General features: G+C 31.5%; 48 protein-coding genes, 1 other RNA gene and 1 pseudogene (1 of these 50 running past the window's edge). 25 read left to right on the top strand and 25 right to left on the bottom strand.

The genetic code is table 11. From position 1 onward, the window contains the following. From SLH33_RS12220 to SLH33_RS12190, 7 genes are all read right to left on the bottom strand, one after another. Positions 1–2405, bottom strand: partial view of a sensor histidine kinase gene (locus SLH33_RS12220; RefSeq protein ID WP_320419396.1) — the 5' portion only. Its footprint begins 283 nt before the window's first position; 2405 of the gene's 2688 nt are visible here — the first part of the coding sequence; the start codon lies at positions 2403–2405; the stop codon falls past the left edge of the window. Between the two features lie 277 nt (positions 2406–2682). Beyond that, positions 2683–4395, bottom strand: coding sequence for a sodium:solute symporter family protein (locus tag SLH33_RS12215; RefSeq protein WP_320419395.1), 1713 nt, complete (start codon positions 4393–4395; stop codon positions 2683–2685). Positions 4396–4424: 29 nt separating this feature from the next. Next, positions 4425–4685, bottom strand: a complete 261-nt coding sequence (locus tag SLH33_RS12210; protein WP_320419394.1) for a DUF4212 domain-containing protein — start codon at positions 4683–4685, stop codon at positions 4425–4427. Positions 4686–4697: 12 nt separating this feature from the next. Next, on the bottom strand, positions 4698–5930 hold the full coding sequence (locus tag SLH33_RS12205) for a hypothetical protein (RefSeq protein WP_320419393.1): 1233 nt from the start codon (positions 5928–5930) through the stop codon (positions 4698–4700). A gap of 109 nt (positions 5931–6039) precedes the next feature. Further along, complete coding sequence (locus SLH33_RS12200; protein WP_320419392.1) at positions 6040–6459, bottom strand: transposase-like zinc-binding domain-containing protein; 420 nt, start codon at positions 6457–6459, stop codon at positions 6040–6042. A gap of 168 nt (positions 6460–6627) precedes the next feature. Continuing rightward, positions 6628–7578 carry a phosphoribosylaminoimidazolesuccinocarboxamide synthase gene (locus SLH33_RS12195; protein ID WP_320419391.1) on the bottom strand — a complete coding sequence of 317 codons (951 nt, stop codon included), beginning with the start codon at positions 7576–7578 and terminating at the stop codon, positions 6628–6630. Positions 7579–7976: 398 nt separating this feature from the next. Beyond that, the gene (locus SLH33_RS12190; protein ID WP_320419390.1) at positions 7977–8924 is read right to left on the bottom strand and encodes a PhoH family protein; all 948 of its coding nucleotides are present in this window, start codon (positions 8922–8924) and stop codon (positions 7977–7979) included. A 129-nt stretch (positions 8925–9053) separates the two neighbouring features. Between SLH33_RS12190 and SLH33_RS12185 the strand changes: the two genes are divergently transcribed. The 7 genes from SLH33_RS12185 (at position 9054) to SLH33_RS12155 (ending at position 14093) form a co-directional block, all read left to right on the top strand. Next, positions 9054–9914 (top strand): SAM-dependent chlorinase/fluorinase, encoded by an 861-nt coding sequence (locus SLH33_RS12185; RefSeq protein WP_320419389.1) that lies wholly within the window; start codon positions 9054–9056, stop codon positions 9912–9914. A 5-nt stretch (positions 9915–9919) separates the two neighbouring features. Beyond that, complete coding sequence (locus tag SLH33_RS12180) at positions 9920–10216, top strand: antibiotic biosynthesis monooxygenase family protein (RefSeq protein ID WP_320419388.1); 297 nt, start codon at positions 9920–9922, stop codon at positions 10214–10216. A gap of 90 nt (positions 10217–10306) precedes the next feature. Continuing rightward, positions 10307–11026, top strand: coding sequence for a gliding motility-associated ABC transporter permease subunit GldF (gene gldF, locus SLH33_RS12175; RefSeq protein ID WP_320419387.1), 720 nt, complete (start codon positions 10307–10309; stop codon positions 11024–11026). Next, on the top strand, positions 11019–12659 hold the full coding sequence (gldG, locus tag SLH33_RS12170; RefSeq protein WP_320419386.1) for a gliding motility-associated ABC transporter substrate-binding protein GldG: 1641 nt from the start codon (positions 11019–11021) through the stop codon (positions 12657–12659). Before gldF ends, gldG begins: the two co-directional genes overlap by 8 nt. Positions 12660–12731: 72 nt before the next feature. Next, positions 12732–13157: a hypothetical protein gene (locus SLH33_RS12165; RefSeq protein WP_320419385.1), complete on the top strand. Its 426-nt coding sequence runs from the start codon at positions 12732–12734 to the stop codon at positions 13155–13157. Further along, positions 13158–13643, top strand: a complete 486-nt coding sequence (locus SLH33_RS12160) for a glutathione peroxidase (protein ID WP_320419384.1) — start codon at positions 13158–13160, stop codon at positions 13641–13643. Next, on the top strand, positions 13644–14093 hold the full coding sequence (locus SLH33_RS12155; protein WP_320419383.1) for a MarR family transcriptional regulator: 450 nt from the start codon (positions 13644–13646) through the stop codon (positions 14091–14093). On the opposite strand, the gene SLH33_RS12150 is transcribed toward SLH33_RS12155, so the two are convergent. Further along, complete coding sequence (locus SLH33_RS12150; RefSeq protein WP_320419382.1) at positions 14086–14859, bottom strand: NAD(P)-binding domain-containing protein; 774 nt, start codon at positions 14857–14859, stop codon at positions 14086–14088. The genes SLH33_RS12155 and SLH33_RS12150 overlap by 8 nt on opposite strands. A 5-nt stretch (positions 14860–14864) precedes the next feature. Continuing rightward, positions 14865–15527 carry an MIP/aquaporin family protein gene (locus SLH33_RS12145; protein ID WP_320419380.1) on the bottom strand — a complete coding sequence of 221 codons (663 nt, stop codon included), beginning with the start codon at positions 15525–15527 and terminating at the stop codon, positions 14865–14867. Between the two features lie 98 nt (positions 15528–15625). Between SLH33_RS12145 and SLH33_RS12140 the strand changes: the two genes are divergently transcribed. The 3 genes from SLH33_RS12140 (at position 15626) to SLH33_RS12130 (ending at position 17727) form a co-directional block, all read left to right on the top strand. After that, positions 15626–16471, top strand: a complete 846-nt coding sequence (locus SLH33_RS12140) for a DUF2911 domain-containing protein (RefSeq protein ID WP_320419379.1) — start codon at positions 15626–15628, stop codon at positions 16469–16471. Between the two features lie 169 nt (positions 16472–16640). Further along, a complete protein-coding gene (locus SLH33_RS12135) occupies positions 16641–17207 on the top strand; it encodes a Crp/Fnr family transcriptional regulator (protein WP_320419378.1) in 567 nt (188 codons plus the stop codon). Between the two features lies 1 nt (position 17208). Next, positions 17209–17727, top strand: coding sequence for a hypothetical protein (locus SLH33_RS12130; protein ID WP_320419377.1), 519 nt, complete (start codon positions 17209–17211; stop codon positions 17725–17727). Positions 17728–17953: 226 nt separating this feature from the next. On the opposite strand, the gene SLH33_RS12125 is transcribed toward SLH33_RS12130, so the two are convergent. Next, positions 17954–20029, bottom strand: coding sequence for a hypothetical protein (locus SLH33_RS12125; protein WP_320419376.1), 2076 nt, complete (start codon positions 20027–20029; stop codon positions 17954–17956). A gap of 145 nt (positions 20030–20174) precedes the next feature. Between SLH33_RS12125 and SLH33_RS12120 the strand changes: the two genes are divergently transcribed. The 3 genes from SLH33_RS12120 to SLH33_RS12110 all read left to right on the top strand — a co-directional run bounded on the left by SLH33_RS12120 (position 20175) and on the right by SLH33_RS12110 (position 23917). Then, positions 20175–20690, top strand: coding sequence for an RNA polymerase sigma factor (locus SLH33_RS12120; protein ID WP_320419375.1), 516 nt, complete (start codon positions 20175–20177; stop codon positions 20688–20690). Positions 20691–20754: 64 nt separating this feature from the next. After that, a complete protein-coding gene (locus tag SLH33_RS12115; RefSeq protein WP_320419374.1) occupies positions 20755–21648 on the top strand; it encodes a FecR family protein in 894 nt (297 codons plus the stop codon). Beyond that, the gene (locus tag SLH33_RS12110) at positions 21641–23917 is read left to right on the top strand and encodes a TonB-dependent receptor domain-containing protein (RefSeq protein ID WP_320419373.1); all 2277 of its coding nucleotides are present in this window, start codon (positions 21641–21643) and stop codon (positions 23915–23917) included. Before SLH33_RS12115 ends, SLH33_RS12110 begins: the two co-directional genes overlap by 8 nt. On the opposite strand, the gene SLH33_RS12105 is transcribed toward SLH33_RS12110, so the two are convergent. From SLH33_RS12105 to SLH33_RS12085, 5 genes are all read right to left on the bottom strand, one after another. Beyond that, on the bottom strand, positions 23914–24873 hold the full coding sequence (locus SLH33_RS12105) for a succinylglutamate desuccinylase/aspartoacylase family protein (RefSeq protein WP_320419372.1): 960 nt from the start codon (positions 24871–24873) through the stop codon (positions 23914–23916). The genes SLH33_RS12110 and SLH33_RS12105 overlap by 4 nt on opposite strands. 1 nt (position 24874) lies before the next feature. Further along, the gene (locus SLH33_RS12100) at positions 24875–26308 is read right to left on the bottom strand and encodes a hypothetical protein (RefSeq protein ID WP_320419371.1); all 1434 of its coding nucleotides are present in this window, start codon (positions 26306–26308) and stop codon (positions 24875–24877) included. Between the two features lie 113 nt (positions 26309–26421). Continuing rightward, positions 26422–28089, bottom strand: coding sequence for a sodium:solute symporter (locus SLH33_RS12095; protein WP_320419370.1), 1668 nt, complete (start codon positions 28087–28089; stop codon positions 26422–26424). A gap of 266 nt (positions 28090–28355) precedes the next feature. Continuing rightward, a complete protein-coding gene (locus SLH33_RS12090) occupies positions 28356–30176 on the bottom strand; it encodes a cytochrome-c peroxidase (RefSeq protein ID WP_320419369.1) in 1821 nt (606 codons plus the stop codon). 68 nt (positions 30177–30244) lie between these two features. After that, positions 30245–31780 (bottom strand): hypothetical protein, encoded by a 1536-nt coding sequence (locus SLH33_RS12085; protein ID WP_320419368.1) that lies wholly within the window; start codon positions 31778–31780, stop codon positions 30245–30247. A 256-nt stretch (positions 31781–32036) separates the two neighbouring features. Here SLH33_RS12085 and SLH33_RS12080 point away from each other — a divergent pair, with 256 nt between their 5' ends. Beyond that, on the top strand, positions 32037–32804 hold the full coding sequence (locus tag SLH33_RS12080; protein WP_320419367.1) for a sulfite exporter TauE/SafE family protein: 768 nt from the start codon (positions 32037–32039) through the stop codon (positions 32802–32804). Here SLH33_RS12080 and SLH33_RS12075 read toward each other — a convergent pair. Beyond that, the gene (locus SLH33_RS12075; RefSeq protein WP_320419365.1) at positions 32796–33266 is read right to left on the bottom strand and encodes a Dps family protein; all 471 of its coding nucleotides are present in this window, start codon (positions 33264–33266) and stop codon (positions 32796–32798) included. The two genes, SLH33_RS12080 and SLH33_RS12075, sit on opposite strands and share 9 nt — an antisense overlap. Before the next feature lie 115 nt (positions 33267–33381). On the opposite strand from SLH33_RS12075, the gene SLH33_RS12070 reads away from it, so the two are divergent. Then, positions 33382–34323 (top strand): hydrogen peroxide-inducible genes activator, encoded by a 942-nt coding sequence (locus tag SLH33_RS12070; RefSeq protein ID WP_320419364.1) that lies wholly within the window; start codon positions 33382–33384, stop codon positions 34321–34323. A gap of 35 nt (positions 34324–34358) precedes the next feature. Here SLH33_RS12070 and SLH33_RS12065 read toward each other — a convergent pair whose 3' ends face one another. Continuing rightward, positions 34359–35981, bottom strand: coding sequence for an ABC-F family ATP-binding cassette domain-containing protein (locus tag SLH33_RS12065; protein ID WP_320419363.1), 1623 nt, complete (start codon positions 35979–35981; stop codon positions 34359–34361). 179 nt (positions 35982–36160) lie between these two features. Between SLH33_RS12065 and SLH33_RS12060 the strand changes: the two genes are divergently transcribed. Then, on the top strand, positions 36161–37510 hold the full coding sequence (locus SLH33_RS12060; protein ID WP_320419362.1) for a hypothetical protein: 1350 nt from the start codon (positions 36161–36163) through the stop codon (positions 37508–37510). 124 nt (positions 37511–37634) lie between these two features. Continuing rightward, on the top strand, positions 37635–39401 hold the full coding sequence (locus SLH33_RS12055; protein WP_320419361.1) for a DEAD/DEAH box helicase: 1767 nt from the start codon (positions 37635–37637) through the stop codon (positions 39399–39401). A 72-nt stretch (positions 39402–39473) separates the two neighbouring features. Here SLH33_RS12055 and SLH33_RS12050 read toward each other — a convergent pair whose 3' ends face one another. The 5 genes from SLH33_RS12050 to SLH33_RS12030 form a co-directional block, all read right to left on the bottom strand. Further along, complete coding sequence (locus SLH33_RS12050) at positions 39474–39704, bottom strand: hypothetical protein (protein ID WP_320419360.1); 231 nt, start codon at positions 39702–39704, stop codon at positions 39474–39476. 248 nt (positions 39705–39952) lie between these two features. After that, the gene (gene rny, locus SLH33_RS12045) at positions 39953–41518 is read right to left on the bottom strand and encodes a ribonuclease Y (RefSeq protein WP_320419359.1); all 1566 of its coding nucleotides are present in this window, start codon (positions 41516–41518) and stop codon (positions 39953–39955) included. Between the two features lie 56 nt (positions 41519–41574). Next, positions 41575–41698, bottom strand: a non-coding RNA gene (gene ssrS / locus SLH33_RS12040) — 6S RNA. A gap of 53 nt (positions 41699–41751) precedes the next feature. Continuing rightward, a complete protein-coding gene (locus tag SLH33_RS12035) occupies positions 41752–42042 on the bottom strand; it encodes a cell division protein ZapA (RefSeq protein WP_320419358.1) in 291 nt (96 codons plus the stop codon). 12 nt (positions 42043–42054) lie between these two features. Then, the gene (locus tag SLH33_RS12030; RefSeq protein WP_320419357.1) at positions 42055–42345 is read right to left on the bottom strand and encodes a hypothetical protein; all 291 of its coding nucleotides are present in this window, start codon (positions 42343–42345) and stop codon (positions 42055–42057) included. 149 nt (positions 42346–42494) lie between these two features. Here SLH33_RS12030 and SLH33_RS12025 point away from each other — a divergent pair, with 149 nt between their 5' ends. The 8 genes from SLH33_RS12025 to SLH33_RS11990 all read left to right on the top strand — a co-directional run bounded on the left by SLH33_RS12025 (position 42495) and on the right by SLH33_RS11990 (position 54312). After that, the gene (locus SLH33_RS12025; protein ID WP_320419356.1) at positions 42495–44186 is read left to right on the top strand and encodes a M23 family metallopeptidase; all 1692 of its coding nucleotides are present in this window, start codon (positions 42495–42497) and stop codon (positions 44184–44186) included. A 12-nt stretch (positions 44187–44198) separates the two neighbouring features. Next, positions 44199–46646, top strand: coding sequence for a TonB-dependent receptor (locus SLH33_RS12020; RefSeq protein WP_320419355.1), 2448 nt, complete (start codon positions 44199–44201; stop codon positions 46644–46646). A 106-nt stretch (positions 46647–46752) separates the two neighbouring features. Beyond that, positions 46753–47484 carry a hypothetical protein gene (locus tag SLH33_RS12015; RefSeq protein ID WP_320419354.1) on the top strand — a complete coding sequence of 244 codons (732 nt, stop codon included), beginning with the start codon at positions 46753–46755 and terminating at the stop codon, positions 47482–47484. Next, positions 47456–47788, top strand: coding sequence for a hypothetical protein (locus SLH33_RS12010; RefSeq protein WP_320419353.1), 333 nt, complete (start codon positions 47456–47458; stop codon positions 47786–47788). Before SLH33_RS12015 ends, SLH33_RS12010 begins: the two co-directional genes overlap by 29 nt. Positions 47789–47980: 192 nt before the next feature. Beyond that, entirely contained in the window at positions 47981–48394 is a 414-nt protein-coding gene (locus SLH33_RS12005; RefSeq protein WP_320419352.1) for a hypothetical protein, read from the top strand. 132 nt (positions 48395–48526) lie between these two features. Further along, the gene (locus tag SLH33_RS12000) at positions 48527–49609 is read left to right on the top strand and encodes an efflux RND transporter periplasmic adaptor subunit (RefSeq protein WP_320419351.1); all 1083 of its coding nucleotides are present in this window, start codon (positions 48527–48529) and stop codon (positions 49607–49609) included. Positions 49610–49631: 22 nt separating this feature from the next. Then, positions 49632–52880: an efflux RND transporter permease subunit gene (locus tag SLH33_RS11995; RefSeq protein WP_320419350.1), complete on the top strand. Its 3249-nt coding sequence runs from the start codon at positions 49632–49634 to the stop codon at positions 52878–52880. Further along, positions 52873–54312, top strand: a complete 1440-nt coding sequence (locus SLH33_RS11990; protein WP_320419349.1) for a TolC family protein — start codon at positions 52873–52875, stop codon at positions 54310–54312. The genes SLH33_RS11995 and SLH33_RS11990 overlap by 8 nt, the downstream gene beginning before the upstream one ends. 54 nt (positions 54313–54366) lie before the next feature. Here the strand turns inward: SLH33_RS11990 and SLH33_RS11985 are convergent, their stop codons facing one another. The 3 genes and pseudogenes from SLH33_RS11985 to SLH33_RS11975 form a co-directional block, all read right to left on the bottom strand. Then, complete coding sequence (locus tag SLH33_RS11985; RefSeq protein ID WP_320419348.1) at positions 54367–55290, bottom strand: type IX secretion system membrane protein PorP/SprF; 924 nt, start codon at positions 55288–55290, stop codon at positions 54367–54369. Positions 55291–55294: 4 nt separating this feature from the next. Beyond that, on the bottom strand, positions 55295–56521 hold the full coding sequence (locus SLH33_RS11980; protein ID WP_320419347.1) for a gliding motility-associated C-terminal domain-containing protein: 1227 nt from the start codon (positions 56519–56521) through the stop codon (positions 55295–55297). 21 nt (positions 56522–56542) lie between these two features. Continuing rightward, a pseudogene (locus tag SLH33_RS11975) lies at positions 56543–57671 on the bottom strand (hypothetical protein); the annotation flags it as partial.

Raw genomic sequence — 57671 nt, 5'->3', positions numbered from 1 at the left:
TTAATTGCGTTTGACAGTAAATTGGTCAATACTTGTAAAATTCTGTCTTCATCATACTGCAAATAATAATCTTGATTGTTACGAACTGCAATATTGATTCCTTTTTTGGAAGCGACTTGGTATATACTATTAACTGATTTTTGAATCGTATCTTTTATATTGTGATTGTCAATACTTAAATTTTCTCTACCTGTAGAGAGTTTTTCAAAATCTAAAATGTTATTAATTAAGCGTGATAACCTTTCAGAATCTTGTAAAATATTGTTTAAAAATTGACTTTTGATATCGGGGGGCATTTCATCATCGTCTTCTAAAATCAGTTCTGTTGCTGCTCTAATACCTGTAAGAGGTGTTTTAAGCTCATGTGCAACCGTATCTAAAAACTCGTCTTTTTGTTTGTCTTTTATAATTAACTCTTCATTGGCATGTTGTAATTTATTGGTTAAGTGAGTAAGTTCTTTTGATTTTTCTACCAACGCTTTATTTACTGCTTTTGCTTCTTTTGATTCTTCTAAAATCTTAAGTACTTCTACCAAACTAATTTCTTCTTCTTTTACCACACTGGATATTAAAATTTTTGCGGAAGCGGAACCAATACTACCCGTCAATAATTTTTCAGAAAAATTAATTAATCTAGCATCTGCCATATGCGTGTTTTTTGACATTCCGTATTTATTAAAAAACAAATTGAGTGCTCTTTCTGTTCTTACTTCTCCTAAAAATTTTATCAATACATTTTTAATATCAGATACATAAGCTTCTCCTTTCCATACCAAAGCATTATCTTGTAAAGAATTGAAGTTGTTTGCATCTACAAACATTTCAGCATAATTACGCTCACGGTAATGGCCTTTAGAACTGATAGAAAAAACTAAATATGCTAATGTATTGACCAAAATACTCCAGAAAAAAGCATGTGCCGGAGGTGATAAAAAATCAATTCCGAACAATGCATGAGGACGCAAAGCTTCAATAGTAAAAATGCCGTTTTCTGTAAAATCTCTTGAACCCGTTAATGCTTCAACAGTAAACGGTAATATTAGCGTGTAAGCAACTACTAAAAAACCTAGTAACATTCCAATAATTGATGCTCTTGATGATCCTCTATTCCAATATAACCCGATAAAAAAAGGTGGTGCTAGTTGTGAAATAATAACAAAGGATATCAATCCGATTGAATATAAAGAAAGTTCAATAGAAAAATAGAAGTAAAACAAATAGGCTGCTATAATTAAGAAAAAAATAGATACTCGTCGAATTGTTTTAATATACGTTGCGTTTTCACTTGACTGACCTTCTATAAACTTATCTAAAAATCCATACGGAATCACTAAATTGTTACTCACCATAGTTGATAATGCCAAAGTTGATACGACCACCATTGAAATAACTGCGGAAAAACCACCTAAAAAAACCAATAATGCTAAAAAAGTATTACTGTTATGTAATGGTAAAAACAGCGTGTAATACTCAGGGTTATAGGTATCATTAAAAGATAATTTACCTGCCCAGGCGATAAAAATTACAAATACATTAAAAAGCAACAAATACAACGGAAATAGCCAAATTGCTGTTTTTAAATGCTTTTCTCTCGTATTTTCCAATACTGTTAACTGGAATTGCCTCGGTAACAAGAAAATAGCTAAAAACGACAATGCTATAGTAAAAGTCCAATTAAAACCACTCTCCATACTATTTAAGGTGGTAATTTGCTTAAAACTGTCTGTTAAGGAAATTCTATTATAAATATCTGTAGTACCATCAAACAAAAAGTAGGTCACGTATATTCCAATAACCAAAAAGAAAATCAATTTAATAACGGACTCTATAGCTACTGTAGCAACAATTCCTTTGTGTTTTTCTGATGCATCTGTAGTTTGTGTACCATAAAAAGCCGCAAAAATTGCTAAAATAACGGCAATGTAAAAGGTAGAATCTGATAAAATATTTGCCGAATGCATTTGATTTCTACCAGTCATAATCACAAAAGTTTCAGAAATTGCTTTTAACTGAAGTGATATATATGGTACAATTCCCAACACACAAATTACGGTTACCAATCCGCCTAAAAAACGGTTATTGCCATAACGAAGGGAAATAAAATCAGCCAGAGTAGATATTTTGTGTTGCTTAGAAATACGTATGATTTTCTTCATAACAACTATCCAAAGTGGAATTGCAATAACCGGTCCTAAATAAATCGGTAAAAAATAAATTCCGGAAGTAGCTGCAATACCTACACTACCATAATATGTCCAAGCTGAACAATAAACCGCTAATGACAATGCATATACATAAGAATTGTTAATCCATTTACTTTTAGCATTTCTTTCAGCTTTAAACGCTATAAAAAACAACATTAATAAATACGCTACTATAACTATAAAAAGTGTTGTATTATTCATAATATTTTTTTAAAACTGTATAAGAAATGAGTACTGATATAACCCAGATAACAAAGATTGAAAAATACAATATTGGAATACCAAAAACTTCTCCTTCTTTATTAAAAATTAATATTAAGGGGATATTAATTAATAAAATTAATGCTATGGAGAGCACCACTAGTTTTTGTTCGTGTCTTTTTTTCATATTATCTTTTAATTGTAAAAAAACAGTATTATGACGCATCATAATACTGTTTCAATTTAACTAATTAAAAATAAATATTGGGGATTATTTTTAATGATTAACCGCTTCACCAGCTCCACTTGGTATTCTAATATGTTCTACTATTTCTTGAACATCTTCTGGTGGCTCTGGTGTAAATTGATTTACTACTAAAGCTACTACAAAGTTTACAATCATAGCAATTGTCCCAAATCCTTCTGGAGAAATTCCAAACCACCAACCACTTTTTAATCCGGCTACTGCTTCTTTACCTCCATCAAAAATTCCAAATTTGTATTTTAAGATATAGAATACCATTAATGAAATACCTACAATCATACCTGCAATTGCTCCTTCCTTGTTCATTTTTTTATAGAAAATTCCTAAAACTATAGCAGGGAAGAATGATGCCGCTGCTAAACCAAACGCCAAGGCGACGACGGCGGCGACAAAATCTGGTGGATTAATTCCAAAGTAACCAGCCACTATAACTGCAGCTACTGCTGACAATCTTGCAGCCACTAACTCTTGTTTTTCGGTAATATCTGGTTTAAATACGTTTTTAATTAAATCATGTGATACTGATGCAGAAATAACCAATAATAATCCTGCTGCTGTAGATAAAGCTGCTGCTAAACCTCCGGCTGCTACTAAAGCAACAACCCAATTTGGTAAGTTTGCTATTTCAGGATTAGCTAACACCATAATATCTCTATCTACTGTAAGCTCATTTTTACTTTTATCTGCTACATATTGAATTACACCATCGTTATTTTTGTCTTCAAACTTTAATAACCCTGTTTCCTCCCAGTTTGTAAACCAAGCAGGCATATCTGCATAATTCTTTTCACTTACTGTATTAATTAAGTTTGTTCTAGCAAATACGGCAACCGCAGGTGCTGTAGTATATAAAATAGCTATAAATAACAATGCTAGTCCTGCTGATTTTCGTGCATCTCTTACTTTTTTAACAGTAAAAAATCTTACAATTACGTGTGGTAATCCTGCAGTACCAACCATTAAGGCTAATGTAATTGCAAAAACATCAATCAATTTCTTAGATCCATCGGTATATTCGGCAAAACCTAATTCTGTTGATAATCCATTTAATTTTTCTAAAAGATATACACCTGATCCGTCATTTAGAGTAGATCCCATTCCTATTTGCGGAATTGGATTTCCTGTCATTTGAATTGAAATAAAGATTGCTGGTACCATAAATGCAAAAATTAATACACAATATTGTGCTACTTGCGTATAGGTAATACCTTTCATACCTCCTAATACGGCATAAAAAAGTACAATGACCATCCCTATTATAACTCCAGTATTAATATCTACTTGTAAAAAGCGAGAAAATACTACACCTACACCACGCATTTGACCTGCAACGTATGTAAAAGAAACTATTAATGCACAAAGTACTGCAACAATTCTCGCTGTTTTAGAATAATAACGTTCTCCAATAAAATCGGGCACCGTAAACTTTCCGAATTTTCTAAGATAAGGTGCCAGTAATAATGCCAGTAATACATAACCTCCTGTCCATCCCATCAGATACACAGATCCGTCATACCCCATGAAAGATATTAATCCTGCCATGGAAATAAATGATGCTGCAGACATCCAGTCTGCGGCTGTTGCCATACCGTTAGCTAAAGGTGAAACACCTCCTCCGGCAACATAAAATTCTTTGGTTGAAGCAGCTCTCGACCAAATTGCAATACCAATGTATAATGCAAAGGTGATACCTACTAATATATAAGTCCAAGTTTGAACACTCATAATTTTACTATTTTTGGTTAATGATTTGGTTACTTCTCGTCGTAACCATACTTTTTATCTAATTTGTTCATCAGATTTACATAAACGAAAATCAAAATAACAAACACATAAATTGATCCTTGTTGTGCAAACCAGAAACCTAATTTGAACCCGCCTATTTTTATACTATTTAAAGCATCTTTAAACAAAATTCCTGCTCCGTAGGAAACCAAAAACCATATTATTAGCAGTACTACTAAATATCCTAGGTTTTCTTTCCAGTAAGCAACTGCTTTTTCTCTATCTGTCATAATTGTAAAATTTTATAAATAAATCATTGCTTGAAGCGTTAGTGAACTTGTTGAAGTACCAAAATCTTGGTTTTTATACTCCAGTGTTAGTTTAGAATTGTGCCCACTCATGTATGCATTAATTCCCAATCCAAAAACATTTTGGTTATCTGAAAATGCATCATAACTATTAGAACTAAAAGAAACATACGGTTGGTATCTAGTTTTTGTTTTATCACCAGCAAAAACATAGCCTACATGACCATACAACATATTACCTGTACCATAAGTAGGCACACCACTCGCAGGTGCAATTATTAAATTAGTACCATAATCATTATTTTGGTATACAGCATAGGCGGTAATTGCACTTCCATCACCACCTAATGGAGCATCATAAAAGGCATCAATAGCAAAAATGCTAACATCTTCACCCACTAAATTACCTCCGTCATTGTATACTGATCCGTTTGGATGTAAAAAGAATCCAGCTCCAATATTAAACACTTCTTTTCCACCTAAATAGGATCCAACTTTATAAGGTAAAAAATTAGACTCTTGGTCTAAGAAATGGTAATCAAAATAACCTGCATATGCTTTACCAGCATCTGCAGAACCTAAAACTCTTTTACCACCGTATACAGCAGAAGCTTCAGCATTAGGATCTCTACCATCTAAGCTATTTGTAATTGCATCATTAATAGCTACACGGTATTGTAATTTACCTAACTTACCTTTAGCAAAGATTCCGATATGGCGTGCAAACTGATCTGACAGACCAATTGTTGCCCATGATTGACGGTTATTATCTAACGTCATCATATTTAATGTACTTTGGTTATTTAACCTTGAAATACCATTAAAATAATGTAAACCAGCACCTACTGAATGATTTTTACTCAAATTGTATTGTGCCCAAACATCATGGAAAAACAATTGAGAGCCCGCTCCTGTACCTGTTGGACTCAATGTATTACTGTTTAAGCTATTTAAACCGAAATGAGTAAGAATTAAAAATTTGGAATTGATTTGAGCAAACATTAATACTCTTGCTCTTCTTAAATTAAAGCTCAAGTCATTGGTATTGGCAGGAGCATCAAAATTATAGACTCCTTGAACTTGCGCCCAAGAAATAATACGAAGATATTTTTTTCCATCTTCGTCAAACTTAACTTTTAGTCCTCCGGTATAATCTGGAGAACCTTGTGAAAAAGCTAACTGAGCAGTTAGCATTATTCCACACATGAGAAATAGTAGTTTTTTCATAAATTTAAAAGATTAGTTAAATTAATTTTTGGTTTTGTGTGCTGTACTAATCTCTTAAATATGAATCGTTAAATAAAAACTAATATAGTTTATTGCTAATTTACTATAGTTAATCTTTAAATCGTTCCCATTTTATCATCATAAACTTATCCCCCAACTCAGTAATCAGCACTCCTGCACCTGATAGATTTTGAGTCTTTTGGAAATATTTTGAGAGTTCATCTCCATTAAATATTTTATATGTAGGGTGGTAATCTCCAGTATACGGTCTTTTGATATTGTATTTTTTAACCCAATTCATGATGGACACATGAGAGATTCCTAAAATTCGCTCAATTTCACGATAAGTTAATCCTTCTAAATATAATTGCAATGCTTTGTTTACATAGTAATCATCTATTTTTTTACCCAGCTTGTTAACTGTGAAGTTATACCCACAGCTTTTGCACTTATATCGCTGCCTATCTTTAATTATACCGCTTTTAATAATGCTTTCAGAACTACAATTTGGACATGAATTTATTTTCATATATATTTATTTAGCATAAATATACTAATTTAGCATTAATTATTCAAAAATAATATTGAAAATTTATTATTTCATCAATAAAACACAGGGTTACTTTAGATATTCTTAAAAAACAAAAAAAGCAACCTATAAAAGGTTGCTTTCAACTTTTGATGATATGTTAAAAGATTATTGTTCGTTTAGAAAATTAGTTACGTTATTTTCTATTCTTTTCAGAATATCTTTTGTATCAGCTTTTACGAATTTTTCGCCTGTAATTTGTTCATACAACTCAATGTATCTATGAGATATTTCAATGATTTTTTCGTCACTCATTTCTGGAATATGCTGTCCTTCTTTTCCTTGAAATCCGTTTTCAATCAACCATTGACGCACAAACTCTTTTGATAATTGTTTTTGTTTTTCTCCTTTTTGTTGACGCTCTTCATATCCATCTGCATAAAAATAACGAGAAGAATCTGGAGTATGAATTTCATCAATCAATACAATTTTTCCCTCTTTAGTTTTTCCGAATTCGTATTTGGTATCCACTAAAATCAATCCTCTTTTAGCTGCAATTTTAGTTCCACGAGCAAATAGTTTGCGTGTATAATCTTCTAACACCAAATAATCTTCTTCAGAAACAATCCCTTTTGCCAAAATATCTTCCCTTGAAATATCTTCATCATGCTCTCCGTTATCGGCTTTAGTAGACGGGGTTATAATAGGTTGAGGAAATTTATCGTTCTCGTTCATTCCCTCTGGCATTTCTACCCCACATAATAATCGTTTTCCTGCCTTATACTCGCGAGCAGCATGACCCGATAAATAACCACGAATAACCATTTCTACTTTAAAAGGAGTACATAAATGACCCACCGCTACATTTTCATCTGGATTTGCTATCAACCAATTGGGAACAATATCCGCTGTATCATTCATCATTTTGGTTGCAATTTGATTTAGAATTTGTCCTTTAAACGGAATTTGACGTGGCATAATAACGTCGAACGCAGATAATCTATCCGAGGCAATCATTACCAATACTTCATCATTGATATTGTATACCTCTCTAACTTTTCCTTTATATACAGATTTTTGTCCGGGAAAGTTAAAATGAGTTTCGTTAATTGTATTCATTTTGTGTTGTGTTGTTGTGGCGCAAATGTAAACTAATTTGCATTTATTTATCTAAGTAAAATTCAATTTTATCTTTATAAAATAAAGAATTTGACACTACCTTTTTAATATTTAAAATTAGCTTATTCTCTTTATCATCAACACAAATAACTTTAAAATATGATATCCTATAACTAAAGGGTCTATCTAAATTTAACATTTCCTCTTTTAATGTATTCTTTTTAATTATCTGGTGACTAATATATCTTAGCCCTTTTTCTTTTAAAAAAAGATTCAACCTCTTTCTCTGGAAAATAATTAGGAAAGAAAAAAGGATTAAGAAGGTATTTGATTATTAAAATTGAGAATGCAATAATTATCAGAAACGCTATAATTATAAAAATTGAGTCGCTCATTTACTACTCTGTTTCTATACTTTTATAAGCTGTAATAATTTGTTTTACCAATCGGTGACGAATAACATCCTTATCATCTAAATACACCATAGCAATTCCATCAATATCTTTTAATGCTAATAAAGATTCTTTTAAACCCGACACTTGTTTACGTGGTAAATCAATCTGCCCAGGATCTCCTGTAATCACAAACTTTGCACTTCTACCCATACGTGTTAAGAACATCTTCATTTGCGCATGTGTCGTATTTTGAGCTTCATCTAAAATCACAAAAGCATTATCTAACGTTCTACCACGCATAAAAGCTAATGGTGCAATTTGTATAGTACCATTTTCTAAATATGCTTGTAATTTTTCATAGGGAATCATATCTCGCAAACCATCATATAAAGGTTGCATATACGGGTCTAATTTTTCTTTTAAATCTCCGGGTAAAAAACCTAAATTCTCACCAGATTCTACAGCGGGACGTGTTAAAATAATGCGCCTTACTTCTTTTTCTTTTAAGGCTTTTACAGCTAAAGCAACCGCAGTATATGTTTTACCTGTTCCTGCAGGCCCTACCGCAAACAATAAGTCATTTTCTTTCATCAAATCAACCATTTTTCGTTGATTCTCTGTTTGTGCTTTAATAAGCTTTCCACTTACTCCATGGACCAATACATCATCTCCTTTACCAGATTTTTCTTCTTCTTTTCCTGTAGATGTTAAAATACGCTCAATACTATTCTCATCTAATTTATTGTATTTATTAAAGTATTTGATGAGTCTTTGAAACCGGATCTCAAATTCATCTAAAATTTCGGCTTCTCCGTAAATTTTTAGTTTATTTCCTCTAGCTACAATTTTAATTTTAGGAAAATATGTTTTTAAAAGTGAAATTGTACTGTTTTGAGCTCCAAAAAAATCATTTGGATTGATTTCTGTTAATTCAATAATTCTTTCGTTCAAACGATAAGTGTTTTTAAAATGTTTATTAAAATATTACCTCTGAAATTTAGCGATAAATTTTATAGAAATGATTAGTTTTGTGTGAAATTTTAGCTCAGTTTTTCACAAATTAATTAACAGTTATCCTTAATGTCAATAATTACGTTAACTACCGATTTCGGATTAAAAGACCACTTTACAGGTGCTGTAAAAGGAGCTATTTATACTGAATTACCTGATGCTAAAATTGTTGATATCACTCACCTTGTATCTCCTTTTAATATTACCGAAACTGCTTATATTATTAAAAATTCTTATAAAAGTTTTCCTAAAGGAACCATACATATTATTGGGGTAGATTCCGAACTAAGTAAAGACAATAAACACATTGCGCTTGAATTAGACGACCATTATTTTATCTGTCCTGATAACGGGTTAATATCTATGATAGCTTCAGAAATTAATCCATCTAAAATTGTTGAAATTAATATTCATGATAGAATAGAAAGTAGCTTTCCTGTTTTAGATGTTTTTGTAAAAGTTGCTTGTTTCATTGCTCGCGGCGGTAGCCTAGGTGTTATTGGTAAAGAAATTGACACTTATAAAAAAATGGTTGAAATTCAACCAAAAGTAAATCAAGCCCAAAACATTATTTCAGGTGGAGTCATTTATATAGATAACTATGGAAATGTAATTAGTAATATCAGCAAAAAAGTATTTAATGAAATTGGTAAAGGACGTGATTTTGTTATTACCGCAAGAGGATATACATTTACCAAAATATTAAACAAATACAACGAAATTGTAACTATAGATGCAGAAGATACTCGTCAGTTTGACGGTACTAAGCTAGCATTATTTAACACTGCAGGTTTACTTGAAATTGCTATTTATAGAAGTAATCTTAAAACAGTAGGCGGCGCCAGTTCTTTATTAGGATTGGATTACCGAGATACTATTACTGTTGAGTTTATTAATAAATCAACCCCTGAATTCACTACTTTAAACTAACCACTATGTTTGTACGTATAGTAAAAATGAGTTTTCACCCTGAAAAAATTGATACTTTTTTAGCCAATTTTGATACTAAAAAAGAATTTATACGAAACTTTTCTGGATGTCGTTTATTAGAGTTATATAGAGATAAAACCAATCCAAACATATTTTTTACCTATAGTTACTGGGATGCTGAAGAAGATTTAGAAAATTATAGAAATTCTGACTTGTTTAAAGGTATTTGGGCTGAAACTAAAATATTTTTTAACGATAAGCCACAAGCGTGGAGTGTGGATAAAGTAGCTTCGCTACTATAAGTTATGAGTTATAAATTTTAAATTAAGAATTATTTCTTACACTGTTAAAATCAATACTAATAACCAAAAAATCAAGATATAAAACTAACTATGTTAGCAATACTCAAAAAAGAATTCAATGCATTTTTTGCCTCACCCATAGCCTATTTGGTCATTGGAGTGTTTTTATTGGTTAACGGACTCTTTTTATGGGTTTTCAAGGATAATTTCAATATTTTAAATGCAGGATTTGCCGATTTAAGCTCATTCTTTTATTTAGCTCCATGGTTATTTTTATTTTTAATACCGGCAATTACCATGAAAAGTTTTGCTGATGAATTTAATACCGGTACCATTGAAATTTTAAAGACCAAACCTGTAACCAACTGGCAAATCGTATTGGGCAAATTTTTGGCATCCTTACTTTTGGTATTGATAGCTCTGATTCCAACAATAACGTATGTATACACTATATATCAATTAGGAAATCCCATAGGAAATTTAGACTTTGGTAGCACCTTCGGTTCGTATTTAGGGTTACTATTTTTAGCTGCTACCTATACGGCTATTGGTTTGTTTACTTCTACACTATCAAGCAACCAAATTGTAGCTTTTATTATAGGTGTTTTTATCACTTTTTGTCTGTTTTATGGTTTTGATGCTATTGCTTCATTTTTTGGCGGTTCTAGTTATACTGTACAGCAATTGGGTATTAATGAACATTTTAAAAGTATTAGCCGAGGCGTAATTGATAGTCGGGATGTAATTTACTTTGTAAGTATTACCTTTTTCTTTTTGTTCATCACTAAAATCAAGATTAGCTATGAATAAGAAGTTACAACACATTGCACTTGCTTTAGTTGCTGTTTTACTGATAAACTTTGTATCTAAGAAAGTTTTTAAACGTTTTGATCTAACTCAAGATAAACGATACACCTTATCACCCATCTCTAAAAATTTGATTGATGATTTAGATGATATGCTGCTGATTAATGTGTATTTAGAAGGTGATTTTCCTTCGGAATTTCAAAGATTACAGATTGAAACGCGTCAGTTTTTAGAAGAGTTGCAAGCTGAAAACAGCAACATTCGTTTCCGTTTTATCAATCCGGATAACATCCGAGAACGATTGGTAAAAAAAGGCATGATGCCAAGTCAGTTAACCGTTGAAGAAGACGGAAAACTATCGGAAGCAATTATTTTTCCGTGGGCAGAAATTGAATACCAAGACAAAACGCAACTGGTTTCTTTATTACCCAATACGCTGGCTGCAAGTCAGGAAGCACAATTACAAAACGCTATTGCTAGTTTAGAATATTCATTTGCTAATAGCATTAATACCGTTTTAACTACTGATAAAAAGAAGATAGCGGTTCTTACAGGAAATGGTGAATTAAGTGATATTGAATTGTACAGTTTGTTAAGTGACCTTGGTACTAAATACCGATTGGCTAAATTCACTTTAGATTCGGTGGCTAAAAACCCAGAAAAAGCTGTGAGTGATTTAACAACTTACGATCTAGCTATTATAGCAAAACCTACTCAAAAGTTTACAGCAGAAGAAAAGCTAACCATAGATCAGTTTATTACTCACGGAGGAAAAACCTTGTGGATGATTGACAATGTACAAGCAGACACCGATAGTTTATATAACGAAGGGAAAATGTTAGCCTACCCAAGAGATTTAGGGTTGACCGACCTTCTTTTTAGCTACGGAGTACGTATCAACAACCAATTAGTACAAGATTTATACGCTGCTAAAATTCCGTTAGCAACCGGTAATGTGGGCAACCAACCTCAATTTCAAAACTTAGATTGGTTTTATCATCCATTGGTAGGCTCAAATCCTAACCATACTATTAGTAAAAATGTGTTACCGGTACGTTTACGATTTGCTACGCAAATAGATACGCTTCAAAACAATATTCAAAAAACACCGCTTATTGTGAGTTCTGTATTGACAAAATTAGTAGGAACTCCAAAAATCATAAAATTATCAAGTATTGCAGAAGAACCAACTCAAGAAGAATTTTCCGCAGGAAATCAACTTTTGGGAGTTTTATTAGAAGGAGAATTTACCTCAGCTTATGCTAATCGTATAAAGCCTTTTGAGCTTTCTGATTTTAAAGCTACTTCTGGTGCTAATAAAATGATCCTTATTTCGGATGGTGATTTTGGTAAAAACCAAATTTTACGCGGACAACCGTACGATTTAGGTATTGATAAATGGACGCAACAACGCTTTGGAAACAAAGATTTTTTACTAAATGCTATTGATTATTTATTAGATGATAACGGACTCATTAGTCTGCGCAATAAAAACGTGCAGTTACATATGTTAGATAAGCAAAAGGCGTACGCTGAAAAAGGTACTTGGCAACTTATTAATATTATATTTCCTTTAGCTGTATTAGCTATTTTTGGGTTAATTTTTAATTTCTATAGAAAGAAAAAATATCAATAATTTAAAAAATCTATTCATTATAAGAGTAAGATTTTGTATTTTTACATCGCACACGATTAAATCTATCTCGATATGAAAACAACTATACTACAAAAAATAGCAAAAATTGTATTAGGTGTATTTATGACCTTTGCAGGCATTGGTCATTTAACTTTTCAAAGAAATGAGTTTCAAGCACAAGTTCCACGATGGCTTCCTAACTCAGAAGCTTTTATGGATTTTATAGTAGTTTCTTCTGGAATTGTAGAAATTGCATTTGGTCTTGCTATGATTGCTATATGGAAAAATCAAGTAAAAGTAGGATTAGCATTAGCTATATTTTTTGTTTTAATTTTTCCAGGAAACATATCACAATACACAAACGGAATTAGTGCTTTCGGCTTGGATACAGACCAAAAAAGATTCATTCGTTTATTTTTCCAACCTGTATTAATCCTTTGGGCATTATGGTCAACAGGCACATTAACTTATTTAATTAACAAATACAACAACAAATAAATGAGTACAGATATTTACAATTTTAAAGCAAATAAACTAAACGGAACTCCTGTTAGTTTAGGTGATTATAAAGGAAAAACCATTATAATAGTAAATACCGCTAGTAAATGTGGCTTAACTCCGCAATATGAAGGTTTAGAAAGTTTATATCAAAAATACAAAGACCAAGGATTGATAATTTTGGGATTTCCTTGTAATCAGTTTGGAAAACAAGAAAAAGGGAATTCAGATGAAATCCAAGAGTTTTGTCAAGTAAACTATGGTGTTAGTTTTCCAATGTTTGAAAAAATTGAAGTAAACGGAAAAAATGCGCATCCAATTTACAAATATTTAAAGTCTAAATTGTCTGGTGGTTACTTTTTGGGTAGTAGTATAAAATGGAATTTTACCAAATTTGTGATTGATAAAAATGGAAATCCGCTAAAAAGGTTTGCACCAACAACGAAGCCAGAAAAAATGGAAAAGTTTATTAAAAAAATTATCTAAATGGCTAAAAACCATATTCCTGAATTATATTTAGAAAATCAGTTGTGTTTTCCTCTCTATGCTGCTTCTAGATTAACTACTAAGGTGTATACGCCTTACTTAGAAGAATTAGGTGTTACCTATCCTCAATATTTAGTACTATTAACTTTATGGCAATTTGAAAAATTAACTGTTAAACAAATTGGTGAAAAGCTATACTTAGAATCAAATACTTTAACACCACTTTTAAAAAGATTAGCTTCAAAGAATTTAATTATCAGAAAACGATCTGAAAAAGATGAACGTACTGTTGTTATTTCTTTAAGCGATGAAGGCAAACAATTGAAAAATAAAGCTGCAGAAATACCTCAAAAAATTGTAGCTTCTTTTGATGATGATTCTTTAACTGAAGAAGAGGTTATAAATTTTCAGAAAACTTTATTTAAACTTCTACGTGTACTTACTAAATAGTACTAAAATCAAGCAAATCCTGATGAATAAATTGATATTTTAATGTATTGATTAATTTATCAGTATTAATAATTTTATACACTAGCGTTTCTTCATTTTTAAAAACAGGCACAGACTTAAACAAGGCTTGTTTAGCATTGGTGTAAAACTCTCTTCTAGTTGGATGATGATTTACACAAGCGTTAAAAGTTTCATCATACATATTCTTCTCAATAATTTTAGTAATAATAGCAATACAATCATCTCTGTGAATCATATTCACAAAACCCTCGGGTTGAGGAATGGGTTTACTTTCAAACCAATTCCCTGGATGACGCTTTCCTCCTATTAATCCTGCAAAACGAAGAATAGTAGTTTTAAAATAATTATTTTTTCTAAAAAGATTCTCTATCGTAGCTAGTGGATTATTATTAGTTGGATAATTTTCTGTAACCTCACAATTACAAGCATCATAAACAGAAGTAGAACTGATAAAAATAATCTTCTTGATATCTGATTTTTCAATTTGATGCATTAATTGCTCAAAAGCTTCTATGTTTTTTGAAGTAATCATTATAATCAGCACATCAGCTTTAAAAAAATCAACATTTATATCTTCTTCTATATTTTCTATGTTTATCAAATAAGGAATAATATTTTCTTTCTTTAAAACATCTAGTTTATTAGCAGAAGTAGTTGAACCTTTCACTTTAGCTCCTTTAATTAATAAATGCTTTGCTAATGGTAACCCTAACCATCCACAACCCAAAATACTATAAGTTTTCATGTCTTTTAACAATTTGTTGTACAACACTCATTCCCTTTAACAAATCGGCAAGAAACTACCGCTAGTAAAGCCCCTAAAAAAGGAGCTGTTAAGTATAACCATAAATGTTCAAAATGCCCTGAAACAATTGCTGGAGCCAATGAACGAACGGGATTCATAGATGCTTTGGTCATAGGTCCTGCAAACATTGCTTCTAACAATACCACACCACCAATAGCAATTCCTGCCATTACCCCTACTTCTTTACTTCCCGTGGAAACATTTATAATTGTTAACATTAAAAAGAAAGTAAGTAACAACTCTAAAACAAATGCTCTCCATGCTTCAAAAGAAGGAATGGTAGCTCCGTAAAATTCACTGGAGGGGAATAAAACCCATAATAATACACTAGCTGTTAAAGCTCCTAAAACCTGAACAGTTATGTATTTTGGTACTTCTTTCCAATTAAACTTTTTAGCATAGGCAAAAGCTACCGTTACAGCAGGATTAAAATGCGCTCCAGAAGTTTCGCCAAACGCATAAATCATTGCCATAACAATAAAACCCCACGTAATTGCTATACCAACATGAGTCACTTCCCCTCCGGTAACTTCATTAATGGTCATGGCTCCTGTACCACAAAAAATCATAGCAAACGTACCTAAGAATTCGGATATATATTTTTTCATGTACCCAAATATACTAAGCCTTATTTTAAGTTTTTGTTAACATTTATCATTGTTTTTCATCGTAATTTTATAATCGATCAACCAAAACATAATTAATTATGAAAAAATTATTTTTAAGCTTGTTAGTAGTTACTTTTATAAACAACGTTTCTGCTCAAGTCAAAGCCCCTCAATCTAGTCCGTTTTCAAAAGTTGAACAAAAAGTAGGGTTAACTGATGTTACTGTAGAATATTCTAGACCAAGTGCAAAAGGACGTACTATTTTTGGCGATTTAGTTCCGTTTGGAAAGGTATGGAGAACTGGAGCCAATGCTAATACAAAAATTTCATTTAGTAATGATGTAATAATTGGCGGTAAAACCCTAAAAAAGGGAACCTATGCAGTATATACAAAACCTTCTGCTGGTTCTTGGGAAGTATATTTTTATTCGGATGCTAACAACTGGGGGAATCCGAGAGAATGGAATGATGCTAAAGTTGCTTTGAAAACTACCGCTAAAGCAGAATCTATGCCAATGAAAGTAGAGACCTTTACTGTGACATTTGATGATTTAACCAATAATTCTGCGGTATTAGGAATGATTTGGGAAAACACGTATGTAGGTGTAAAATTTGAAGTTCCTACCGACAAAGAAGTATCAGAAAGTATTAGTAAAGTAATGGCAGGACCAGGTGCCGGAGATTACTACGCTGCTGCAACTTACTATTTTGATGAAGGTAAAGATATTAACCAAGCTAAAGAATGGATTGGTAAAGCAGTTGAAATGACTAAAGACAGTCCTCGTTTTTGGTATTTACGCAAGCAATCTTTAATTCATGCTAAAGCTGGTGACAAAAAAGGAGCTATTAAAGCTGCTAAAGAATCATTAAAACATGCAGAAAAAGCAGGAAATGCAGATTACGTGAAGATGAATAAAGAGTCTTTAAAAGAATGGGGTGCATAATATAACGCACATATAACCATATAAAAACTCGGGAAATTTCCCGAGTTTTTTGTTGGTAAAAATTTAATTTGATTCTTAACTATTTTTGTTGAACTTCGCTATCAGCAGATATCTATCATTGAAATAATGGAAACCTTAACTCATTAACCACAAATGAAGAATTTACAGAATGGAAGAAATTAAAAACTTCATTAACAATATTTATCCAATGAGTGATTCTGATTGGAGCCTTTTTTCTTCAAAATTGCATAAAGAAAAATTGAAGAAGAACTCAACACTAATAAAAATTGGAGTGATTGAGAACTACTTATCTTTTATATCTGAAGGAATAGTGAGACTATATATACCACAAGAAGAAAGTGATTTAACCTTTGGATTTCTATTTAAAAATGAATTTGTAACTGCTTATGATTCATTTATCACACAAACCCCTTCTCATTATCAAATAGAAACACTAACAAACTCAACTTTGTGGCGAATATCTTTCAAAGACCTTCAAGAGGTTTATAAAGAAACCGAAAACGGAAATTTAATTGGAAGAAAAATGGCAGAGAAAATGTTTTTAATAAAATCAAAAAGGGAAATTTCCTTATTAAGCAAAACAGCAGAACAGCGTTATTTGGACTTGTTCTTGGAACGTCCAAGATTACTGAAGCAAATTCCGTTAAAATACATTGCCTCTTATATTGGTGTAACACCTCAAGCCTTGAGTAGGATACGTAAAAGAATTACTTAACTTGGGTTCATTGTCAACTATAAAATCATTTGTGAACTTTGTAAATGAATTAAAGGATAATAATATGAAACCATTAATAGTACTTTTATCAAGTTTTTTGATTATCGTTTTCTATGTAAAAATTATCAATAAGGAATATAACTTCACATTATCAGCAAGAATTGCAATGTCTGTAATGTTATGTTTTACGGCAATTGGACATTTCACATTTACCAAAGGAATGTCAATGATGATACCAAAATTTATTCCACACAAAACAAATCTTGTTTATCTGACAGGTCTTTTTGAAATTCTTTTAGCATTTGGATTGCAGATTTCTAAATTAAAAGTAATTAGTGGATGGACTTTGATTGCTTTTCTTGTATTAGTGTTATCAGCAAATATTTATGCTTCAATTCATAATGTCGATTATCAAAAAGGAACGTTTGATGGAAGTGGCCTTTCTTATCTATGGTTTAGAATTCCATTACAATTTCTATTTATTGCTTGGACTTATTTTAGCTCAATCCGAATTCTTTAAAAAAAAGGCAATGGCTAACAACAACCAAAAATCAATTTGATTACGCTCTAATTGTCTTTTATTTTTAATCAAAAAAATAAAACCTAGAATGTAACTACTTTTAGTTAGACGATAGCAAAACTCATATACAAAAAAATCCGATGAGTTAAAAACTCATCGGATTTAAAACCACACGCTCCCTCTCTTATAGATCCCAAAAGTTAAAAATTAGGCATTACGTGTTTCTTTATTGCTTTTCAAAAATCAACACAAACTCGGTGTTATTTGCATCGTTTATATGATGTAATTCTATTCTGGTACTGGTTACTGAGGTAATAAACCAATCGTCATCCATTTGCCAATAAGGGAAAGTCCCTAAATAATCTATAACAAAACGTAAATTACCACTTTGATCTCTTACAGCCTCCCAATGTAAAGTTGAAGTAACATCATCATTATTATTGACAGCAACTAAATTTGTATTATTTTCAAAGTTAAAGTCAATGTTGTCAAAATCTCCTGTAATATCCACACTGTCTTCAACCGCGTATGTTATTGACCAATTACCACTAGTCATCCATTCTTTAATTTGAGCCACATCTCCATCTGTAGTAGCATCACAATTCCTAACTAACTTTAACTCTTTATTTAAGCTTTTAAAAATAATGGCATCATCTGTAATACTTTCTACGGTATAATAATCACTTACATCTGAGTTACCTGTAAGGCTAAGTAAAACTACCAACCTTCCGTTAGCATCAACATCTCCTTCTAAACCACCATAAAAATAGCTATCACCGTTTGTTGCTAATGCAAACTGGTTTTGATAAAAGTTAAATGTTAGTGGGTTGTTATCAGTAAAATCAACTCCATCAACTATTAAGCTGTGTAATTTCCATTGGCACTCAGAAGCTGCATTTAACAACTCATCTTGCGTGTAACAATTTAAACGCTCAACTACAAAATAAGCTCCAGCATCATTCTTAAACTTTAATCTGTCTTCTCTACACTCATATACTTTCCAAACTCCGTTAATTGCCTGAATGTTAGCAGCTGCAACATTAGCAAACTCTACTTCTACCTCATTACTAGCTGATAAAGATGTGCTCCAATTAGCCTCAACTGCTTGTGAGTTAGCAGTTAATGCTAAACCTCCATCTAAATTAAATGCTAAATCATACTCCATTAAATCATTACTCCCATTAAAGTCTACCACTTTCCATACACAAGTATCTAAGTAATTTTTTACTTCTTCTTCAGTACATGCAGAAGTTTGATCACATTCTTTCTCCATAACCATTTCTACATTATCTTTTACAAATACAAAGCGTCCGTATTCACTACAATTACTTACCGACCAAACACCGTTGAAGTCTTGATGAGTTCCACCACCTAATTGTGATATTTCTACAGATACTCCATTAGAATTTTGAGTAGTAGACCATACTCCTTCAAACTCACCTCCGTTACCAGCAACTACTAACCTTTGATTTTCTTTAAAGTACACATCGTAGCCTGCTAATTGATCGTCTCCGTTGTAAGATACCGCTACCCAATGGCATGTCATTAATAATTCATCTACATAACTTTCAGTACAATCTGAATCGTCATCATTATAATCATAATCATCATCTTCATCACATGCATCAATAGCATTGGTTAAAGCTTCATCCAATTCTTGATTATTACTCACAACTATAATTTCTCCAGTAGCAGTAACTAATGAAACAGGAAAGTTCAAACTCGCTAAAATTGGACCATCCAAAGATTCTATAAAATGGTATAATTCTTCATCGTTATTGATTGTCTTGGTTTCAACCACTTGAAATTCTGCATTGTAAATTGAAAATGAAATTGGGTATTTAAAGTCGATACATTCAATATCATCATCCTCTTCATTTTCACCCAAACAACCTTCAATGGCAGCTTCTAACTCATCTTGATTGTTCAAAACAATTTCAGTATAATCCGCTAACACAACCGTAATTGGATAGGTTATTACCACATCATCATCATCGTTTGTAAACTCATCTAAAATATCTTCTAACACACTGTAATCCTCAACACTTTCTATAGTAATCGTAATCCCATTTGCAGTTACAGTTACGGGCAATGCTACTTCTAAACAATTGGCATAATCAATAATATTATCCTCTGAACCATCATTTGTGGCGGTTCTACTCATTAATGTTGCCGTAGTTGAATTTTGTTTAATAATAGCCTCCTCTGTAGGGTTTACAATATTTACTACCTCTTTCTGGCAAGAAACCAGAACAAAAAGTGCTAATACTTTTAAGAAAAGGAATTTTTTAAAACTTTTCATAATGTTTATTTTTATTTGATTAATTAGTTTTCTAAGCTGTTTTTTTGCTTTTACACTAATAAAACAAGTTAAGCTAAAAAATTCCTACCTTGACAATGAAAAAATTTTATTTCACATTTGTAGCGTACAAAATAAAATCCCCTAAATGAGTAAAAATATTTTTACAAATATTTGTCAGCAATCGTTATTTGAAGCGTTTTTTAAAAAGCACTCCAAAAACTTACACAACTACTTATATTATAAGTATGGAGAACTTTTGAATCCGCAAGACAAAGTTCAAGAAGCCTTTATAAAACTTTGGGAAAACTGTAAAAAAGTAACACCCGATAAAGCTAAAAGTTTTTTATATACCACCGCTAACAATTTAATGTTGAATGAAGTTGCGCATCAAAAAGTAGTTTTAAAGCATCAAAAAAATCAGCCTAAAGAACATACTAATGAGTCGCCAGAATTTTTGATGCAAGAAAAAGAGTATTTACAAAAGTTAGAAAATGCAATTGCCAACTTAACAGAAGCAGAACGCATTGCTTTTTTAATGAACAGAACAGAAGGAAAGCGTTTTAAAGAAATTTCAGAAATATTAGACATCAGTACAAAGGCTGTGGAAAAAAGAATTTACAGTGCTTTAAAAAAATTAAAAGCTCAAATAGAAGAATTATAAAAAAAATTAGAAGAACAGGTAGGAGTTTTCTACACTTAACTGTTCTATAAATGAATATTGAGAGATGAACAGAGAAGATTTAATAAAAAAATGGTTAGATAATGACTTAAATGCCGAAGAGCTAAAAGCTTTTGAAGCATTGGAAGATTATACAGCATTAACCAAAATTGCTAACTACAGTAAGGGTTTTAAAGCTCCTGAATATGACTCAGAAAAAGCATTAAAAACTGTTTTAGAAAAGATAAACACTAAAAAAGCTCCAACAAACAATTGGCTAAATACTTTTATGAAAATAGCGGCTGTTTTTGTGGTTAGTTTAGGTTTTTATCTATACAATATCAGTAAAAAAACACATTTCACTACTCAATTTGCTGAAAAAACTGAGATTTCTTTACCCGATAAATCTGTTGTGAATTTAAATGCACATTCTTCACTTTCTTTTAGAAAGCGTAATTGGGATACCAATAGAAATATTAAGCTTACAGGAGAAGCTTTTTTTAAAGTACAAAAAGGAAGCACTTTTAATGTACACACTACCGAAGGTACCGTTACGGTTTTAGGCACACAATTCAATGTAAAACAACGTGCACGTTTTTTTGAAGTAACCTGTTATGAAGGAGCGGTACAAGTGAGTTATAAAAATGAAAAATTAAAATTGTTACCGGGTGATTCTTTTCAAGTACTTAACAACAAAATTTCACAGAACGTAACACAAAATAATAAACCATCTTGGTTAGTAAACACTAGTGAATTTAAAAGTATTCCTTTAAAAGAAGTGCTTGCTGAATTTGAAAGACAATATAATATTACTGTCAATGTTAAAAACATTGATACGGAGCAGTTGTTTACCGGAAAATTTACACATGATGACATTACTATTGCTATTCAATCTATAGCACAACCTTTGAATTTAAAACATACACAAAAAAATAAAAACATAACTCTAACGCGTGAGTAAATCGCTTAAAATTACGCTCTCTTACTTCTTATTTTTAATTGGTAGTTTTATTCTAAAAGCACAAGAAAAACAACCAATAAAACAACTATTGCCTGTTATTGAAAAGAAATACAATGTCAGTTTTTCATATGCTGATAACACCATAAAAAACGTTACTGTAAATTTAATTTTAGATGATTTATCGTTAAACGAAATACTGGATGCTATAGAAATACAAACAGAACTCCAATTCAATAATTTAGATGATACTTATATTACTATTACTAAAAAACCAACTGTTGAAAAATTCAAATTTCATCAACTTGAAGAGGTGGTCGTAAATAATTACTTAACCTCCGGTATTCATAAAAACAACAATGGAAGCATTACCTTAAAACCTGAGCAATTCGGTATTTTACCAGGGTTAACCGAACCTGATGTATTACATAGTATTCAAGCATTACCTGGAATTGTAAGTGTAGATGAAACTGTTTCAAATATTAATGTAAGAGGTGGTACTCATGACCAAAATTTGATTTTGTATGACGGAATAAGAATGTATCAATCGGGTCATTTCTTCGGATTGATCTCAGCTTTCAATCCTCGATTAACCAAAGAAGTTTCCATTATTAAAAACGGATCTAGTGCTAAGTACGGAGAAAGTATTTCCGGAATTGTGGATATGAAAATGGATGATGAAATTAATGAAGAAGAATACGGTTTGGGCGTAAATTTAATTAATATAGATGGATATGCCATTATTCCTTTTAATGAAAAAACAGCCATTCAAATCGCTGCCAGAAGATCTATTACAGATGCTATTAACACTCCAACGTACGATCAATATTTCAAACGTATTTTTCAAGATTCAGATCTTACCAACGCAAATGATGCGTCAATTTCAAAAAACGAAAGCTTTTATTTTTACGATACTTCTCTCAAGTTTTTATACGATTTAACTGAAAAAGACAATATCCGCATTAATTTTTTGAACGTTTATAACAAACTTAATTACGAAGAAGAATCTACCGTAAATTCAGAAACAGAAGCTTCTGAAAGTCAATTAAAACAGCAAAATTTGGCTTTAGGTATTACTTACAATCGTACATGGAACGAAGATTTTACTACCTCAGCACAGGCATATTTTACTAAATACGATTTGGATGCTACCAACTACGATATTTTAAACAATCAACGGTTGATTCAAGAAAATAAAGTAATTGAAGGAGGTTTTAAGTTGGATGCTAATTATAACTTCTCTCCTACCTTCTCGTTAAATTCTGGTATCAATTTTTCTGAAGTGGGTATTAGCAATTTTGAAGATGTGAACAATCCTGTCTTTCAAAGTTATATTAAATATGTTTTGCACACCATAGCGGCTTATAGTGAAGGAACATATGAATCGGAGAACAAAAACACCTTGATTAAACTAGGGCTACGACACAATTATTTCAGGAAATTTGATAAGCATTTGTTAGAACCTCGTTTACATATTAGTCAGTTGGTGTTCAACCATTTTAGAGTAGATGTATCAGCAGAATTAAAAAGTCAAAGTTCTTCTCAAATTATTGATTTACAGAATGATTTCTTAGGTATTGAAAAACGTCGTTGGGTATTAGCTAACAATACTACCATACCTATTCAACAAAGTAAACAAGCTAGTATAGGGTTTAGATATCATAAGAATAAACTACTCATGAGCCTTGAAACCTATGCTAAAAAAGTTGATGGAATTACCACTCGAAGTCAAGGATTTCAAAACCAATATCAATTTGTAAACGATATAGGTAATTATGAGATTTATGGTATAGACATGCTTATCAATAAACGTTTTAATAATTTCAGCACTTGGTTAAGTTATTCATTTAGTGAAAATAATTACACATTTAACAACTTAAATTCTGGTAATAAATTTCCCAATAATTTTGACATTACGCATAGGATAAGTTTTGCTGGTACCTACCAATGGAAAGGTTTAAAAACTGCTTTGGGTTTAAATTGGCGCTCGGGTAAACCTTATACAAAACCTGATAGTGTTGACGGTGATGTGATTACCTATCAAGAGCCAAATAGTAGTAGATTGGACGATTATTTACGACTAGATTTTTCTTCTACTTATCAATTTAACTTAGGGAAACATCAAGGTAAAGTAGGATTATCACTTTGGAATGTTTTAGATAATAAAAATGTATTAAATGCCTATTTTACAGCTGAAGATGATATGATTTCTACAGTTGAAAATTACTCTTTAGGTATTACTCCAAATTTGAGTTTTAGCGTAGTTTTTTAAGCTTGTTCAACAATACCTAAGTGTACTATTCTTCCGCCTGATTGGTTAACAGGATTCACACTTTTACCCACAATAATTCCCTCTTCTGGCGCATAATATTTCTGAATGACAGCTCCAAAAACATCACGCAACGTAGCAATATGATCTCCTTTTTTAACCTTTTCTCGTAAATCTACATGCACTGTTAGTAAACCGCCTTCATCTGTATATAACCAATACGATTTTTTGCAAACTACAGTGTTATTCTTAGATTTTTGAATTTCATCAGGAATGATCCCTAAATCTGAAAGTACGTTATGTACTCCCGCTATTCCGCTTTTAATCAATTTCTTTTGAAAACTATGCGGATTCCCTACTTCAATGGTAATGGCAGGAATACCAAACTCTTCAGCAGCACCACGTAAAGTTCCGTCTGAAGGTGGTGTATGCACAATAATTTCCGCATCCTGTAATAAAGCAAACTTGTTAGTTATTGGCTTATTCATATCACTTCTGATATAAAAAGAATTCACCCTGCCAAAACTTGCCGTATGCAAATCCAACAGAAAATCTAGTTTTTTAATAACTTTTTGTAAAAATCGGTTTGCATACACATCACTGGCGTTTCCATTCGGATTTCCGGGCATAATTCTATTGATATCAATTCCATCAGTAAAAACTCTGGAATTTTGAATAAAAGAAGGAATATTGGCAATAGGCACACCAATGATAGTTCCTTTCATTGTTTCTGTATCCAATTCTTTAAAAAGACGCTGAATTACTGATATTCCGTTGAGTTCATTTCCATGAACTGCTGCGGTTAGCCCTAAAACGGGTCCGTCCACTTTTCCTTTAGCAACCATTACCGGAATACTAATAGGCTCTCCTATTTCATTTGTTGTAAGATTTAACCAATAATTTTTTATAGTGTTATTGGGGATATTTTCAATGGCTAATTCATTAATTCTCTTTACCATACTAGTACAATTCATTTAACAAAGTGGCATCATTATTTAAGGATGAGAATAATTTTTTCTTGAATTTATTCTTAGAACCTATTAAGTTATTGCACATTTTATCAATAGCAATGGTGGATAACACCGTTTGAATAAACGTTTCTATCAAATCATCAATACCTAAACCTAATTTATTATAATCTCTTCTATCCATAATCATCAATCTATTGGTGTCTGACGTCCATTGATTGTCTCCTAATTTAATTGATAAATTTGTACCTAGCATGTCCCAAGAATCTTTGCTGTTTTCTAAATCATCCGTAAGTGGTAACAGTGCTCTTCTTGAATACATACACAAAGGTTTGATACCTTCTTTTGTACTGCTGACCATCATCCTAAAATCGGCAACAAAAGTTTCACCTTTTTGATTCGGCATAGTACCTACATGATAAAATTTTCCTTTTTTACTTATAGAACTCCAATTATAATTCCCAATCAAACTTTGTACTATAAAACGCTCATACTCTATCTCTAACTCCATAAAATCATCCAATTCTTGTTGGTTTACAATGGTGTATACACCTTGACCTGCATTGCTATACGGAATTTTAATTACTGCTTGCCCTCCTAAACGCTGCACCCAAAGCGGAATTTCATTCTTACTCACATCCCAAATAGTATCTGGTATATTAATTCTCATACCAAACTCTTCTAATTCTGCATTATATATATCGTATGCTTTAGCGGCAACCATTTTATTTCTTCCACCAGCTAAACAAGTAATAATAGGATTTAAAATTTTGGTTTTACTTCGAATAGGAAAACGATTCCAAGGTTTTTGAGTTACGTACCTAAAAATTGCTCTAACAGGCAGCCATTCTTCTTCTTGCTGAATATGAAAAACATCGTCTTCTATTTTTATGTGGTCGTTTTCTTGATTTGAAAAATACGGAACTAAAAACACCTTTTCTTTAAAAACATCTGCAATAACAGCTGCATACCCAGAGGTTTCCATATAATTCTTATCATAAAAAACTGCTAAAACACCATCTTTAACCTGGCTCTTACTTTTTTGTACAAATGGCTTAAAAGTTCTTTCAACCAACAAACGATATGCGCCATCTTCTTTATTATCATCTAACAAAGGCATTGATTTTTGTCCGGACGGACAAGAATTATTCTCAATAATAACCATTTCTTTATTTCCGTCTGCAGATGTTGAATTAATTAAATCAGCTCCACTCCATAAGAAATGTTTGCATTGATAGGAAAGAATTTCTTCTAATTTCTCTCTGTTTACTTTAGGATGCAAGTGGCAATATCTTGAAATGATTCTTTCTTTATCTAAGTTTAAAAAGAAATTAACCATTGGATGAATAGTTGCATTTAATGCTTTTGGATACCAATGATTTTCGCTATTAAAAGTGTTAGGAAAAGTAATCTCAATCTGTTTCATTCTTCAAAAAATATTATTAAACCCAACACTATATTGGGTAAAATAAAATTAATGAAAATTTGGATTAAAAAACTACCTGTTAAAATTTAAATATGAATTTTAAGTTTAGACGACTATTCTATGATAGAATTTTCATTTTTAATTGATTGTAAGATAAATGCCAATAGCATTATTAAACCACAACCCAATGCATTTAGCCATAAATACGGTAGCCAATCAATATACCAAACAATTATTATTACCAATTGCGTAATAATTGCAGCAATAAAAACAGCATTTGATTTAACGTATTTGAAGAAGAATGCCAATAAGAAAATGCCAAGTACATTTCCGTAGAAAATAGAACCAATAATATTTACTAGTTGAATTAAATTATCAAACAAATTAGCCACACACGCTACTAAAATTGCCAAAATTCCCCAACCTAACGTAAACCATTTAGATGCTTTTACATAATGACTTTCTGACCTATCGGTTGCCATGTTTCTTTTGTATAAATCTACTGCGGTTGTAGAACCTAACGCATTCAACTCAGAAGCGGTTGATGACATCGCTGCAGATAAAATTACCGCCAGCAACAAACCAATTAAGCCTTTTGGTAGATTGTTTAGTATAAAATGGATAAAAACATAGTCTTTATCATTGGTTTCAACTTCTTCATTCGCTTTTGTAATCAGAGTTTTAGCTTCATCTTTCAATGTTAAATCTTGCTCATTTAACTCTTGCAATTTAACTGCTGATTCATCAGTAATTCCATTAAAAATTAACTCTTTTCTTTTTTCTTCTATTTGCTGATGTTGCTTTTCAAGCGATTGATAATCTGCATAAAACTCAGAATTCTGAACTACTTTATTGGCTTTCGGATTAAAGTTCAATGGTGATGCATTAAATTGATAAAACACAAAAACCATCACTCCAACCAACAAAATAAAAAACTGCATTGGTACTTTTAGCAATCCGTTAAAGATCAATCCTAATTGACTTTCTCTTACCGATTTTCCTGATAAATAACGTTGCACCTGACTTTGATCTGTTCCAAAATACGAAAGCATTAAAAAAGTTCCTCCTAAAAAACCTGTCCACACAGTATAACGGTTATTCAAATCCCAAGAAAAATCTAATACTTTCATTTTATTAGAAGCTCCTGCAATTTCTAGCGCTTTGGTAAACGTAATTCCGTCAGGTAAGTATTGAAGAATTAAATAAAAAGCAATAAACATACCTCCAAAAATCACAGCCATTTGCTGTTTTTGAGTTACACTTACCGCTTTAGTACCTCCGGAAACCGTATAAATTATCACTAAAACTCCGATGATTATATTTAAAGTAACCAAATCCCAACCTAACACTGCCGATAAGATAATAGCAGGAGCAAAAATGGTGATTCCAGCCGCTAATCCTCTTTGAATTAAAAATAAAATAGCAGTTAACGTTCTGGTTTTGACATCAAATCTGCTTTCTAAATATTCATAAGCGGTATAAACATTGAGCTTATGATAAATAGGAATAAACACCAAACAAATAATTACCATAGCAATAGGCAATCCGAAATAAAACTGTACGAACCCCATTCCGCTATGAAAAGCTTGTCCTGGAGTTGATAAAAAAGTAATTGCACTTGCTTGCGTTGCCATTACAGATAAACCAATGGTCCACCATTTGGTTTCATTTCCGCCTTTAATATAATCTTCAACATTTTTACTTCCTCTGGTTTTCCAAGCTCCGTAAGCAACAATAAACAATAAGGTTAAGGAAAGTACAATCCAGTCTAAACTTTGCATGCTCAATTAGTTTGAAAAGGTTTGAGTGATGAAATAGAATACAATGATGTAGATTACATTTGCCAGTAACACCAGCGTGTACTCTTTTTTCCAGATAAATTTATCGTTGTTCATCTCGTAGTTTGGTTTTTGATTTTCTCTGTAAATAAAAATCAGATTATGCATGCCCAAAATACAAATTGAGAATTAAAACAATGGGTATTTAACAAATCCTTAAGAAAAATCATCTCTTTATTGACTATAATACCCATATTTTAATTTTCTGTTTAATAGGTTTCTACAGGTACATCATTCAGTGTTTTTATGTAAGCAATGAGAGCTTTTTGCTCTTTTTCTGTCAGCTCTAAATTATCAAACGGAAGTGTTTGATGTGGCAAATCAAAACCTAAACCAGCACCTCCCCCTTTATTGTAAAAGTCTATGACTTCCTCTAAAGTTTTATAAACACCATTGTGCATATAGGGTGATGTTAACTCAGCATTACGAACTGTTGGGGTTTTAAACATACCGTAGTGTAATTCAGATTTATATTTCCAGTAAAAACCTAAATCATCATCTAACTGTTTATTTGCTGATGTTTCAGGTACACCAATTACTTCTTTTTCTGTTTCCTTAAAAAATGGCGGAACGGTTCCGTTAGTTAATGGCATAAAATGGCAAGTAGCACACAAGGCCTTACCCATAAATAAATTGAGTCCTAATTTTTCTTCTTCAGTAAAAGTTGCTTCTTCGCCTCTTATATTTTTATCGAATTTAGAATTAAACCCGTTTAATGTGGATACATATGATGAAATTGCTTTGATTACATCTGTGTTTTTAGTAGAAACGCACCCAAAAGCATCTTGAAACAACTTATAATAGGTGGTATCTTTTAATATTTCATTGGAAAACTGGTGTACATTGGTATCAAATTCTTGCGGATTTAAGAAAACAGAAGATATCTGATCTAACAAGGTAGCTGATCTTCCATCCCAAAAAAAGCTTTGTTGTAAAGCAGTATTAATTAACGTAGGTGTATTTCTTTGCAAACCTTTTCCTGAATTATCTAAACTTACCGTTAAACCATCCGCATATCCTTTTTCTGGAATATGACAGGTTGCACACGCCATTTTTCCTCCTGAAGATAGTTGAGGATCAAAAAATAGTTTTTTACCAAGTTCTATTTGTTTTTCTGAAGGATTTCTATTGTTAGGTTGAGTAAAAAAATTGACATTAAAGGAATTCTCTTCAAAAAAAGTAGGTGCATCAAAGTTAAACGGGGTTGTTTGTATAGGTTCCCAAATATCACTTTCTTTTCTTATTGCAACCCAATTTTTAGTAATCGGATTCATATAATCTCGAATAAATGTATATCTGTCAAAAGTGTTAAAATCATCGTTTTGTTTAATAAAATTTACTGCTTTTGAAATATTATCTCTGAATTCAGTATCTAACTTTTCATCTTTAGATTTTATAGTAGATTGAATGCTGTTTTCGTATACAAATTGCAAACTTTCAAGAGATATGGCACTTTCTTTTATTCCCAGTTGACTTACAGGAGTATCAAATCCGGAAATACCTAAACTTATAATTCGGAATAGCTGTTGATGAGTAGCAACAAAAAAACGTTGAGGAGTTAGTTTTCTGTTTTCAATATTCTTTTTTAAAACCGATAAAAGACCTTTGGTTAATCTTATTTCTTCTTGATAAACGCTGTTTGAAACATCACCTTCATAAATACTCTCTTCTATTTTTTGTAGCCCTATAGGATGTAAAACACGTTGTGTATCATCTGTTAAAACCGGTAATGCTGGTCCATTGGCTCTATGTCCTACTTCAGGGTTCAAATAAGAAGCATAAGGTTCAGCTTTTTTAAAGGCATTTCTTAACTTCGTAAACAGTGTTTTTGCTTCTGTACTTTCCGAAGGAAACATTGCTAAAGAATCAATATACACTAATGATTCATTTATATGTTCCAGATAAAAGTTTTGAACAATTTCAAAATTTACAACTGGAGTTACCTCTTTTTTATCTTGATTTTTTTTACAAGAATTGAGGAATATGGCTAAAAATAAGACCAAATAAATATGTGTACTCTTTATTATCATAGGTAATGCATTTAAATAGAAAAAAGCCTCCAGTAAAATGGAGGCTCATAAAACATTTTAAATAAGGATTATCTAGGTAATCCTTGTAACAACACAACTTGTCCGCCTTGGTTATGAGGGAAAGCAGTACCTTGCACAAAATCATCACTTTTCCAGTAATGTGGCTGTAAGTTTAACATGAATGTATTAGGCTCTCCTAACTTATCTGAAACATCTGTTAACGCTCCAAACTCACCACTAACACCAGTACTTCCTCCTGGAGCTAAATCTTGTCTAACTACCAATTCTAATACAACTCTTGTATTATTTCCGTTAAGATCTGATTGATAAATGTAAGCTGAGTGACCTCTGCTAAATGAATTTGGATCTTCTTGAGTATAGATAAAGTTTTCTGTAACACAAATATTATCAGGACTTTGTAATAAATTCACATTCCCATCCATATTATTAGTGTTTGTATTTCCGCTCATTACCTGCGTTAATTTACCTGTTAATGGTGAAGATGCATCTAACTCTAATTTATAAACTGTTCCCCAATCATTATAAGTTCCTTGTCCAGGACCACGACCTGTTACTGCAAAATATACATTTCTAGCATTAGCATCTGAACCTTTTTGGTAATCAACATCTTCAACTCTCATAAATGCAGAAGCTTGAACTGCTACACATGCATCTTCCATTTCGTTTTTAGTAAGGTCTTTACCGTTTGTAATTTCAACAAATTCTACATCGTATGTTTTTTGGAAGTCTAAACTTCCTTCATTGTAAATTACTCCAGGAGTAACATCTTGCGCGCCTCCTGCTCCATCAGAAATTTGTTTTAATCTTAACACATAGATTTTTCCGTTCTGCAAATCATCATCTGCATTTTCTGAATAATACAACACTACTTGTCCTTCTGAACCACTTGAATCGTCATCTCCTCCAATGATAACTGTTTTTCCTGAATATGCGTCTTTTGGTAATGGTACTGCGTTTTCCCAAGAAAACTCGCCTAAAGCATCCAAACCAAAATCGGCAGTTGGTGTTGGTGTAGCTATATACGGATCAATTCCTTTTACATCATAAGCAATACTTTCTGAAGCAGATAAGAAAAGATCTGAAGTACCTCCGTGGATATCAGCTTCCCACATAGTTCCTGAACATTGACGTGCAAAATCGGCCACATTAGAGTTTAGTAACCAATCTCCCTTTACAGGATTCATATACTCATCAAAATAAATACGAGACACTGCATGGTCATCTTCAGCATTAGATATATAAAGGTATCCGTTGCTATTTGGATCTTTTAATAATCCTGCTCCGTCTTGTGCACCTAATAAAACAAAGTCATTAGATAAAACATCGGTAGAACTGATTAATGAATAAGCTTTTACATAGTTGAATTGAGGATGAATTGCTACTAAAGGCTCAAGAGATGACTTGTTTTCAAAAATAGTAGGTTGGTTTACCAAATCTTCTCCATCTTCTCCGTCTTGCCCATTAATACCATCTACTCCATCTTTACCATCTATTCCGTCTACACCATCTTCACAACTGATAAATGTTGTAAAAGAAAAAGATAGCATACATAAAGCTATTAATAATTTAATTTTAGTTTTCATTGTTAGTTATTAGTTTAAGTTTAAAATTCAGGTCAAAAAAACAACTCAATCTTAAAGTTTAAGTATGCTTAATCTTAAATTCTTATAAACTAAATGTTAAAAACTTTACTAAATAATTAATAATTAGAATTGTTATAAATAACAATGTTTAAACCTAAATAAAAAAATTACTTATTGATTTTCAATGAAATAAAAACAAAATATTAGAATTCTACATGAACGTTTAAATAACCATTTAATAACCTATTTTTGCTAAATGATTTTAGAAACCATCTCTCAAAACTGGCAAATTATATTGCTATTCTTTACCATTGCTATTTTGTATTCTTCAGTTGGTTTTGGAGGAGGCTCAAGTTATTTAGCTGTCTTAGCTCTTACCGGAATTAGTTTTACTCAAATTAGATCTACAGCACTTTTATGCAATATTGTAGTAGTTACCGGAAATGTATTTATGTATTATAAAAATCATTTTTATAATTGGAAAAAAGTAATTCCGTTAGTTGCTTTTAGTGTACCTATGGCTTTTATTGGCGGATACTTACGTATTGATCAAACCTTCTTTTTTATTTTATTAGGATTTACTCTTTTGTTTGCCTCCATTACCATGTGGTTATCAAAAAAAGTTGTTTCTAATCCTGATAATGACACTCAATTAAGCTTAACTAAAAATGCCAGTTATGGTGGATTTATTGGTTTTATATCTGGTATGGTGGGTATTGGTGGCGGAATTTTTCTTGCTCCTCTTTTACATTTAACTAATTGGGATATTCCTAAAAAAATTGCTGCAACCGCAAGCTTTTTTATTTTGGTGAATTCTTTCTCAGGTTTGATAGGACAATATACCAATCCGGATTTTGAAATAAATTGGGGACTTACTTCTGTACTATTAATTACAGTGTTTGTTGGCGGACAAATAGGAAGTAAAATTAGTAATCAATTCTTTACTGCAATACAACTAAAAAAGGCAACCGCTATTTTGATTGCCTTTGTAAGTATTCGAATTTTATGGAAGTATTTAGCCTAACCAAGCATTTAACATCCAAATTGTTTTTTCTTGTTCAGATATAAAATCGCTCATCATTGAGTTGGTTCCTTCATCATCTGCTTTGTCAGATATTTCAAGAATATCTCTTTCTATTTTTAACAATTCAGATAAAGATTCAATTACTAGTTCAACTGCCTCTTCATCTTTACTAATATCTTTTCCTACCGGAACTTTACCTGCTTTAATGTAATCATCAAACGTGTGTAAAGGCACTCCTTGTAAGGTTAAAATTCTTTCTGCAACCAAATCAATTTTCATTTGAGAATCGGTATACAATTCTTCAAACTTAACATGAAGTTCAAAAAAATTTTTCCCTTTAATATTCCAATGTAGTCCTCTTAAACTCTGATAATACAACTGAAAATTAGCTAATAATTTATTTAAATTTTCCACCAATTTTTCTGATTCTTTTTTATCTAAACCTATAATTGTTTTAGCCATAATTTATTTTTTTTTATTAATTTAATTATTTGTACCATAAAATTAAGAGAAATTTACCAAGTTAAACTATTACTTTTATTGATAGTTTTAATATCTTTATCAAAAATTATTATAAATGACCATTACACAATTAAAATATACCTTAGCTGTTGCTGAGCATAAAAACTTTACGGTAGCTGCAGAACATTGTTTTGTAACACAACCTACGTTGAGTATGCAAATTCAAAAGTTAGAGGAAGAATTAGATGCACAAATCTTTAACAGATCTAAAAAACCAATAGAATTAACTCCGTTAGGAGAACGAATTGTTGAGCAAGCAAAAGTAATTGTTGATGAAAGCAACAGAATTATAGATATTGTACATCAACAAAAAGGATATATTGGTGGTGAATTTAAACTAGGTATCATACCTACAGTTATGCCAACTTTATTACCAATGTTCTTAAAAAACTTTACACGTGCATACCCAAAAGTACAATTGGTTATTGAAGAATTAACTACTGAAGAAATTATACGAAAATTAACTGATGGTCATATTGATGCTGCCATTGCTGCCACTCCTTTAGGTAATGAAGCAATTAAAGAGCGTGTGTTGTATTATGAGCCTTTTGTTGGCTTAATCCCAGAAGAACATAGACTATTTAATAAGAAAAAATTAGAGATAGAAGATTTAGAAGTAGAAGATATTTTGTTGTTAGAAGATGGTCATTGTTTTAAAGATAGTGTTGTTAACTTATGCAGAACTAATAGAAATGAAAACCACAAACACTTCCAATTAGAAAGTGGAAGCTTTGATACACTCATCAAATTATCAAAAGACGGTTTAGGAATGACTCTTTTACCCTACCTAAACACACTTGATCTTTCCGAAAAAGATAAAGGCTTTCTGCGTGAATTTGTTTCACCACCACCAGCACGTGAGGTTAGTTTGATTTATCATAAATCTCAATTAAAAATGCAGTTAATAGAAGCCTTGAAATCAACAATAGATGGTGTTGTGAGAGGAGCTATTGCGTTTAGCGATGTAGAAATAATAAGTCCGCTACAAAAAGCGTAAAATAAAAAAGGAAGCTAAAAAGCTTCCTTTTTTTATTACGAGTACATCTGTTCTCTTAATTCTTTTACTTTAGGATCATCTAAATAATCATCAAAAGTTGAATATTTATCAATCACTCCTTTTGGTGTAATTTCTATGATTCTATTGGCTACCGTTTGCGCAAACTCATGGTCATGAGTGGTAAACAATACAGTTCCTTTAAAATTAATTAAAGAGTTGTTTAATGATTGAATAGATTCTAAGTCTAAGTGGTTTGTTGGTTCGTCTAACAATAAAATATTAGCTCTAGTCATCATCATTCTAGACAACATACAACGTACCTTTTCACCTCCTGAAAGCACATTACTTTTCTTTAAAGCCTCTTCACCCGAGAAAATCATTTTTCCTAAGAAACCTCTTAAGAACACTTCTTCTCTTTCCTCTTCAGTTTGAGCGTACTGACGTAACCAATCTACTAAATTCAACTCGCCATTTTGGAAAAACTCTGAGTTATCTGCTGGTAAATAAGATTGTGTAGTGGTTACACCCCAGCTATATTTTCCTGTATCTGCCTTTTCATTATCTGTAATAACTTGATAAAAGGCAGTAGTTGCTTTTGAGTTTTTAGAAATCACTGCAACTTTATCTCCTTTATTTAAGTTGATATCAATATTTGAGAATAACAATTCTCCTTCAGCATCCGTTTTTGATAATCCTTCTACATTTAAAATTTGATCCCCTGCTTCACGATCTCTTTCAAAAATAATAGCTGGGTAACGACGACTTGATGGCTTAATTTCATCAACATTTAACTTCTCAATCATTTTCTTACGAGAAGTTGCTTGTTTAGATTTTGCAACGTTTGCAGAGAAACGACGAATGAATTCTTCTAATTCCTTCTTCTTATCTTCTGCTTTCTTGTTTTGTTGTGCACGTTGTTTTGCCGCTAATTGGCTAGATTCATACCAGAAGGTATAGTTTCCTGAAAAATGATTGATCTTACCAAAATCGATATCAGAAATATGAGTACAAACTGCATCTAAAAAGTGACGGTCGTGAGATACTACAATTACGGTGTTATCATAATTTGCTAAGAAGTTTTCTAACCAAGCAATCGTTTCAAAGTCAAGGTCGTTGGTAGGCTCATCCATTATCAACACATCCGGATTCCCAAACAACGCTTGTGCTAATAACACACGTACTTTTTGCTTACCATCTAGATCTTTAACTAATGAATAGTGTAAATCTTCTTTAATACCTAAGTTTGATAATAAAGCTGCTGCTTCTGCATCGGCATTCCACCCGTTCATTTCTTCAAACTGCACCTGTAACTCACCAATCTTTTCAGCATTTTCATCGGTATAATCGGCATACAAAGCATCAATTTCGTTCTTAATTTTATATAATTCTTTGTTACCCATTACCACAGTTTCTAAAACGGTAAACTCATCAAAAGCGTAGTGATCCTGAGATAAAACCGACATACGTTTTCCTGGTTCTAAATGAACCTGACCCGATGTTGGCTCCATTTGTCCTGATAAAATCTTTAAAAAAGTAGATTTTCCCGCTCCGTTTGCTCCAATGATTCCGTAGCAATTCCCTTGAGTAAACTTTGTATTTACTTCATCAAATAATATACGTTTACCAAATTGAACTGATAAATTAGAAACTGATAACATTTTTCGTTTTTTTTAATTCGCTGCAAAAGTATAAAATATGATTTCTTTTTAAGAATTTGTTATCAATTATTTATTCGTTAAAAATCAATTAAAAAAATTTGTTTTAACATCTAATTAACAAGTAAATTTGCTTCTTATACATATTTTTGAGCGTTTAAACTCTTTAGAAGTTATAGTAAATGACTAAATACTTGTTATTACCCTTATTAACTGTTTTTTTTATAGGCTGCAACACACCTAATAAAAGTGAATTTACTTATTTTGGTGGTAAAATCATTAACCCAAAAGGTGAATATGTAGTACTATTTGACAATGATAAGGTTATTGATTCTATTAAATTAGCCCCTGATAATACTTTTATGGGTAAATTTAAAGGTATAACACCAAACTTATACTACTTTAAGCATGGGCCAGAGCATCAATTTGTGTATTTAGAACCCAATGATAGTTTATTAATTCGTTTAAATACATGGGATTTTGATGAATCTTTAGTATTTAGTGGTGTAAATGCCGATAGAAATAACGCCTTAATTGAAACATTTTTACAAAACGAAGTAGATCATAGAAACTTTTATCCTTATTACTCTTTACCTGTAAAAGAATTTAAGCAAAAAATTGATTCAACTCAACAACAAAAAATTGCTTTTTTAGCAGATTATAAAAAGGAAAATAAAGAAACTTCTGAAGATTTTTTATCTGTGTTAGAAATTGCGCTAACTTACCCTTTATATTCAAAACTTGAAAAATTCATTATTGATAACAGTCAAAAAAAGACTCCCGAACTTATAACTGATGATTTTACTAACCACAGAAAAATTGCCAGTATTAATAAAGATTCATTGATGTTTTTTGGTGCTTACGCAGAATATGTAAACTCAAACTTGTATAGTGAAGTTTACCAAAAAATTAGCATTAACAAAAAAGAAGATTTTACTGTTAATTTATTAAATGATATAAATACAAAAATAACGTCTGAAGAATTAAAAAATAAATTATTAAGAAGAGCAACTATTAGACATTTTTATGATAAATCTAGTTGTTCCATTAATCAACAAGCTTTTGATACTTTTTTAAAATTATCAACCAATACTGAAGATAAAGATGTTATTAAAAAGCTTTTAAACGATATTAATTCAGTTACAACATCTCATAAAATTCCTTCCTTTACTTTAATGGGGCCAGAAGGAGCTTTAGAAAAAGTTGAAGATCTAATAAAAAATAAAAAAACTGTTATTTATTTTAGAAATAAAAAATATTCTTCAGATGATTGGGTAGCAGCCCGTATTAATTACCTTATTAAAAACAATCCAAAAACAAAGTTTTTAGTAATAAATATTCATAACAACAAACAATACATTACCAACTTAGATATTAAGAACCAATATTATCTTAATGATAGTAGTAAAGCTCATGCTTTTTTAACCAGTGAATTTCCAAGAATTATTTTGGTAAATGAAAAAGGTATTGTTAAAAACGGTTTTGGAGCTTTATCTTCTGAAAAAATAAACCAACAAATTACCGATTTATAAAAATTAGTTTTTTTAACCTCTAACTAGTTTATTTACCGTACTTTTGCGCCGTCCAAACTCTACGGAGTATTATAAAACACGAATTCGCGGATGGGCATCTGTGGATTCTATTAATTAACACAGTATGTCAAAATTTTTAGACTTAGGCTTACGCGAGCCTATAAATCGCGCATTGACTGATTTAGGTTATGAAAAACCAACAGTAATTCAAGAAAAAGCAATTCCACAAATTTTATCATCAGCAAGAGATTTAAAAGCCTTTGCACAAACCGGTACAGGTAAAACAGCTGCTTTTAGCTTACCTATTATTGAATTGGCAGATGATAATAGTAAAAATACACAAGCAATTATATTATCGCCTACACGTGAATTAGCTGTTCAAATTGGAAATAATATTGAAGAATTTGCAAAATACATTCCAGATTTAAAAGTAGTAACTGTATACGGTGGAGCTAACATTGAAGAGCAAATTAAACAACTAAAAAAAGGAGCTCAAATTGTTATAGGAACTCCAGGAAGAACCGTTGATTTAATTAAACGAAGAGCTTTAAAACTTGGAAACATTAAATGGGTCGTTTTAGATGAGGCTGATGAAATGTTAAACATGGGCTTTAAAGATGAACTCGACAAAGTTTTAGAAGCAACTCCAGATACAAAACAAACATTACTTTTTTCAGCTACTTTCCCAAAAGAAGTAGAAGCGATAGCTTCAAATTATATGACTAATCCTGTTGAAGTAGCATCAGGACAAAAAAATGAGGGTAGTAAAAATGTAAGTCATGAATACTATTTAGTTACTGAAAAAACTCGCTACCCAGCTCTTAAACGTATTGCAGATATTAATCCAGATATATATGCTATCGTTTTTTGTAGAACCAGAAGAGAAACTCAAGAAATTGCCAACAAATTAATACAAGATGGCTATAATGCAGACGCTTTACATGGAGATCTTTCTCAAGCACAGCGTGATAGTGTTATGGAAAAATTTCGTAAAAAAAACATCCAAATGCTAGTTGCTACCGATGTAGCTGCTCGTGGGTTAGATGTAGATAATTTATCGCATGTAATTAATCATAAACTACCAGATCAAATAGAAAATTATAATCATCGTAGTGGTCGAACTGGTAGAGCAGGTAATACAGGAGTTTCAATAGTTTTAGTAAATAAGAAAGAAAAAGGAAGGCTATTTCCAATTGAAAAAATTTTAAATAAAAAATTTATTCACACTCCTATTCCGTCAGGTAAAGAAATATGTAAAATTCAATTATTTCATTTAATTGATAAAGTAGTAAATACAGAAGTTAATACTTCAGAAATTGAAGGCTTCTTACCTAGTGTATATGAAAAATTAGAAAATTTAAGTAGAGAAGAACTAATTCAAAAGTTTGTTTCTGTTGAATTCAACTCTTTTTTATCATATTATGAAAATGCAGAAGATTTAAATAACGTAAATTCTAAAGACAGTTCAAGAGCAAGAGCATCTAGTGAAAACATGACTCGTTTCTTCATTAATATTGGAAGAAAAGATCGTTTAAATCCGGCAAAATTAATAGGCTTAATTAATGACCAAAAAATTGGAGATAAAATAGAAATTGGTGCTATTGATATTTTAGATACTTTTTCATTTTTTGAAATTGATAAAAATTATGAAGCTCAAACATTAGCTACCTTTGAAGAAAACAGACCTGTTTTTAATGACAGAAAAGTAAATATAGAAATTACTAAAACAGAAAGAAGTTCTTCTCCAAGAAAACGAAGAGGAAGCAGAAGAAGCAATGATAGCTCTCCTTCTAAAGGTTTTGGTAGAAGACGTGAAAAACCTCAAAATAATAAAAGTAATAGTGGTAAATCTTCAGAAAGAGATTTTGGAAGAAGAAAGCGAAAAAGATAACATAAAAAAAACCGGGCAAATTGCCCGGTTTTTTTTATGTTTTTTTAAAGCTCCCTTTTTTAAAAAATACTACTAACTTGCCATGTCAAATTCACTAAAGAAGAACTTACTTAACAGCATATTCAATGCTTTATCTCTCTTCTTTTTTACTTCAACTTTTTCAGTAACTGAAATTGTATCTTCTACTTTTTTCATTTTTACTGAAAGATCCCCGTTTGCAATTCTGTAAGACTCAAACTCATTTAACATAGAGCTTAACTTTACTTTCAATGCATCTTCAATACTTAAAACTTCTATATTCATTTCTAACTTTTTATTTGCTTTATTATACTTTCACAAAACAAAAATAAGATCAAAGTTTAGTTAATAAGTTAAGATATGTTACCATTTTGAAAAAAATACACAAAATGCTGATTATCAGTTAATTAAAATTAATATTTATAGTTTTGTAACATATTTAAATTATGAATTATTTAAAATTTTACTCCATTAAAAGAATAAAAACAAAAAAAACCGCCAATTGGCGGTTTTTTTTGTTGATTTCACAATAATTATTTAGCAACATTTACTGCTCTTGTCTCTCTAATTACTGTCACTTTTACTTGACCAGGATAGGTCATATCATTTTGAATTTTCTGAGAAATATTAAAAGATAGTTCTGCAGCTTTAGTATCATTCACTTTAGCACTTTCTACCATTACACGCAGTTCACGACCAGCTTGAATAGCATATGCTTTTTGCACACCATTAAATCCAAAAGCAATATCTTCTAAATCTTTTAAACGTTGTATGTAACTATCAAGTACTTGTCTACGTGCTCCTGGTCTTGCTCCAGAAATAGCATCACATACTTGTACAATAGGGGCAAATAAGCTTTTCATTTCAATTTCGTCATGGTGCGCTCCAATGGCGTTACATACATCTGGTTTTTCTCCGTACTTCTCTGCCCATTGCATTCCCAACAATGCGTGAGGTAATTCACTTTCTGTTTCTGGTACTTTTCCTATATCATGTAACAATCCAGCACGTTTTGCTGCTTTTGCGTTTAAGCCCATTTCTGCAGCCATAATACCACATAAGTTAGCCACTTCACGTGAATGTTGTAATAAATTTTGCCCGTATGAAGAACGATATTTCATTCTTCCTACAGTTTTTATTAACTCTGGATGTAAACCATGAATTCCTAAATCAATTACTGTACGCTTACCAACTTCAATAATTTCTTGAGTAATTTGTTTTTCTGTCTTTTTAACAATTTCTTCAATTCTTGCTGGATGAATTCTTCCATCTGTTACCAACTTATGCATTGATAAACGAGCTATTTCACGTCGTACCGGATCAAAACAAGATAAAATAATTGCTTCTGGAGTGTCATCAACAATAATTTCTACTCCTGTAGCAGCTTCTAATGCACGAATATTACGTCCTTCTCTACCAATAATTCTACCTTTAACATCGTCAGACTCTAAGTTAAAAACAGACACACAATTTTCAACTGCTTGTTCTACACCCACACGCTGAATAGTATTTAAAACTACTTTTCGCGCTTCTTGTTGTGCTGTCATTTTTGCTTCTTCAATAGTATCTTGAATAAAAGACATGGCATCCGCTTTAGCTTCATCTTTTAAAGTAGCTACTAATTCTGTTTTAGCTTCATCTGCAGATAATCCTGAAATTTGCTCAAGCATATCTACATGACGTTTATGAAGTTTCTCTATTTCTCCTTCTCTTTTTTCTAAAAACTCTAATTTGTAATCGAAATCACTTTCTTTTTTTTCTAAAGAAACGTTTAACTTTTTTGTTTTATCTAATTCAGAGGAAACTCTAGATTCTTTATCTCTAATTCTTTTTTCTACTTCAGAAAGCTTTTTTTCTCTTGATAGAATTACTTTTTCATGTTCTGATTTAAGTTCAATAAACTTCTCTTTTGCCTGTAGTATTTTATCTTTTTTAACAGCTTCTGCCTCTACTTTTGCTTCCTTCAAAATACTATTAGCTTCTTTTTTCGTTTCTTCAATTAGCTTACTAGATCTTGATTTTTCTAACATTTTCGCAATAGCAAATCCAATTGCTATACCTATCATTCCTGCTAACACAGAAAATACTATTCCTTCCATAATTTTAATTTTTCCATATATCTAAAAAAAAAGCCCACATTAGTAGGGTTTATTATAAACTCCAAAAAACAAGTTTAGGACTAACTGGTTTATCAAGTGTCCGTCCTAGTAATTATTTCTAATTCTAACGGCGTGCTTTCCTAACCAAGACTTATCCTTTTTAATTGAATAGCGTTGAGTTTATCAAACAGTATACTAATGTAGGCAGTATATTTACTTTGTATGTAAAGAACTTATTTTAGATGATGTTCTAACAACTTAGTTAGTTCATTTATCTTTTTTAATGCTTCTGAGGTTTCTTTATCTGTTGCTAGCGATACTATTGCTGCCTTTGATGCAAATTGTAGCGCACACATTGCTAAAACATCTTGTTTATCAGCTACTGCGTAGTTTTGTTCAAACTTCACAATGAGCTCGTTAATGCTTTTTGCTGCCTTACGCATTCCTTCCTCTTCTTGTTCATTATTAACACTTAAAGGATAGGTTCTACCAGCTATAACTACATTAACTTTTAACTTTGCCATTTAAAAGAACCTTTATGAATTCAATTGAATGATACATTTATCAATCTCTCGAATTAAAGCATTTATTTTGAGTTTTGTATTTCTCGTGTTTTCTTTACTGCCTTCTATAGTTTTGGCAACTTTAAGCAACTCATATTTATTTATCTGCTCTTGTATTTGTTGCTCTTTTTCTTTTATTAATAAATGAAGTTTAGCATTATTTTGAAGCAATGTTTCGTTTTCTTCTTTTAAAAACTCATAGTTAGAAAGCAGTTGTTTTAACTTAACTTCCAGTAAATGAATTGCTTTTACTGTATTACTCATTTATTGTTTTAGAAATAAACTATCTGAACAAATTTAGCAATCTTAGCCAAGATTAACAAGATTTTTAATGTTTTTTGTTATTTAACTGATAGTCAAAACCTTAATAGGTTTGGTATAATTTTAGTATTTTCGTTGGTAAATTAAAGGCTTTGAAATTATATTTTTCCATATTAACTTTTTTTATTTTTTCATTTGGATTTTCGCAAAAACAATATCCAAAAAATTATTTTTCCCCTCCTTTAAAAGTTCCTGTTGCTTTAGCAGGTACTTTTGGTGAGTTACGAAGTAATCACTTTCATTCCGGAGTTGACATTAAAACTTTAGGGAAAGAAGGATTACCCATTTATGCTCCTGCAGATGGTTATATTTCTCGTATTAAAGTAGCTCAATATGGCTTTGGAAAAGCATTGTATATAAAACATCCTAACGGTTATACTACTGTGTATGCTCATTTACAAAAATTTGCACCTCATATTCAACAATATGTAAAGAATGTCCAATACCAAAAAGAAAGTTACTACACTGGAAATTTATTTCCTGATGCAAGTAAATTTCCTATAAAAAAAGGGGAAATTATTGGATATACAGGTGATACCGGAAGCTCTGGTGGCCCTCATTTACACTATGAAATAAGAGATTCAAGTACCGACCATATCATAAATCCACTTTTATTTGGGTTAAATGCGGAAGACACAAAAGCTCCAACCATTAAAAGCTTAATGGCTTTTCCTTTGAATGAGGATTCTCGTATCAATCAATCAGCAAATAAAACTGTTATTAATTTTAAAAATATGGGGAATGGAACTTATCTTGCTGAAAGCACAAACGCAAGTGGACTTATAGGTTTAGGTATTAGAGCCTATGACCAGCTCAACAAGGCTCCTAACAAAAACGGTTTGTACAGTTTAGAAATGAAAGTGAACGGAGAGCGTGTGTATTATCATGACGTAGAAACCTTTTCGTTTGCTGAAAGTAAATACATCAATTTATTAATAGATTATGAGCATTATGCTAACTATAAGAAAAGAATTCAAAAAACATATAAAGTTAAAGGCAATAAATTAAGCCTATACGAACACTTAAAAAACGATGGTAAATTAATGATTCGTCCCGGAGAGAATTATGCTATTGAGATTATAGCTAAAGATTATGCGGGCAATACCTCAACGTTAAAATTACCTATACGTGGTGTAAAAAATAATATGATCTTTAGAGAAAGAGACACAACTGCCTATAAAATTACCGCTACAAACTTTCAAAAGTTTCATCAGAAAAACGTCACTCTAGCTTTTCCTAAAAATAGTTTTTATAACGATTGTTATTTGCATTTTACTGTAGAAGACGGAGTTGCTAAGGTGCATGAACCTACAATTCCTCTGGATAAAAAGTTTACCATAACTTTTGACATCACTCAATATCCTAGTCCAGAGAAAAAACAATTATACATAGCAAATGTTACCAAAAAGAAATACCCGTACTATGTATCTACAAAGAAAAAAGAAAACAAAGCCTACGCTACCACAAAATCTTTAGGAAGTTATACACTTATGCGAGATAGCATGCCTCCTACTATTACTCCTGTAAATTTTAAAAATGGACAATGGATTTCTAGTCATACCGTTTTACAAGTAAAAATTGATGATGATGATTCTGGTATTGATGATTATACCGCAACTATTGACGGAGAATGGGTTTTAATGGAATACAACCATAAAAAAGGAATATTAACCTATGATTTTTCTGATAAAAAGTTGGTAGGTAGCAAACATCTTTTTAACATTGTAGTTTCTGATAATGTGGGAAATACTAAAACTTTATCGGCAACATTTTACAGAAAGTAAACGGGTATTACATTGAAAAAACTATTTATTCTATTACTTTTTCCTACTTTGATCTTTGCACAAAAAACAGCAACAGTTACAGGAAAAATCACCAATAAATTCAATCATCCAATTGAGGGAGTTGCTATTTCTTATTTAGACAAAGGTACTGTTACCAACAGTAATGGAGATTATTCTTTTAACATTCCCATCAAAAAAACAGTTACCGTAACTTTTACACACGTTTCCTATAAAACCATTACTAAAAAGTTTACCGCTAGAGGTAGCAGAAATTTTTCCTTCTCCCCTATTTTAGAAGCAAAAAGTGAAGAATTAGAAGAAGTTATTGTTAAAAATCAACAAAAAGCAGCACAAGGAATTACCAAAATCAAAACTCAGAAAGTAAAAAACGCTGTGGGAGCTAATGAAGGAGTTGAAACGGTTTTAATGACCTTACCCGGAGTGAGTAATAACAACGAATTAAGCACACAATACAATGTTCGTGGTGGAAATTTTGATGAAAACTTAGTGTACGTAAACGGAATTGAAGTGTACCGACCTTTTTTAATACGTTCGGGTCAACAAGAAGGATTGAGCTTTATCAATTCTCACATGATTCAAAATATTGACTTTTCCGCAGGCGGATTTCAAGCAAAATACGGCGATAAACTTTCATCTGTATTAGACATAACCTATCGTAAACCTACTGAGTTTGCTACGCAAATAGATTTGAGTTTATTAGGTGCAAGTGTTACTGTTGAAGATCTTTTACTTGATAAAAAACTAAGCGCCTTGTTAGGTGTTCGCTATCGTGACAATAGTTTGTTTGTCAACTCAAAGCAAACCGAAGCCAACTTTCGTCCTAATTTTACTGATGTTCAAACCTATTTATCATATCAACTTACTGATAAAACGAATTTAAATTTCCTTGGGAATTTTTCTTTAAACAACTATAACTACAAACCTTTAACACGTCGCACTCGTTTTGGTACCGTTGCTGACCCATTGGAATTAATTGTTTTTTACAACGGACAAGAAGAAGATACTTTCCAAACCTTATTTGGAGCTATTTCTGCCGATTATCAAGCTACTGACAATTTAAAACTTACCGGAATTATTTCTTCTTTCAATACACAAGAAGAAGAATATTTTGATATTGCCGCAGCGTATAATTTAGGCGAAGTAAACACCAATGCAGGAGATGAAAACTTTGGAAATGTTGAATTTTCTGAAGGAATAGGCTCTCAGCTTAATCACGCTCGTAATGATTTGGATGCCCTCATTAGCAACATTCAGTTAAAAGCCACGTTAAAAGACGGCAATAACGAGTGGAATGCGGGTGTTAAATACCAAACCGAAAATATTAAAGACCGAATTCGTGAATGGGAAATGATTGACAGTTTAGGTTTTTCGGTTCATCCGCCACATCATACGGTGTCTCAAGATCAACCGTATACGCCATACGAAGGTCCTATAGAAGCATATCAAAATATTAATGCTGCAAATAACGTTGATATCGATCGTGTTTCAGGATTTTTACAATTCAGCAGAAAAACTAGCTGGAATGAGCATCAAATTTGGTTCAATGCAGGTGTAAGAGCTCAAAACTGGACTGTTAAAGCCAACAATTTACCTTCTGAAAGTCATTTTATTGTGAGTCCGCGTGCGCAATTTGCTATCAAACCCGATTGGAAAAGTGATATGTTGTTCAGAATTTCTGGTGGATGGTATTCACAACCTCCATTTTATAAGGAATTACGCGATTATGACGGAAGAATTCACCCGGAAGTAAAAGCACAAAAATCCATTCATTTAGTAGCAGGTAACGATTATAGTTTTACCATGTGGGAGCGTCCGTTTAAATTAACTACGGAGTTGTACTATAAAAACCTATCGGATGTAAATGCCTATTCGGTTGATAATGTGCGTATCCGATACAGAGCTGATAATGTTACAGAAGCGTATGCTTACGGGCTAGATGTACGTTTAAATGGTGAATTTGTTCCGGGTAATGATAGTTGGGTAAGTATTGGTTATTTAAAAACGGAAGAAAATATTGATAATCAAGGATACATTGCTCGACCTACCGACCAACGTTTAAAATTTGGCGTACTGTTTCAAGATTATGTACCTAACCTACCCGATTTAAAAGCTTACCTCAACATTGTGTACAATACCGGAGTACCGGGTGGAGCTCCTGCTTATGCAGATGTGTACCAATACCAAAACCGATTGAACGATTACAAACGTGCCGATTTAGGCGTGTCGTATGTATTTGCAGATGCCAACAAAACGCATAGCAACGGATTTTTAAGCAATTTTAAAGAGTTAAGTGCCGGATTAGAATTGTTTAACATTTTTGATATACGAAATGCCATTACCAATACCTGGGTACGTGATGTATACAGCAAACGCCAATACGGAATACCTAATTATATGACTGGGCGTGTATTGAATGTTAAGCTAAAAATGAAATTCTAGAATTAAATTTAGTTTGATTCTTACATTCAAAAACGATAACTTCGCTATCGGCGACTATAATTAAAACAAAACCATAGTCTTTAATCGTTGGGCATAATTTAAACGAATGATAGAAATACACATTTTACATTTCATTTTAGGAGTAATTCTTTTCTTTATAATCAATTGGATTGGAAGACACTCATATTCTGTTGGATATATGCAAATTTCAATGTTTTTGAAAGTCGAAGAAGCGCCAGCATTTAATTTTCTTTTCCGAATAATTAGCCCAATTGTTTATCTTTTTATCGTTTCTGCTGTTCTTTATAAAATGGGATTGGACAAATATGTAACCAATGCTTATTTCATTTCAATTTACTATGTGATTTTTAGATTATGTTTTAATATAATTACAAACCGTGGACTGTTAATGAATTGGTATCGTCAGATACTTTATTGGATATCAATAATTTCAATTTCATATTTTGCTTATACTGAAATCATTTACAAAAAAGAAAACATTCTTCCAGATTTCGAAACAGTTTCAAATGAATTATGGATTATCATTTTAATATTTCTATTTCACACTCTTAACCAAATTAGAATTTCATCAGATAAAACCATAAAACGAAAAGAAAACTACTTAGAAAGTAGATTTAAACATTTCAAGAATAAATATGACAGAATAATAAGTGAACAGATAAAAAATGAAAAACTTAAATCAATAATCTATGGTTTAATAATTTACGAGGATTTCAATAGACCAAAAGCAGCAAGAATAGTAGAAAACTTGAGCTTTAAATTAACTAAAAAAACACTCACTTGGTTTAATGCAAGTTCAAACAGAAAATTATATTAATGATTTAGAAAGTGTAAAACTTGGAATTGAAAAGATAAAAAAAGCTTATCTAAATGCTTTAAAGAAAAAGAAGTTAGATAATTTAAAACAGGAAAACTTTAATCGCCATAAAAGCTACCATTACGAATGGGAATTACAACATAGTATTCTCAAAGATTACAATCCTGACGGACCATATATCTATGAAGTTTCTCAATTGAGTAATAATATATTTGAAAAATTTTATAATGAACCAAAAGAATATTTGACACCTTTTTACAAGGGAGAAAAATATTCGTATGATGAAATCCACGAGGAGGAATAAAAACTATGCTCAATTTATTATCTTAGTACCACGGCGGAAAATGACTCGCGTCCTTTTCCGCAACGAAACCATACACAAAACCGATAACGAAACATTTTAAACATAAAAAAAATCCGAATTGTTTAATTCGGATTTTTCTTTTTAATTCTTCTTTGGTTGTATCAACAAATTGCTATAATTTTGCGCGTTGAAATGAACAGCACTTTTAAGAAATATTTTTTACTTTTTTATGTCTTATTACTAAGTAGCTATACCAATGTATATACTACTAGTACAGACTCTTTTTGCTCTCAGGATTCAGAAACGTTAGCATTTTTGAACACTAATGAGGCGCAATCACTTTCTTTCAACGCTACTCAACCAGAAAATGACAACCAACTATTTATTACTGAAATAGATAGTGAAGATGTTGAAGAAAATATTGAAGAACAAGCTTCAAATTATTCTTGGTTCATTTCTAAAAATGGTTCTACTAATGCAGTTTTCTTAGCTCAATTATTTGAAAACAACTATGCTAAACTGCAACAAAACGTATTTCGTTATAAATATCAGCACAGTAACAACGCTGTAAGGTTACACGCTAAACTTCAGGTATTTATAATTTGATTTACAAAACAACAGACCCTTTACTTCTGTAGTCTGTTAGTATAAATTCATTTTTTAACCCAAAATTTAGGAAAGCTTGATTAGGTTTCCTATAAAATTATTTCATTAAATATTTAAATTATAAGTAGAACCATGAAAAAACATTTCTTTTTCATTAGCTTATGTGTGCTATCAATTTTATCAAGTTGCAAACACGAAAAACACGAAAAACACGAACAAATTAAATACCTGGTAACCAACCCAATAAAAAAGGACACCGCAATTACAAAAGACTACGTGTGTCAAATCCACTCTATTCAACATATTGAATTAAGAGCCTTAGAAAAAGGCTATTTAAAACAAGTTTTTGTAGATGAAGGGCAATATGTAAAAAAAGGACAATTAATGTTTAAAGTGATGCCTAACATTTATGAAGCTGACTTGCAAAAAGCATCTGCCGAAGCTAAAGTTGCTGAAATAGAACTTAAAAACACCCAAATTTTAGCCGATGGAAACGTAGTTTCTAATAATGAATTATCTATGGCTAAAGCTAATTATGAGAAGGCCAAAGCAGAAGTGTCTTTAGCTAAAACACATCTAAGCTTTACAAATGTTAAAGCTCCGTTTAACGGAATTATGAATCATTTGCATGTTAGAGAAGGAAGCCTTTTAGATGAAGGAGAAATATTAACCACCCTTTCTAACAATGATAAAATGTGGGTGTACTTTAATGTTCCTGAAACCGAATATTTAGATTATATAACCAGTAAAGACAAAGGGAACAAAAAGCAAGTAGACCTTTTAATGGCTAACAACAAGCTTTTTAACCAGAAAGGTGTTGTTGAAACCATAGAAGGTGAATTTAATAACGAAACAGGAAACATTGCCTTTAGAGCCACTTTTGCCAATCCTGATGGAATTTTAAGACACGGAGAAACTGGTAGTATTTTAATGTCAACTCCTTATAAAAATGCTGTAATTATTCCACAAAAAGCAACATTTGAAATTCTAGATAAAAAATATGTTTTTACTATAGACGAAAACAATACTGTAAAGCAAAAAGAAATTACTGTTGAAGCAGAATTACCTCATCTTTTTATTGTGAATAATGGCTTAACCGAAAATGATAAGATTTTGTTAGAAGGTATAAGAATGGTTAAAAATGATGAGAAGATAGATATTGAATTTATAGAACCAACTGTAGCAATATCAAACCTAGAATTATATTCAGAATAATTCTGAAACAAAATTACAAACTATGTTTAGTAAATTTATAAAAAGACCAGTATTGGCTATTGTTATTTCTATAATAATAGTATTTACAGGGTTACTTGCTATTAAGCAATTACCCATATCACAATTCCCTCAAATTGCACCTACAACCGTTAATATATTTATTGCATATCCTGGTTCGAGTGCCGATGTATTAGTTAATTCAACTTTAATTCCGTTAGAAACATCTATAAACGGAGTTCAAGGTATGCGCTATATTGCCTCCGATGCTACCAGTGCCGGTGAAGGTACTCTTCGCATAATTTTTGAACCTGGTACAGATCCTAATCAAGCAGTAGTTAGAGTTAAAACAAGAGTTGACCAAGTAATGCCTCTTCTTCCTGAACTTGTTCAACGAGAAGGAGTTATCATTACACCTGTTCAACCAAGTATGTTAATGTATGTAAACCTTTTCAGTAAAGAAAAAAATACTGATGAGAAATTCTTATACAACTACGCATACACTAAAATGATTCCAGAAATTCAGCGTATAAACGGTATAGCTAGTGCGAAAATTTTAGGAAGTAGAAAATACGCAATGAGAGTTTGGTTAAAACCAGATAGAATGAGAGCTTATAATATTTCTGCCGAAGAAGTTTTAGAAGCAATGGAAGATCAAAGTATTTTAGCTAGACCAGGAAGACTGGGTAGAAGTTCTGGTATTACCTCACAATCATTAGAATATGTATTAACATATCAAAACAGGTATAATGAACCTAACCAGTATAAAGAAATTATTATTAGAGCCAATGAAGATGGAGAAATTTTAAAATTAAGTGATATTGCGAATGTTGAATTAGGAAGTGAGTTTTTTGATATCTATTCAAATTTAGACGGAAGTCCTTCTGCATCTATTGTTTTAAAACAAACTTTTGGCAGTAATGGTAGTGAAGTTATTAAAAGTGTAAAAGAAAAACTGCAAGAGTTAGAAAAAGATTTACCTCCAGGTGTAGAATATCAAATTAGTTATGATGTATCTAAATTTTTAGATGCTTCAATAGAACAAGTAATTCATACATTAAGAGATGCTTTTATTTTAGTTGCTTTAGTTGTTTTTTTATTCTTAGGAGATTGGCGCTCAACATTAATTCCGATTATTGCTGTACCAGTTTCATTAATTGGTGCCTTTTTTGTAATGCAACTTTTTGGACTATCAATTAACTTAATTACCCTTTTTGCTCTGGTACTTGCTATTGGTATTGTAGTAGATGATGCCATTGTCGTTGTAGAGGCTGTTCATATAAAAATGGAAGAGGAAAACCTAACTCCATACCAAGCTTCTCGTAAAGCTTTAAGTGAAATTGGAGGTGCCATTGTTGCTATTACCTTTGTAATGGTATCGGTATTCTTACCCATATCTTTTATGACAGGACCTGTAGGGGTTTTCTATCGTCAATTTTCAATAACTATGGCTGGATCTATTATTATTTCAGCAGTCGTAGCTCTTACCTTAACACCTGTACTGTGTGCTATGATGTTAAAGAGCAATCATGGTAAGAAAAAGAAAAAATCTCCTTTAGATAAATTTATAGATTGGTTTAACAAACAATTTGAAAAATTAACTGGTAAATACGTTAATGTGCTAAATAAAATTGTTGCCAGAAGAGTTATTACTTTTGGTGTATTAGCGCTGTTTTGTGTAGGAATCGTACTTACCAATAAGATTTTACCTGCTGGTTTTATACCTAGTGAAGATCAAGGAATGATCTACGCTATTATACAAACACCTCCTGGTGCTACATTAGAAAGAACAAATGATGTAGCTCGTAAACTTCAAAAAATATGTGAAGAAACAGAAGGTGTAGAATCAGTTTCTTCTTTAGCAGGTTATGAGATTATGACCGAAGGTAGAGGTTCAAATGCAGGAACCTGTTTAATCAATTTAAAACCATGGTCTGAACGAGAACATTCTGTTCATGAAATTATGGAAGAATTAGAGGAAGAAACCAAAAACTTAGGAGCGGTAATTGAGTATTTTGAACCACCAGCTGTTCCCGGATTTGGCTCATCAGGGGGATTTTCTATGCGTTTGTTAGACAAAACAAACTCTACAGATTATCATGAATTTGAAAAAATAAACAATGATTTTTTAAAGAAGCTAGGTGAAAGAAAAGAACTTACAGGTTTATTTACTTTCTATTCTGCTAACTATCCTCAATACGAACTTGTTATTAATAATAAAGTGGCAATGCAAAAAGGAGTTAGTATTGGTAAAGCTATGGAAAACCTTAATATTTTAATTGGTAGTACTTATGAACAAGGTTTTATACGCTTTGGAAGATTTTTTAAAGTATATACGCAAGCTGCTCCAGAATACAGAAGGTTACCAACTGACTTAGACAAGCTTTTTGTTAAAAATGATGCTGATGAAATGGTTCCTTATTCTGCTTTTATGTCTTTAAAAAAGAAATTAGGACCTAATGAAATAACACGTTATAATTTATACAATTCAGCAGCAATAAGAGGGCTACCAGCTAAAGGCTATACCACTGGAGATGCTATTAGTGCCATAAAAGAGGTAGCCAAAGAGTTACCAAGAGGTTATGATATTGCTTGGGAAGGTCTTACATACGATGAAGCCAACAGAGGAAATGAATCTTTATACATTTTTATAGTTGTATTGATATTTGTGTATTTAGTGCTTGCTGCTCAATATGAAAGTTTCTTATTGCCTTTAGCAGTAATCCTATCTCTTCCAATTGGTGTTTTTGGTTCCTTCTTACTCTTAAAAACTATGGGACTTGCCAATGATGTATATGCGCAAATTGGTATTATAATGCTTGTTGGGCTTTTAGGAAAAAATGCCGTATTAATTGTAGAATTTGCTGTTCAAAAAAACAGAGAAGGAACACCTATTTTACAAGCAGCTATTGAAGGTTCAAAAGCAAGATTCAGACCTATTTTAATGACTTCTTTTGCTTTTATAGCAGGATTAATTCCTTTAGTTATTGCCTCTGGTGCAGGTGCAATTGGTAACAGAACCATTGGTGGATCTGCCTTAGGAGGAATGCTTATAGGAACCGTTATTGGTGTTTTTATTATTCCTGGACTATATTATGTATTTGCTAAAATGGCTGATGGTAAAAATTTAATAAAAGATGAATCTCATGAACCTGTCTCTGAAGAATTTATCAGAATAAGCGAAACAGAAAGTTTAAGTAAAACCAATGCTACTAAGATTAGTGAATTAAAAAAGGTCTTAAAAAAACTTATCAAAAGAAAAAACGATGAATAGAATAACAAACAGAATAAAAACATATGTTGTTTTATCTGTACTCACCTCTTTATTATATGCCTGTGTTCCAAGCAAAATAATTAGAGAAGAAAATAAAACAACTCCGCATACTTTTCACAATAAGAGTATTGATAGTACAAATACTGCAACTATACAATGGAAAGAGTTTTTTGCAGACCCTAATTTGATTTCTTTAATAGATAATGCACTAGCAAATAACCAAGAGCTAAACATTATATTACAGCAAATAGATATAGCTAAAAATGAAATTAAAATTAGAAAAGGTGAATACTTACCTTTTGTAAATGCTTATGCAGGCGTAGAAACTGAGAAAGCCAGCAAATATACCCGAAATGGTGCTGTTGAAGAACAGTTAAATATTCATGAAGATGAAAAATTTCCTGATCCATTAAATAATTTCTCTGCTGGTATTTCTGCTTCTTGGGAAATTGATATTTGGAAAAAATTAAGAAACGGAAAAAAAGCAGCTGTTTTTGAATACCTATCGTCTATTGAAGGAAAAAACTTTATGGTTACCAATTTGGTTTCTGAAATTGCAAACAGCTATTATGAATTAATGGCACTTGACAATCAATTAACCATAATTGAGCAAAGTTTACAACTTCAAAAAGAAGCTCAAAAAATGATTCGTCTTCAAAAAGAAGCTGCCAGAGCAACTCAATTAGCAGTAAGTAGATTTGATGCTGAAGTTTTAAAAAACAAAAGCAGCTTATACCTTATTAAACAAAAAATAATTGAAACCGAAAATAAGCTTAACTTTTTAACCGGTAGCTATCCTAAGCATATTGAAAGAAATTCTGATAATTTTATAAACATTGCATTTGATACTATTTATACCGGAGTACCATCGCAGTTATTGGTAAACAGACCTGATATTAGAAAAGCTGAATATGAGCTTTCTGCTGCCAAATTAAATACTAAAATAGCTCGTAGCAACTTTTATCCTAGTTTAGATATTAAGGCAGGTGTAGGTTTAAGTGCTTTTAAACCAAAATACTTGACCTCTGCACCCGAATCTTTGGTCTATTCTTTAGCCGGAGATATTGTAGGGCCATTAATCAATAGAAATGCTATTAAAGCAGAATACAATACGGCTACTAACAAACAATTACAAGCAATTTTTGAGTATGAAAAAACAATTTTAAATGCCTATATAGAAGTAGAAAATGAATTGTCAAACATTCAAAATTTGAAAGAAAGTTTTAAATTAAAAGAACAACAAGTAAATGCTCTTTCTGAATCAATAGACTTATCTATTCGTTTATTTAAATCTGCAAGAGCAGAATATACTGAAGTGTTGTTAACACAACGAGAAGCTTTAGATGCTAAAATTGAAATTGTAGAAACCAAAAGAGATCAATTGTTAGCCGCTATTAAAATGTACCAAGCATTGGGTGGTGGTTGGAATTAAATAGTTTTTCATTATCATTAAAAAAATCCGAGTTTTCAACTCGGATTTTTCTTTTTAAAAGAAACGAATTCTATTATTATTTTCTCTTAAATTCTCCAAATCATAAAGAAGAATAAACTCATGTGATCCTGAATTAAAATCACTAAAATTCGAAACCGTATAATCATATGCATAACCAAGCCTTAACATATCTGTTAAATTAAAATTTATCAACCCGCTCCAAGAATCATTCAATCTATGAGAAATTCCAAACTCTACCTTTTCTTGCCATAATAAATTTAATGATACATCTACAGAAAGAGGAGCATTACTTACATATTTAAACAATACCGATGGTTTAAGTTTATAGTTATTTTTTAAATTGAATATATAACCAGATGTAAAAAAAGCATGCATTTTTTCTCTTGCTTTAGTTATTACTCCATTTGACTTCTCAAAATGAAGAGTTTCTAATAAATTAGGCATTGATACACTTAAATAAAATTTTGAATTGTAGTAAAATGCACCTGCTCCAAAATTAGGATATATTTTACTTGATTCTTGTTGAAACTGAGAATCATTTTGGTTTACCTGATTTAGCTCTAAAATTCCTATTTGCTGAAAAGTTGCTCCAGATTTGATTCCAAAAGCTAATTTTTCTTCGTCTGATATTTGTAAATTATATGAAAAATCTGAATAAACATGAGTTTCTTTTACGGGACCAGATTTATCATGAAGTAATGAAAACCCTACTCCCATTTTTTTTGCCAAAGGAGAATGAAAAAAAATACTTATTGTGGTAGGTGCTCCTTTAACTCCTAACCACTGCGATCTTCCTAAAAACCCAAAACTTACATGATCTTTACTTCCTACATAAGCAGGATTTATAAGTGATAAATTATAAGTATAGTTTGTAAATTGAGGAGCTTGTTGAGCTTTAGTTTTAAAAATAAGACTAACATATAAAAGAAAAAATAAAGCCTTTGTTATTTTTTTCATACAGTTACTTATTTAAATATACCCAACTTTGATATGGTTTTGTTTTGCCGTCATTAAAATCAACTATATACCAATAGGTAGCCGCTGGCATTAAATCATCATTGCTAGAAATGGTTAATCTTCCATAAGACTTACCATCCCACCATTTAGGATTTAAGCTGCCTTTATTTGAATAATCATATACTATATTTCCATACCTATTATAAATTTTCATTTTAAAATTTGGATAAAACTCAGCTAATTTTGGTATTACAAAAAAATCGTTTACACCATCATTATTGGGTGAAAATGAGTCTGAAGAATCAAAATCTACATTACTATCTGTAACCAAAGTATTTTTTATAGCTAAAGAAAAGACACCATACTCAGATACTAATGAGGTTATTTCATTATTTAAAGAATTAACAACACCTCCTTCATCTACCCACTTTTCTCCGTTCCATCTCACAATAATCATATTATCTACATTTGATAAAATAAAATCTGGGGTAGTAACTTCATTCCAAGTTAATGTTATAGCTACACTTGAAGCAGTATTATTACTCTTAATTTCCCAATATTCATTCATATCTATCAAACCGATAGATTCTTCTTTTTGATTACTAGAAAAATTCACTTCAGAATTTTCCCAATTAAAAGACACAAAAAATTTATCATCAATTGAATCTGGGGCACTTATAGAAGCTGATCTAACTACAAATTCCTCTTCTTTAAAATCACCAACAGGAAAGGTAAAAGCTGCATCTCCTATTTTATTTACTTTATTATTAACATAACTAGCATCTTTTAAATATCTATAACTAGCATCCTGATGATAGGTAAGAATTCCTTCTTCTGATTCATGAACAATACCATTTACAAAAAAAGTTGTTCCGTAAATATTTAATTCTTTTTCTAATGTAAAAGCATGATTACCTTTTAAGTTATTGAATTCTACATCATAAAAAATAGATGTACCACTACCGTTTATTTTTTGCTGTTCATCACCCACCAAATAAAAAACACTGCTAATTTGTGAATCATTAAAATTAATATTCCCATTGTTGGAGAAGTTTTTAAACAAATACATCTCACCATTATTAACTATTTCAGCATTTTGATGCACATACAAATTCTCATAAATACTAAATTCAGTATTTTCTTTAATTGAAATAACTCCATTATTCTGTAACTGTGGGTATAAATTCATGCAAACCGCAAACAAACTAACAAATAGAACGTTTTTTCTCATAACATATAACTTTAAACCTCATTATAAACCTATTGTTCCACCCTGAATTACATACCAATAATAACTACCATCAGGATCTAATCCACATTGATATGTTACAGAAGAATTAAGACCTAAAGCAGTGACTCCTGTACCTGCTAAAATCGATCCTTTTATTTTATTACTTGCATCAATTATAGATATATTTAATTGAACACCTGCTCCTACCGATCTATAAACAATTGTAATTTTATTTCCTAAATTACTGCTATTTGGTATTGGTAATGATACATCATCTCCAATTCCCAAACTTATCAGTCCAGAATTTTGAATAACTACAGTTCCGTCTGTATTATCTATAGAAGTTGTTGATGTTGGATCATTAATTACTCTTATTTTATTCATCCTGTTCATGGTACTTATCAATGAAGCTATATTGGTTTGATTAGCACCAATATTCCCTGCATTTGTAGATACAGTAGATGCTAAATCTGTTGAACTCAAATCAACCGATGATGATGAGTTTGAAATAGTGATTATATTTCCAGTCAATGCTAAATCTTGCTTATCATTATCTATTTCATTCCAATTTGTACCATCAACAGTTTTATAAACTATACCTGAAGCTGTATCTGTATACAACTGTCCTGCAGTTCCTGATACAGTACCATTAGGGTTACCGGTTCCCGATAAAGTTCCATCTGTACCTTCTAAACTCGCTAAAAAGTCCGCTTCGGTTCCTGTGTTGCCTGTATCCAACCAACTTTGATATGCTGATTTTCCATCCACACCATTGGTTCCGTTCGTTCCGTCTGTACCTTCTAAGCTCGCTAAAAAGTCTGCTTCGGTTCCTGTATTGCCTGTATCTAACCAACTTTGGTATGCTGATTTTCCATCTACTCCATTGGTTCCATTCGTTCCGTCTGCTCCTGCTAAACTCGCTAAAAAGTCTGCTTCGGTTCCTGTGTTACCTGTATCTAACCAACTTTGATATGCTGATTTTCCATCCACACCATTAGTTCCGTTCGTACCATTCGTTCCGTCTGTACCTTCTAAACTTGCTAGAAAGTCCGCTTCGGTTCCTGTGTTGCCTGTATCCAACCAACTCTGATATGCTGATTTTCCATCCACACCATTGGTTCCGTTCGTTCCGTCTGTACCTTCTAAGCTC

The sequence above is a fragment of the Tenacibaculum sp. IB213877 genome (assembly GCF_034043975.1).
In the GTDB taxonomy this organism is placed as follows: Bacteria; Bacteroidota; Bacteroidia; order Flavobacteriales; family Flavobacteriaceae; genus Polaribacter.
The sequence above is the reverse complement of the archived record's forward strand: the minus strand, read 5'-3'. Positions and strand labels throughout refer to the sequence as shown.

Bases quoted from the DNA above. Each gene is read 5' to 3' on its own strand.
- SLH33_RS12070 (WP_320419364.1), top strand. From the start codon at position 33,382: ATGACCATTACACAATTAAAATATACCTTAGCTGTTGCTGAGCATAAA.
- SLH33_RS12015 (WP_320419354.1), top strand. From the start codon at position 46,753: ATGATAGAAATACACATTTTACATTTCATTTTAGGAGTAATTCTTTTC.
- SLH33_RS12180 (WP_320419388.1), top strand. From the start codon at position 9,920: ATGTTTGTACGTATAGTAAAAATGAGTTTTCACCCTGAAAAAATTGAT.
- SLH33_RS12215 (WP_320419395.1), bottom strand. From the start codon at position 4,395: ATGAGTGTTCAAACTTGGACTTATATATTAGTAGGTATCACCTTTGCA.
- SLH33_RS12095 (WP_320419370.1), bottom strand. From the start codon at position 28,089: ATGCAAAGTTTAGACTGGATTGTACTTTCCTTAACCTTATTGTTTATT.
- gldG (WP_320419386.1), top strand. From the start codon at position 11,019: ATGAATAAGAAGTTACAACACATTGCACTTGCTTTAGTTGCTGTTTTA.
- SLH33_RS11985 (WP_320419348.1), bottom strand. From the start codon at position 55,290: ATGAAAAAAATAACAAAGGCTTTATTTTTTCTTTTATATGTTAGTCTT.
- SLH33_RS12080 (WP_320419367.1), top strand. From the start codon at position 32,037: ATGATTTTAGAAACCATCTCTCAAAACTGGCAAATTATATTGCTATTC.
- SLH33_RS12120 (WP_320419375.1), top strand. From the start codon at position 20,175: ATGAGTAAAAATATTTTTACAAATATTTGTCAGCAATCGTTATTTGAA.
- SLH33_RS12140 (WP_320419379.1), top strand. From the start codon at position 15,626: ATGAAAAAATTATTTTTAAGCTTGTTAGTAGTTACTTTTATAAACAAC.
- SLH33_RS12035 (WP_320419358.1), bottom strand. From the start codon at position 42,042: ATGGCAAAGTTAAAAGTTAATGTAGTTATAGCTGGTAGAACCTATCCT.
- SLH33_RS12160 (WP_320419384.1), top strand. From the start codon at position 13,158: ATGAGTACAGATATTTACAATTTTAAAGCAAATAAACTAAACGGAACT.
- SLH33_RS12210 (WP_320419394.1), bottom strand. From the start codon at position 4,685: ATGACAGATAGAGAAAAAGCAGTTGCTTACTGGAAAGAAAACCTAGGA.
- SLH33_RS12050 (WP_320419360.1), bottom strand. From the start codon at position 39,704: ATGAATATAGAAGTTTTAAGTATTGAAGATGCATTGAAAGTAAAGTTA.
- SLH33_RS12010 (WP_320419353.1), top strand. From the start codon at position 47,456: ATGCAAGTTCAAACAGAAAATTATATTAATGATTTAGAAAGTGTAAAA.
- SLH33_RS12155 (WP_320419383.1), top strand. From the start codon at position 13,644: ATGGCTAAAAACCATATTCCTGAATTATATTTAGAAAATCAGTTGTGT.
- SLH33_RS12135 (WP_320419378.1), top strand. From the start codon at position 16,641: ATGGAAGAAATTAAAAACTTCATTAACAATATTTATCCAATGAGTGAT.
- SLH33_RS12090 (WP_320419369.1), bottom strand. From the start codon at position 30,176: ATGATAATAAAGAGTACACATATTTATTTGGTCTTATTTTTAGCCATA.
- SLH33_RS12000 (WP_320419351.1), top strand. From the start codon at position 48,527: ATGAAAAAACATTTCTTTTTCATTAGCTTATGTGTGCTATCAATTTTA.
- SLH33_RS11995 (WP_320419350.1), top strand. From the start codon at position 49,632: ATGTTTAGTAAATTTATAAAAAGACCAGTATTGGCTATTGTTATTTCT.
- SLH33_RS12145 (WP_320419380.1), bottom strand. From the start codon at position 15,527: ATGAAAAAATATATATCCGAATTCTTAGGTACGTTTGCTATGATTTTT.
- SLH33_RS11980 (WP_320419347.1), bottom strand. From the start codon at position 56,521: ATGAGAAAAAACGTTCTATTTGTTAGTTTGTTTGCGGTTTGCATGAAT.
- SLH33_RS12150 (WP_320419382.1), bottom strand. From the start codon at position 14,859: ATGAAAACTTATAGTATTTTGGGTTGTGGATGGTTAGGGTTACCATTA.
- SLH33_RS12075 (WP_320419365.1), bottom strand. From the start codon at position 33,266: ATGGCTAAAACAATTATAGGTTTAGATAAAAAAGAATCAGAAAAATTG.
- SLH33_RS12205 (WP_320419393.1), bottom strand. From the start codon at position 5,930: ATGAAAAAACTACTATTTCTCATGTGTGGAATAATGCTAACTGCTCAG.
- SLH33_RS11990 (WP_320419349.1), top strand. From the start codon at position 52,873: ATGAATAGAATAACAAACAGAATAAAAACATATGTTGTTTTATCTGTA.
- SLH33_RS12105 (WP_320419372.1), bottom strand. From the start codon at position 24,873: ATGGTAAAGAGAATTAATGAATTAGCCATTGAAAATATCCCCAATAAC.
- SLH33_RS12195 (WP_320419391.1), bottom strand. From the start codon at position 7,578: ATGAATACAATTAACGAAACTCATTTTAACTTTCCCGGACAAAAATCT.
- SLH33_RS12185 (WP_320419389.1), top strand. From the start codon at position 9,054: ATGTCAATAATTACGTTAACTACCGATTTCGGATTAAAAGACCACTTT.
- SLH33_RS12005 (WP_320419352.1), top strand. From the start codon at position 47,981: ATGAACAGCACTTTTAAGAAATATTTTTTACTTTTTTATGTCTTATTA.
- rny (WP_320419359.1), bottom strand. From the start codon at position 41,518: ATGGAAGGAATAGTATTTTCTGTGTTAGCAGGAATGATAGGTATAGCA.
- SLH33_RS12085 (WP_320419368.1), bottom strand. From the start codon at position 31,780: ATGAAAACTAAAATTAAATTATTAATAGCTTTATGTATGCTATCTTTT.
- SLH33_RS12065 (WP_320419363.1), bottom strand. From the start codon at position 35,981: ATGTTATCAGTTTCTAATTTATCAGTTCAATTTGGTAAACGTATATTA.
- SLH33_RS12115 (WP_320419374.1), top strand. From the start codon at position 20,755: ATGAACAGAGAAGATTTAATAAAAAAATGGTTAGATAATGACTTAAAT.
- SLH33_RS12060 (WP_320419362.1), top strand. From the start codon at position 36,161: ATGACTAAATACTTGTTATTACCCTTATTAACTGTTTTTTTTATAGGC.
- SLH33_RS12100 (WP_320419371.1), bottom strand. From the start codon at position 26,308: ATGAAACAGATTGAGATTACTTTTCCTAACACTTTTAATAGCGAAAAT.
- SLH33_RS12030 (WP_320419357.1), bottom strand. From the start codon at position 42,345: ATGAGTAATACAGTAAAAGCAATTCATTTACTGGAAGTTAAGTTAAAA.
- SLH33_RS12200 (WP_320419392.1), bottom strand. From the start codon at position 6,459: ATGAAAATAAATTCATGTCCAAATTGTAGTTCTGAAAGCATTATTAAA.
- SLH33_RS12125 (WP_320419376.1), bottom strand. From the start codon at position 20,029: ATGAAAAGTTTTAAAAAATTCCTTTTCTTAAAAGTATTAGCACTTTTT.
- SLH33_RS12055 (WP_320419361.1), top strand. From the start codon at position 37,635: ATGTCAAAATTTTTAGACTTAGGCTTACGCGAGCCTATAAATCGCGCA.
- gldF (WP_320419387.1), top strand. From the start codon at position 10,307: ATGTTAGCAATACTCAAAAAAGAATTCAATGCATTTTTTGCCTCACCC.
- SLH33_RS12165 (WP_320419385.1), top strand. From the start codon at position 12,732: ATGAAAACAACTATACTACAAAAAATAGCAAAAATTGTATTAGGTGTA.